This is a genomic window from Faecalibacterium sp. BIOML-A1 (genome assembly GCF_009679715.1).
Classification (GTDB): domain Bacteria; phylum Bacillota; class Clostridia; order Oscillospirales; family Ruminococcaceae; genus Faecalibacterium; species Faecalibacterium taiwanense.
This window is the reverse complement of the sequence record NZ_WKZJ01000001.1, coordinates 341193-396131: the sequence shown is the minus strand read 5'-3', so window position 1 is coordinate 396131 and position 54939 is coordinate 341193. Positions and strand designations below refer to the sequence as shown.

The window sequence follows — 54939 nt, the reverse complement described above, 5'->3', positions numbered from 1 at the left end:
GGAATTACAACGAAGTCCTTCGCGATGTGGAAGCAGGATCGCCGGTTTTTCTTACCAAAAACGGCCGTGGAAAGTATGCCATTCTGGACATGGAAGATTATGAGAAAACGCAGGCTACCATCCGACTTATGAATGAAATTGCAAAAGGACGGTGCTCTGGTGAGACGGAAAAGCTTTACACTCCGGAAGAAATGAGGGCGCATTTCCGCGCAAGAGCCAATGGAAAATAACCTCATTTATACAACTCGTTCCCGTCAGGACCTGGACGACATCTGGGATTATATCTCGTTCGACTTGCAAAATCTGCCTTCTGCAGAGCGCATTCTGAACCGCATCATGGATGCTGCTGAACAATTAAAGCTGTTCCCGGAAAGCGGTGCATTGCTTTCTTCCGTAGCTCCGCTGGATCATGAACTTTATTTGGATGAGCGCTTTCTCGTCAGCGGAAAGTATCTGATTTTTTATCATGCTTTTCGGAACGATATTTATATTGACCGCGTCCTCTACGGCGGGCGGGATTATCTGCGGGTTTTGTTCCGGGACGCTTTGCAGGAAGAATAAACTCTTCTGCCGTGCTTCAAGAAATGTTTTTGATCGTTTTATAAGCGGCACCGCCGGGAATTTGCATTTTTTCGGCGGTGCCTCTTGTATTTTTCTGCGCCGCGCGTTATAATATGCCTTCGGTTCCCTTTATTTACGAAAAATTTACATTTCAGATGCTGTCCTCCTAAGCAGTGTGCAATGCTTCGGAAAACGGCTTCTCCGCGTAAACGATAAAAAGGAGGTACTTTTCTCATGGCTCAGACAAGCCGCTCCGCTGACCTTACCAGCGGCCCGATGCTCCAAAAGATCATCCTGTTCTCCATCCCACTGGCAGCTTCCAGCATTCTGCAGCTGCTGTTCAACGCTGCGGACGTAGTGGTCGTGGGCCGCTTTGCGGGCAGCACCGCACTGGCCGCCGTCGGCTCCAACGGCTCCCTCATCAACCTGCTGGTGAACCTGTTCGTAGGGCTTTCGCTGGGCGCAAACGTGGTGGCGGCCCGCTGCTTTGGCGCAAAAGATGACCGCGGCGTACAGGACACGGTGCAGACCTCGGTGACGCTGGGCCTTGTCAGCGGCGTGCTGCTGGCTGTGGTGGGGTTCTTTGCAGCCCGGGGGCTGCTGGAGCTGATGAGCTGCCCGGAGGATGTGATCGACCTCTCTGCGCTGTACCTTAAAATTTATTTCATCGGGATGCCTATGACCATGCTGTACAACTTCAGCAGTGCGCTGCTGCGCGCCGTGGGCGACACCAAGCGCCCGCTGTACTGTCTGGCAGCAGCCGGTCTCATCAACGTGGTGCTGAACCTTGTGTTCGTCATTGGCTTTTCCATGAGCGTGGCAGGCGTGGCGCTGGCTACCATCATCAGTCAGACCGTTTCCGCCTGCATGGTGACGCGGATGCTGATGAAGGAGGAGGGCGCGCTGCATCTGGATCTGCATCATCTGGGCTTCCACATGGGTGCCTTGAAGCAGATTTTGCTTATCGGCCTGCCTGCCGGTCTGCAGAGCACCGTGTTCAGCCTGTCCAACGTGGTCATCCAGTCGGCCATCAACTCCTTTGGTTCCACGGTGGTGGCAGGCAGTTCGGCCTCCGCCAATCTGGAGGGCTTCGTCTATACCGCCATGAACGCCTTTTCGCAGGCTGCCGTCACCTTTACCAGCCAGAACATGGGCGCGCGCAAGTACCAGAACCTGAACCGTGTTGTCCTCAACTGCCTGCTGTGCGCCATCGTGACCGGCGTGGTGCTGGGCGGCGGTGCGGTGCTGGCAGGCACCCAGCTGCTGCACTTCTACTCCTCGGATGCGGCGGTGATCGCCGCCGGATACGAGCGCCTGCGGGTGATCTGCGGCACCTACCTGCTGTGCGGCATCATGGATACGCTGGCCAGCAGCCTGCGCGGCCTTGGCTACAGCGTGCTGCCCATGGTGGTGAGCCTTGTGGGCAGCTGCCTGCTGCGGCTGGTGTGGATCGCCACCATCTTCCAGCTGAACCGCACACCGTTCATGCTGTACATCAGCTACCCCATCAGCTGGGTGCTGACGGCCGCCGTGCATCTGGCCTGCCTGCTGGTGGTGCGGCACAAGATGCGCCAGAGAGGTCAGACACTACAGGCGGCGTAAAGAGAAGCCCTGCGCCCTTGACAATCCCTGAAAAAAGCACTATACTACAAACAGAAAAGGCGCTGTCCGCAATGGTCAGCTCCTTGCCCGTTTAGTCAAGAAAAGATTGACCGCACGAGTTGGTAGCTGGGCGGTCAGTCTTTTTTGCTATCATCGGCTTTGTGCTTGGAAAACATTGTCATGACCTCAACGGCCAGACGGATCACGTCCACGATCAGACCCAACAGTGTGAGAATGAAGGTGAGCAGTGCGAGGGTTTCCAACAGAGTCACCGGATATCCCTCCCTTCGCCTTCAAGGCTCCGGGAAGTTTCATTTTGCAAAAAAGTTCCACTCCCGGAACCTCTGCTTCGTTCTATGTAGAAAGAGCAGCGATAACGGGCAGGAAGCATGACCACCTGCGCTTGCAGATAGCACCTTAACGCCACCCTTCGGGGTGGCGTTTTTAGTTTAACATGCTTTTTGACGAATTACAACTTTTTACAGCTCCTTTGCCAGCAGGTAGCGGTCGTGGCCGCCGTACATTTCCCGCCGGGAGACGATGGCAAAACCGGACGCAAGGGCGTTGTGCAGGCTGTACTGGTTCTGCGGGCTGACGGTAGCACCGATATGGGTGATTTTTTTCGGGAAAAGCGGCAGCGCTGCTTCCAGCATGAGCCGTTGCAGGCCGTTGCCGCGAAAGTCTGCGTGGACAATGGCGCTGTCCGCATTGGCCCAGTGCTCCCACTCGGTGCGCGGCACATCCATGAAGGCCGCATAGTTGTGTGCGCTGCGCCCGCAGAAGCGCACGATGAGATACCCGCCAAGGCGGCTGCCCTGCCATGCGCCGATGCACAGGTCATTGCGGACATAGGCCGTGATGTTTTCCAGCGTGTCCGGCACGAACTGCTCCGGGTCCGGCATGGCGGCGCGCACCTCGTTTTGCAAGGCGTACACCGCCGGGGCCTGCTCCGGCGTGCAGCGGCGCAGCTGCATGGACACCGGCGGCTGCACCGGCTGGCCGCAGATCTTGTGCAGAAAAACTTCCATCTTGCGTTTCCCTCCAAAATAAAATCATACTTTTTCGCTGTTTCCAGTATAAATGCCGCTTTTATAAATGTCAATTTATGTTATAATAAAGTATAAAGGGGTCTGCGGCGTATGGCGTGGTCACAAAGGTGCCGTGCGGCGCAGGCTTCAAGTCCCGGCGGGGCGCATCCCCTGCCCGTGAACGGAGGAACCGAACCATGAAGGAATCTGCACTTACCTCTTCCAACCGATTGGGCGGTGCTGTGATCAGCGACCGCATCGTTGCCAGTCTGCTGGAAGAGCTGCGCACCGGGCGCTATGCCCGGGCCGACCGTCTGCCCGCCGAGGTAGATCTTGCCGCTGAGCTGGGCGTGAGCCGCACCGTCATCCGCGATGCTTTGAGCGAGATGGAGCGCGCAGGCTATGTGGAGCGCGTGCGCGGCATTGGCACGGTGGTGAACCGTACAGTGCTGAGCCTGCGCAGCCGGCTAGACCAGAAGCTGGAATACTACCCGCTGATCCGCAGCTTTGGCAGCTACCCCCACGCCGATGGCATTCAGGTATTTCCCATCCGTGCCGGTGAAGAGCTGGCCCGCGATCTGGAAATTGAGCCGGGCGACGACGTGATCTGCATCAAAAAGCGCATTCTGGCCGATACCACCCCGGTGATCTACTCCATCGACTACCTGCCCAGAGCACTGTTCGGTGCCAGAGACTACACCCGCATCGACCTGACCGGCGGCGTGTTCGATATTCTGGAACGGGAGTGCCACCAGCAGATCTCCTCCAACGTCGCCCACCTGAAGGCAAGCTGCGGCGATGATGCCATCCGCTCCGCCATGCGCCTTGCTCCGGGCGAGGCCATGCTGTTGCTGGACGAAGTGTGTTTCAATCGTTTGTGCCGCCCGGTGATGCGTTCGCTGAGCTACTACACAAACTTCTTTGATTTTTCCATTTTACGCAAGCTGCTCTAAACCAAAAAACTGACGGAGGTATGCACCCATGCGACATCTGATCGACCCGTTGGATTTTACCCAACAGGAAATCTCCACGCTGCTTGATCTGGCCGACCGCATCCATGACGACCCGGCCGCGTATCAGGAGGTGGCCCGGCATAAAAAGCTGGCTACCCTGTTCTACGAGCCTTCCACCCGCACCCGCCTCTCCTTTGAGGCAGCCATGCTGAACCTTGGCGGCCATGTGCTGGGCTTTCCCAGTGAGAACGTGTCCAGCGCAAGCAAGGGCGAAAGCGTTGCCGACACCATCCGCGTGGTGTCCTGCTATGCGGACATCGTGGCCATGCGCCACCCCAAAGAGGGCGCACCGCTGCGCGCTTCCCGCTACTCCCGCATCCCGGTGATCAACGCGGGCGACGGCGGCCACCAGCACCCCACCCAGACCCTGACGGACCTCATGACCATCCGCCGCCGCATGGGACGGCTGGATGACCTGACCATCGGCCTGTGCGGCGACCTGAAATTCGGCCGCACCGTGCACTCCCTCATCAAGACCATGGCCCGCTGCAAGAACATCCGGTTCGTGCTCATCAGCCCGGAAGAGCTGCGCGTGCCGGACTACATCGTAAAGGACGTGCTGGAGGCCAACGGCATCCCCTACCAGGAGGCCCGCAGTCTGGAGGAATCCATGTCGGAGCTGGACATCCTGTACATGACCCGCGTGCAGAAGGAGCGCTTCTTCAACGAGGAGGACTACATCCGCCTGAAGAACAGCTACATCCTCACCAAGGAAAAGATGAGCCTTGCAAAGCCGGATATGGCTGTGCTGCATCCCCTGCCCCGCGTCAACGAGATCGCACTGGACGTGGATGACGATCCCCGCGCCGCCTACTTTGAGCAGGTGCAGAACGGCGTGTATGTGCGTATGGCACTGATCATGACCCTGCTGGGCCTGCGCGACCCCAAGGCACCTAAGGAGGAGAACTGATATGCTGAACATCGATGAAATTCAGAACGGAATCGTGATCGACCACATCAAGGCAGGCACCGCCATTGGCCTGATGGACCTGCTGGGCATTGCGGGCAACCGCACCGCCAGCGTGGCGCTGATCCAGAATGCACGCAGCAACAAGACCGCCAGCGGCCGCAAGGACATCATCAAGGTGGAGGGCGATGCTTCCTGGCTGAACCTGGATGTGCTGGCCTACCTTGACCCGGGCATCAGCGTGACCATCATTGAAAACGGCAAGGCCGTGCGCAAGGAAAAGCCGATGCCCCCCAAGCGCCTTGTGAACATTGTAAAATGCCGCAACCCCCGCTGCATCTCCTCCATTGAGGAAGAGTGCGACCAGATCTTTGAGCTGAGCTCCAACGGCAAATACCGCTGCATCTACTGCGAGCAGGAGCTGCAGGTAAAGCCGGAATAACGACACAGAAAAAGAGCTGCTGTATCAGGCAATTTTGCCGTACAGCAGCTCTTTTTTTGCAATAAAAAAATCTGACGGAACTCTCACCGACGCAAATGCCCTGTGCGGCAGATGCTCCATTCCCACAAGCAGCACCTGCCGGACAGAAATGCGACGTACCGAGTGACTTTATCAGCAGCAAACCCCAAAGTTCGCCGTTGAAAGCCCCGCCAGATGAGCTGCGCAGCGCATGAGGACTGCACAGCGAAGAGCAAAGGGAAAACAGAGCAGCTTAACACGCACCGCTGCCCGGATCACTGCACAGGGGGCAAAGCTTCACCAGGTCTTCCTTTGGCCGCAAATCCGCCCTGCCCCGGCAGGAGGTCACCTTTACTGGCCTTAGTATAGCATTGTTGCGTGCCTGTTGCACAGAACATGTCATAAATTGTCGGTGCTCATGTCATGAACTGCGCACGGGATGGCGCAGGTAAACCGAAACCACCGGTCGCGGCAGCTCACGGTGTACTCGGCACCGTACTTGCGCAGCACGTCCTGCACGTTGGCAAGGCCCATGCCGTGGCCGCTCTCCTTTTTGGTGGTGCCGGGCACCTTGCCCTCTTCCAGCAGCAGGTCTTCCTGCACGCGGTTGCGCACCGAGATCAGATATTCTTCCGGCGTTTTGCGGATGCGCACATGCACCTCCGGCGGCAGGGCCTGCGCTGCGGCGCGGGTGGCGTTGTCCAGAAGGTTGGAGAGCACGATGACCATATCCATGCTGTCGAAGGGCATCCGCTTGAGATCGCACAGGTCAAAGTAAATGTTCACGCCAACTTTTGCCGCTTCTTCGTATTTTTTGCTCAGAATGGAATCCAGCAGCGGGTTGTGGGTATCCATGATGGTGGTGCCCGCCGCCACCGTTTTGCTCACGCTGGCAATGTAGGCCTGTGCGCCTTTCAGGTCTCCCTGATCCAGCAGGGCGGTAAGGGCTGTCATGTGGTTGGTGAACTCGTGGGTCAGGCGGCGCTGTTCCGTGTAGGAATCCAGCAGGGCTTCGGCACGCTGCTGTTCCAGCTGAGCACGGTAGCGGGAGTTCTGCCGCTGCACCACCTGATCGTTGAACATCTGCACGATGGCGATATGCACCAGCACCGCCACGCTCATGCCAAAGGTGAGCAGCATGGTCATCCGGGTAGCGGGCTGCTGGGTCCCTGTGACCATCAGCACGATGTTCAGCACCACAGCCACCCCGGGGAAAAAGGACATCACCAGCGCCTGCAGCGGCTGCAGAGCACACTTCTGGTTCCAGCTGTACAGGGAATGCGCAACTGCTGCACCCACGATAAGGTTCGCGGCGCACAGCGCGATCAGGCAGCCGGTGTGCTGCCATGCTTCGCCGGTGCGCACTCCGGTGAACCAGGAGTAGGTATAGTTGACCGTGTTCTCCACCAGCAGGCACATGGTGCCGTTGATCAGGCAGGCGGTGAGCTTATCGGCAAAGGTTCCGCCAAACAGCTGCGCCGTAACAAAAAGGTACAGCACATTGAGCAGGACGCTCTGCACATTGAAAAATGACATTCCTGTTGCGAGTGACAGGCCCAGCTGCCCCATACACAGCAGCTCTGCCCACAGAACCGGCCAGCGCAGTTTTCCTCTGCCCAGATAGGCCCACTCCACCAGAATAAAGGCGTTCCCCTGGACCAGACACACCAGATGCCCCAGCATCATTTCCGCAAATGCATCACTCATCCACATACTGCCCCTTCCATTCCAGATATGCGTTCTGGATGGCCGCATAGCCTGCGCGGCTCACGCTCAGCTCCACCCCGTTTTTCAGCAGGGCGCGGTAGCTGCGGATGCTGCGCACATATTTCATGTTCACCACATCGCTGCGGCTCACCTGCAAAAAGCCGTTCTCGTAGAGCATGGGCGGCAGGTCGGCGATTTTGCCGTAGTAGGTGCAGATGGGCCGGCGGGCAATGTCGCCGTAGACGTTGATCTGGCGCAGGTCGCTTTCCAGATAATAGATCTGATCCAGCGGAATTTCCGTTTCGGTGCGGTTGTGGTGCACCGTCAGGGTCTTGCGCTGGTCGGTCAGGGCGGCAAGCAGGTCGTCCAGACACTTGGGCAGGGTGCGCGCAATGTCCCGCTTGAGCAGGTAGCGGTAGGCGTTCACCGTGTAGCCTTCCAGCGCAAATTCCAGATAGGCCGAAACATACACCAGCATCAGGCCGGGGCACTTCTGCTTGAGCTGACGGCCCAGCACCATGCCGTTTGCACCGGGCATGTCCACATCCAGAAACGCCAGCTGATACAGCTCCAGCCCCGGCGTTGCAAGCACCTCGGCTGCGCTGGTGCAGACGGCGGTGTGCACCTGCACGCTGCGGGCGGTAAAGTAGACGGTGACATATTCTGCCATGCGCGCGCCGAACGCCGCATCGTCGTCACAGATCAGGATATGCATGGAAGGTTCCTTTCTGCCGCAAAAGGCCCCTCTTATTGATGGAATAGGAGGAGCCTGTCGTTAACCTGCTTGCCCTCTCAGTCAAACCCTTTCGGGTTTGCCAGCTCCCCCAAAGTGGGAGCCCTTGGCAGTCCATGCAAAGTGCATCTTTCCGTCCGGTCTTCTCCCTTTGGGTGAGTTGTCACCGAAGATTACAGAGAGGTAGAAGTTATTTATTTACGCAAAAAATTTATCGTAGATGCCAAAAGCAAAGATGAACAGCACGATCACCGGCAGCACGCAGGTCAGGTAGCCGCGCATCCAGTCGTGCATCTTGAGGCCCTTGCCGGTGTTGACTTCCTTTTTATAGTTGTCCCAGCCCCAGCCGTACTTGGTAACGCAGAACAGCAGGTACACCAAGCTGCCCAGCGGCAGGAACAGGTTGCTCACGAGGAAGTCCTCCAAATCCAGCACAGCGCCGCCGAACACGGCAAAGCCGTCCCATGCCCACACGTTGTAGCCCAGCACGCAGGGCAGCGAAAGCAGAGTGATGAGCACGAAGTTCACCAGACTGGATTTCTTGCGGCTGCAGCCGGTCAGCTCCATGCCGCAGCAGATGATGTTCTCGAACACGGCCAGCACGGTGGAAAGCGCCGCAAAGGCCATGAACAGGAAGAACAGGGAGCCCCACAACCGGCCCATGGCCATGTTGGCAAAGATGTTGGGCAGGGTAATGAAGATCAGGCTGGGGCCGCTGGTCTGGTCCACACCGTAGGTGAAGCAGGCCGGAAAGATGATGAGACCGGCGGTGATGGCCACGAAGGTATCCAGCACCACGATGCGGGCGGACTCGCCCAGCAGGGAGTGCTCCTTGCCGATGTAGCTGCCAAAGATGGACATTGCGCCAATGCCAAGGCTCAGGGTGAAGAAGGCCTGATTCATGGCGGACACCAGCGTGTTGACCACGCCCACCTCTTTCATACGCCCGAAGTCGGGCACGAGGAAGAAGCTCAGGCCTTCCTTTGCGCCGGGCATGAACAGGCTGTTGACGGCCAGCACCACCATGATCACCAGCAGGGCGATCATCATGACCTTGGTCACGCGCTCAAGGCCGTTCTGCAGGCCCTTGGCGCATACAAAGATGCCCAGTGCCACCACGAACACCATCCAAAAGGTCATCACGCCGGGGTCTGCCAGCATTTCGGTAAACTTGCCAGCCACTTGATCGGCGTTCAGGCCTGCCAGCTTACCGGTGGCGGTCATGTAGAAATAGTGCAGCATCCAGCCTGCCACGGTGGTGTAGAACATCATGAGCAGATAGCAGCCAATGAGGGTGAGGTAGCCGTGGATGTGCCACTTCTGGCCCGGCTTTTCCAGTGCCTGATAGGCCCGCACCGGGCTTTTGCGGGAAGCGCGGCCCACCGCAAACTCCATGGTCATGATGGGCAGGCCCAGAATGATGAGGAAGATCAGGTAGAACAGCACGAACGCGCCGCCGCCGCCTTGACCTGCAATATAAGGGAACTTCCACACGTTGCCAATGCCGATGGCACAGCCCGCCGAAAGCAGAATGAAGCCCAGCCGGGACTTCAGTTTTTCTCTTTCCATGATTCCAAACTCCTTGTTTTCCGTTCTGCTCTGCCCTGCCCTTTGCGGGGCCGAGCGAAGCGTTGCTTTTGTATTATAGCACAAATTTGGTCGAAGAACAGGGGCGCTTCAGTGAGATGAACTTTTGCTGTCAAAAGTATTCTTTGTCTTTCCCGCGTGTACAGCCCGTCCTGCCGCAGGGTCGTACCGCAATTTTCGTTGCAGGTGCGTCCGTTTTCGGTGTATTTGCGGCGGACTGCAATTTTTCTCACCTGAAAGGTGAAGAGCTGACAGTTATTCACTTATATAAAAATGCCTTGCATAGCAGCCGAGAAGCATCTCTTGACAAACCAGCAAAAAGAAACTATACTACAAATAGAGAAGGTGCTGTCCGCAATGGTCAGCTTCCTCCGGCTAATTGGTCAATAAGAAGAATGACCGCTCACCGTTTGGAGACTGGGGCGGTCATTTCTTATTGTTATGGATCTCTTTGAAGATTGCCCATGCGATCTGAAATGTAATCCCAACTGTACCGCCAACAATGACGAACAGCTGCAGAACATCGTTCAACACCATGATGCATCCCCCCTTCCGCGTTTGCGAACGGGGGAACAAACAATAAGCTTTTACGTCCCCCGGACGCTTGCCGGAGGAAAGCATGACCACCTGCGCTTGCAGACAGCACCGAATCACCGCCTTTTCGGGCGGCATCTTTATGATATCATAAAAAATAACATTTTACAATAAAGAAAGCACCCGCTGTACAGGTGCTTTCTTTTCGTTTATATAGGTATATAGGCTTACTTCCGCTTTTTGGGGGCAGTACCCTTGCCCACCGGGCCGCGGGGGCGGCGCTCGGCAGCCTTGGACTGCACTGCGGCGCTGCGGGTCTGGGCGCGGCCCTTGGCGGCAGCGGCACGCAGACCGTTGATCTCTGCCTTGGTCAGCTCACGGTAGGTGCCGGGCTTGAGCATTCCCAGCTTCACCACGCCCTCGGCGTTGCGCTTCAGGCGCACCACCTCAAGGCCCACGGTCTCGCACATGCGGCGGATCTCGCGGTTTTTGCCCTCTTTCAGGGTCATTTCCATCACGGTGCGGCCCGGCTCGTCGGTAACAACGTTGATGGCGCAGGGCATGGTCTTGGTGCCATCGTCCAGCACAACGCCGCTGCTCAGCTTCAGGATCTGGCTTTCATCGGCGCGGGGCTGCACGGTGACGCGGTACAGCTTGGAGATGCCGCCCGACGGATGGGTGACGGCCTGCGCAAACGCGCCGTCGTTGGTCATGAGCAGCAGGCCCTCGCTGTCCTTATCCAGACGGCCCACCGGGTACAGGCGGGCGGGGATATCGCTCACCAGCTCCATCACGGTCTTGCGGCCCAGCTCGTCGCTGGCGGTGGTCACATAGCCGCGGGGCTTGTACAGGGCCAGATAGTACAGCTGCTGATCCTTGCGGATATAGATGCGCTCGTCGTCCACGTGCAGCACGTCGCGGTTGGGGTCCATCTTGTCGCCCACCTTGACGGGGTGGCCATTGACCTTCACGCGGCCCTCGGCAATGATCTGTTCTGCCGCACGGCGGGAGCACAGACCCTGTTCAGCCATGATCTTTTGAATACGTTCTTCTGCCATAATAAAACTCCTTGTGCGCCTCCCGGCGCTCAAAACGCGCACCTCTCCCCTGCTTTGGGGTGCGGGTGCGCCTGTATCAAAACTGTGAGTTGGAAGCTCACAGTTACGGCGATAGTAGTTAGCAGGCCAGCAGGGAGCTTTCTCCGCGAACAGCGACGGGTTGCGGCACCCAGCAGCCGCTTCGCTATCGCTTGCGTCTTGCTGGCCGCGGCCCCAACGGCAACTCCCTGTTTCCGCCGCTGGCGGCGGTCGTTGCCGTTGCAGGACTCCAGTCCTGCCCCAACGCTTGCGCGCCGGGGCCCCACCCCCAGGACATTCGCTGGAGAAACTCCCTGCCGTCCTGCCGGGATCGGCATCGGATACTCCGGCAAGATGCGCAAAGCCATGTCTAAAGTGCAGGCTGCGACTAAAATCGACAAAAAAGCCCGTCGGGAAGTGCGAGGGCTTCTTTCGCTGGTGGTCTGGCGAGCGCAGGCGGGACGGAGTGTCCGGTGCCAAGCCCTCCACTTACTGCTCCGCAGGAGCAGCAGGCTCTTCCTTCTTTTCGTCCTTCTTGATGAGGGCGGCAACCTTGTCCACCAGCTCCGGCAGCATGGTCAGGGCACGGTTGATGGTGTCGGCGTTGTCCGACAGCTGGATGGTGCGCACGCAGCCATCCTTTACCACGAGGAAGGCCACCGGCTGGATGTTCACACCCGCACCGGAGCCGCCGCCGAACAGGTCCTTGTTGGCGGCGTTCTTGCCGTCAAAGTCGGTGCCGCCGGAGGCAAAGCCAAAGCTCACCTTGGAAACCGGCAGGATGGTGGTGCCGTCCTCGGTGATGATGGGCTTGCCAATGATGGTGTTGGAGTCCACCATCTGGTGGATCTTCTCCATGGTAACGTTCATCAGGCCCTGAATGGGATGCTCAGCCATAAAACAGCTCTCCTTTATCGGTTTGATTCGGGCAAAGGCCCGTTGTCTGCAGATCCGGATACACTTATAGTGTACCACATTATAGGAAGATGTCCAATACTTTTTTGCGCCAGAACTCGTACAGCACCCGCACCGCCGCAAGGACGATGAACAGTGCCTGTGCGCTCACCCGGCAGGACACCCGGTCCTCCACGGTGGGCTGCCCGCTGCCAAAGTCCGGCAGGATGCGCAGCTCATCGAACTGCAGCCAGAGAAAGCGGTCCAGCACGCCCAGCACCGGGTACAGCCACGCCTGCAGCTTGCCGTAGCTGCGGGCAGCGGCGGCGGGGTCCTCCCCGCGCACACCAAGGCGCACCTGTATTTTTGTGATGCGCAGCGCACCGAACACAGCTTTGGTCAAAGTGCCCGCACCTTTGAGCATGGTGCAGAGGATCTCCAGCGTGATCTTTGCCTTTTTGCGCGGCTGGGCGGGCTTGTTTGCCTTGGCGGCAGCGGCGGCGGCCTTTTTGCGGGCCTTCTCCTCTGCCTTTTTCCGCTTGCGCTCGGCCCGCCATGCGGCAAACTTTGCCTTGACCTTGCCAAAGCCCCTGGGCGGCTCCGGGTTTTCCGGTGCGGGCGGCGGCTCCGGCTTCGGGTACTGGAACACCGGGAAGGTGATGCCCAGCGCACCGGCCTTTACGGTGAGCACGCCGTGCTCCCAGCACAGGTCTGCGCAGAAGGGGCACAGCAGCAACAGCACCAGTAAGATCAGCACCACCAGCAGCAGAATGCCGATCACCCGGAGGATGAACAGCAGCACTGCGCCCAGCGCGGCGAGGAATGCTCCCATGCGTTACCCCTCACTTTCTGTCGGTGATGCGTTCGTTTCCGTTTCCTGCCCGTGCACCGGCGGCAGGTCGGCCAGAGAAGAAAGGCCGAACACCCGCAAAAAGGTGTCGGTGGTGCGGAAGCTCACCGGCCTGCCCGGCAGGTCAAGGCGGCCTGCTTCCTCAATGAGGCCCTTTTCCAGCAGGCCCGACACGCTGGACGAGGAATCCACGCCGCGCACCTGCTCGATGAAGGCGCGGGACACCGGCTGGTTGTAGGCGATCACGGTCAGGGTCTCCATGGCGGCGGGGCCAAGGGGCACTGCGCGGCGGCTGTCCAGCAGGCGGCGGATGCAGTCGGCCCACTCGGTCTTGGTGGCAAGCTGCCAGCGGGTGTTCAGGTGCAGCAGGCACAGGCCGCTGTCCTCCCGGGCGTAGCGCTCCCGCAGGGCTTCCAGCGCGGCTTCCACGCTGAGCTGCGGCAGCTGCACCGCCTGGGCCAGCTTGTCGGCACCAATGGGGTCGCCGCTGGCAAACAGCATGGCTTCCACGGCTGCACGGATCTGTTTCTGGTTCATTCCTTCTCCTTATCACGTTGGATGCGGCCCCGCTGCATGGTCAGCTGGCCCTCGTCGTCCAGCTTTACACGGCCGCCGCGCACCAGCTCCAGCAAGGCCAGAAAGGTGGCCACGTTGGTGCTGCGGGTCTGCTGGCGGCTGAACAGCTGGCTCATTTTTGCCGCTGTACCGGCAATCAGGTGCCGCAGAATGTACACCACCCGGCTCGTCACCGACACCATGGGCGCTGTGACCAGCGGCTCGAACTGCTGCTGGGTAGGCTCCCGGCGCAGCTTGGTGCGGCCGGAAAGAACGGCCCAGTCATCCGCCAGCACCTGCGGCGCATGGTGCAGGTCGTAGGTGTTATCGAACTCCATCTCCATGGGCGGACGCACAAAAACCGGCGCAGCTTCGGCCTTTTGGCGCAAAAGCGCAGCCATGCGGCGGCACTGGTCGTACTCGATCAGCTGGCCGGTGAACTCCTGCTTCATGCGCTCGCCCTCTTCGCTGCGGGGCAAAAGCAGGTAGCTTTTCATCTCCACCAGCCGCGCGGCCATCTCGATGAAGGCGCTGGCGGCTTCCGGGTCCGGGTCGGCCCGCGCCACCGTGGCGGTGTACTGGTCGATCAGCTCCAGAATGGGGATGTTGTGCAGGTCCATCTTATGTTTGGCCACAAGCGCCAGCAATAATTCCAGCGGGCCGTCAAAATCTTCCAGATGGAAGGTCAGTTCTTCTGCCACGCTCACACCACCGTCCCAAGGCCGGCATAGTAGATGGAATACGCGATCTTATCAATGTAGCCGGTGCCCTTGCCCAGCAGCTCCCACACGATGTTGTTCAGGTAGTACAGGGGGGTATCCAGTGCGCCGAACCACACTGCCGCCAGCAGGGCGATCATGATATAGCGCTCGTACTTCATCAGGCCAAAGTAGATGCGCCGGGGCAGCAGCACCAGCAGAATGCGGCTGCCGTCCAGCGGCGGCACCGGGATCAAGTTGAACACGGCAAGGCTCACGTTCATCAGCACAAGGTACTGCAGGAACATGGCAATGTAGATGGTGGCATCGTTCACCGGTGCCCAGTAGTACATGAGCTTCCACACCACCATGCCCACATAGGCCAGCAGCATGTTTGCCGCAGGGCCAGCCAGCGCGGTGAGGGCCATGCCCCACTTGGGGTTTTTGAAATTGCGGGGGTCGGTGGAGACGGGCTTTGCCCAGCCCACGCCCGCAAACACCATGCACAGCGTGCCCAGCAGGTCAAAGTGGGCAAGGGGGTTCAGAGAAAGCCGCCCCTGCCGCTTTGCGGTGTCGTCGCCCAGCAGCCATGCCGCCAGCGCGTGGCCGCACTCGTGGAAGGGGATGGCCACCAGCGCCACCAGCGCGCGGATGAGATAATAGATGCCCTGAGAGGTCATTCGATATTCCTGCCTTTTTTCAGTATACCATATATAATACTATTTTTTGAGGTTTTAGACAAGGGGTGTCCAGACGATTTAAAATGATCTCCGCTTCGCTCTGATCATTTCAGCGGAATTTTATTTTTAATTCGTGATTTGTCGCAGCCTGCGGGCTGCTCCAAATCACATTTTCACACAAGGGGTCGTAACAAAAAACAGCATCTGAGTGCATCGGGGCAGTTTTCCAAAAAACCGCAATATTTTTTGAAAAAAGGCTTGCATTTTGCCCGGTAATCTGCTACAATAGTCAAGCTGATTATTTTGATTCCTTACTTCACTGCAGGAGGTGCAAGTACCATGGCTAAATGTGAATGCTGCGGCAAGGGTGTTGCCTTTGGTATCAAGGTTTCTCACTCTCATCGTCGTTCCAACCGTACCTGGAAGCCGAATGTCCGTCGTGTCAAGGCGGTCGTTGAGGGTTCTCCCAAGTACGTCTACGCATGCTCCCGTTGCCTGCGCGCTGGCAAAGTTACCCGCGCTGTCTAATTTGGTGTATGTGGCCGGTCACTTTGTCGAGTGGCCGGCTTTTTTTGTTGCTGTAAGGAGGCAAAACACATGGCTCTGCCCAACGATCCCATCATGCTGCTGAGCGTGGTGAACCTGAAGCTGCGTGATTTTTACAAAAACCTCGATGCTCTGTGCGAAGATCTGGATGCCGACAAGGCCGACCTTTGCGCAAAGCTCAAAGCTGTGGGCTACGAGTACGATGCCCAGCGCAACCAGTTCGTGTGATATTTCCAGAGAAAGCTTTCTTTTGATCGCTAACGACCGGCACCGACGTGCAGCGACTACGCCCGGGCCGGTGAATATAGAAACAAGGAGTGCTTGATTTATGATCCAGGGTACCTATTACAAAGAGTGGAGCAGCGTGCTGAACCGCGAGATGGAGTTCAAGGTATACGGCAGCGCCGGTGTGCCGGTGCTGGCCCTGCCTGCCCGCGGCGGCCGCTTTTATGATTGGGAGAACAACGGCATGCCCGATGCCATTGCCCCGCTGCTGAACGAGGGCAAGGTGCAGCTGTTCTGCGCCGACAGCATTGACGGCGAGGCCGTACTGAACGGCGACATCCCGGTGCGCCGCCGCGCCGAGATGGAGGAAAAGTACTTCGTCTACCTTACCGCCGAGCTGGCTCCCCGGGTGCTGGCCCTGAACGGTGCCGCAAAGGATGCCAAGCTGTGGTGTGTGGGCATCGACCTTGGCGCTGTGCACGCCGTCAACTGCCGCCTGCGCCGTCCCAAGCTCTTTGCCGGTGCCATCGGCCTTTCCGGCATCTACGATCTGGCCCGCTTCTGGGGCAGTGAAGCCGACGATCTGGTGCTGCGCTGCTCTCCCCTGCAGTATCTGGCCGAGAACGGCATCGCCGACAAGCTGGCTCTGGCCAAGGCCGAGGAGAACAGCCTGATGCTCTGCGCCGGTCAGGGTGCCTACGAGGACGATGCCAAAGCCGACACGCAGGCGCTGGCCGATGTGCTGGCCGCACAGGGCCTGCCCGCCCACCTCGAGGTCTGGGGCGGCGATGTCTCCCACGAGTGGTACTGGTGGGGCAAGATGCTGGGCCTGTTTGTGCCGCGGATTCTGGAGAAGTAAAAGTGATTTGATAGAGGGAAGGCATTTGCAGTGCCTTCCCTCTTTTTGTTTGTATTTTTCAATTCCCTACTTGATTTATCGGGTTTGCTGTGCTATACTCATGCTGTAAGATGTATACCCCCTATGGGTAAAGGAGATATTTTATGGACAACGAGAAAAAGCCCTGCTGCTGTTGCGGCACGCCCGCCCAGCCCGAAGCTGCCACGGCTCCGGCCATTGACGCATCCGCTGTGCCCACCGAAAGCGTCACCCCCTCCTGCTGCCGCCACAAGGACCGCACCCCTGAGGAGCACAAGGCCCTGCTGAACCGGCTCAGCCGCATCGAGGGGCAGGTGCGCGGCATCCGCGGCATGCTGGAAAAGGATGCCTACTGCGTGGACATCCTTGTGCAGGTGGCGGCGGCGAACTCGGCGCTGAACAGCTTTTCCAAGGAGCTGCTGGCCCAGCACATCTCCACCTGCGTGGCGGACGACCTGCGCGCGGGCAGCGAGGCAAAGCTGGACGAGCTGGTGAATCTGCTGCCCAAGCTCATGAAATAAGAAGCCCTTTCCCGTGCATACTCAACGTAGGAGTGATATTTTATGGAACAATACAACGTTACCGGCATGAGCTGCGCAGCCTGCTCCGCCCGGGTGGAGAAGGCCGTGAGCAAGGTGCCCGGCGTTGCCAGCTGTTCGGTGAGCCTGCTGACCAACTCCATGGGCGTGGAGGGCACCGCCAGCTCTGCCGAGATCATCAAGGCCGTGCAGGATGCCGGTTACGGTGCCAGCCCCAAGCGTGCGGGCGCGGCGGCTGCCAGCTCCACCAGCGCCGACCTTGACGCGCTGGCCGACCACGAGACCCCCAAGCTCAAGCGGCGGCTCATTGCGTCGCTGGGCTTTCTGCTGGTGCTGATGTACTTCTCCATGGGCCACATGATGTGGGGCTGGCCCCTGCCCCGCTGGTTCGACGGCAACCACATCGCCATGGGCCTTGTGCAGCTGCTGCTGGCGGGCATCGTCATGGTCATCAACCAGAAGTTCTTCATCAACGGCTTCAAGGGGCTCCTCCACGGCTCGCCCAACATGGACACGCTGGTGGCCATGGGTTCCATGGCAAGCTTTGTGTGGAGCACCTACGCCCTGTTCGCCATGACCCGCGCGCAGGTGGACGGCAACAGTGAGCTGGTCATGCACTATATGATGGAGTTCTACTTTGAGTCCGCCGCCATGATCTTGACCCTCATCACGGTGGGCAAGATGCTGGAGGCCCGCTCCAAGGGCAAGACCACCGACGCGCTCAAGAGCCTGATGAAGCTTGCCCCCAAGACCGCCACCCTGCTGCGGGACGGTGCCGAAGTGACCGTGCCCATCGAGCAGGTGCAGAAGGGGGACATCTTTGTGGTGCGCCCGGGCGAGAACATCCCCGTGGACGGCATCGTGCTGGAAGGCACCAGCGCCGTGAACGAGAGTGCCCTGACCGGCGAGAGCATCCCCGTGGACAAGGCTGCGGGCGATAAGGTGAGCGCTGCCACCACCAACCAGTCCGGTTTCCTGCAGTGCCGGGCCACCCGCGTGGGCGAGGACACCACCCTTGCCCAGATCATCCGGATGGTCAGCGATGCCGCCGCCACCAAGGCTCCCATTGCAAAAATCGCCGATACGGTGTCCGGTTTCTTCGTGCCTGCGGTCATTACCATCGCGGTGGTCACCACCATCGTGTGGCTGCTGCTGGGCCGGGAGCTGGGCTATGCGCTGGCCCGCGGCATCTCCGTGCTGGTCATCAGCTGCCCCTGTGCGCTGGGTCTGGCAACGCCGGTGGCCATCATGGTGGGCAACGGTCTGGGTGCAAAGAACGGCATCCTGTTCAAGACCGCCGCTTCGCTGGAAGCTGCAGGCCGCACCCAGATCGTGGCGCTGGACAAGACCGGCACCATCACCAGCGGTGAACCCAAAGTGACCGACATCCTGCCCGCCGAGGGCGTTTCCGAGACGGAGCTGCTCACCCTTGCCGCCGCACTGGAGCGCAAGAGCGAGCACCCGCTGGCAAAGGCCGTGCTGGCCTGCACCGACGCGCAGAACCTCACCGCCCCCGAGGTATCCGGCTTTGCCGCCCTGCCGGGCAACGGTCTGGCCGCAAAGCTGGAGGGCGTGGAGATCTTTGGCGGCAATGCGTCCTTTATCGGCACCAAAGTCACCGTGCCCGCACAGCTGCAGGAGAAGGCCGCAGCCCTTTCCGCACAGGGCAAAACGCCCCTGTTCTTCGGCGGAACAGGCCGTCTGCTGGGCATCATCGCGGTGGCCGATACCATCAAGGAGGACAGCCCCCGCGCCATCCGGGAGCTGCAGGCCATGGGCATCCGCGTGGTGATGCTCACCGGTGACAACCAGCGCACCGCCGATGCCATTGGCAGGCAGGCCGGTGTGGACGAGGTGATCGCAGGCGTGCTGCCCGACGGCAAGGAAGCGGTCATTCGCCAGCTGCAGGCATCCGGCAAGGTGGCCATGGTGGGCGACGGCATCAACGATGCCCCGGCCCTGACCCGTGCCGACACCGGCATCGCCATCGGCGCAGGCACCGACGTTGCCATCGACGCGGCGGACGTGGTGCTGATGAACTCCAAGCTGTCGGACGTGCCCGCCGCCATCCGCCTGAGCCGCGCTGCCCTGCGCAACATCCACGAAAACCTGTTCTGGGCGTTTATCTACAACATCATCGGCATCCCACTGGCCGCAGGTGTGTTCATCCCCTTCGGCCTGACGCTGAACCCCATGTTCGGTGCTGCTGCCATGAGCCTTTCCAGCTTCTGCGTGGTAAGCAACGCCCTGCGCCTGAACCTGTTCGACGTGCACAGCACAAAGCACGATCGTGCGGCAAAAAATGCTGCTTCCCTGCCCGCTGTCTCCGCACAGCCCGCAGCGGTTGCAAATAAAGAGAGTACCAAGGAGGACACTGCTATGAAAAAGACCCTGAAGGTGGAAGGCATGATGTGCGGCCACTGCGAAGCCCGCGTGAAGAAGGCTCTGGAAGCCCTGCCCGAGGTGGACGAGGCCGTGGTGAGCCACGAGGCCGGCACCGCCATCGTCACCCTGAACGCCGAGGTCGCCGACGACGTGCTGAAGAAGGCCGTTGAGGATCAGGACTACCCTGTGACCGGCATCCAGTAAACCGCCGCTGAATACGGAAAGGCCGCTGCATGTGAACCGTGCAGCGGCCTTTTGCATTGGGTTATGCTGTTTTCTTCACAGGAACGCTGTTTTCGTACAGCTCATGCGGGGCGATATCCTGCCCCTCTTCCCACTCGATGCCAATACCGCCCGGCAGCAGATGCACGGTAGCAAAGTAACGCTCATCCTGCAGCCTGCCGTACCACGAGCCGGTGGCATAAGGGGCTGCATCAAACAGCTTTACCTCGCCCGTCTCATAATAAAGGCAGAGCTTCAGCGGTTTTACGGGTTCCACCTTTGTCAGCTTCGGCTGTAACATCCAGAATCACTCCTTACTTCAGCGGGTCGATGCGGAAGAATTGTTCACCATTGCTCAGCAGCTTCCAGTTGGCTTCCAGATCATCATGATGGATCACGATCCATGCCTCCAGCAGTTTCAGCTTGTTCTTCGGAAAGCTGCCTTCCAGAACCGTACCGTCCAGCGCAACCACGATCTCTTCACCGGAATATTCTGCGTGGATATGCGGCATATTATGCTTTCCACCCTGTTCGCGGTACATTCTGACAATGATGCCGTAAAAAATGCTCAGTACCGGCAATTGCACCACTTCCCTTCTCAGTGTCATTTTAACATACAGCAATCAGGTTTTCAAGGCGCATCAGCGGCCTTTTTATCGTGTTTACAGGCTTTTAAAATTGATTCAGAATATCATGGTGTCCGATGTCCAACAGCAGAATGATCGTATCACCGTCGTACTGCCAGATGACCCGCACGTCCATGTTTACGCTGAACTCGAACAAGTCTACCGTGCCTTGAATACGCTTTGTGCGCAGCGACGGATACAGCGGGTCCATTTCCAGAATTTCCAGCTTCTTTTTCAGCTGCGCCCGCTCCGCTGCGTTCAAACGTTTCAGGTTCTTTATGAATCGTTTGGTGTAGGTGATCTTATAATTCATTCGTCCGCACCGTCCAGCGCTTCAAACAGTGCGTCCACAGTGTCGAACACCGGCTGCTCCCCTGCCGCAATTTTGGCCTTTGCTTCGTTGATCTCGCTGCGCAGCTCGTCCAGATACTTTTTGGGGTAAACGGCTACCGGCATCAGCTCGATCACGCCATCCTTCTCCACGATCTCCAGCTTGTCGCCCTCACGCAGGCCCATCTTCATTACAATATCCTTTGGAATGGTGATCTGGGATTTTGTCCTCAATTCCGTCAGCATCCTTCATCCTCCTTTGTGCGATTTTCTTACTTTCTCACTTTTATTATACTCTGCTTTTTTCAAAAAGCAACCATGCACCATAAAATTTTACAAAGCGTCGTTTCTGTGGGTTCTTATTGTATTTCGTCAGAAAGTATGTTAAACTAAAAATGCCGCCCCAAAGGGTGGCGTTAAGGTGCTGTCTGCAAGCGCAGGTGGTCATGCTTCCCTCCGGCAAGCGTCCGGGGGACGTAAAAGCTTATTGTTTGTTCCCCCGTTCGCAAACGCGGAAGGGGGGATGCATCATGGTGTTGAACGATGTTCTGCAGCTGTTCGTCATTGTTGGCGGCACAGTTGGGATTACATTTCAGATCGCATGGGCAATCTTCAAAGAGATCCATAACAATAAGAAATGACCGCCCCTGTCTCCAAACGGTAAGCGGTCATTCTTATTGATCCAACCGGAAGGAGCTGACCATTGCGGACAGCACCTTTTCTATTTGTAGTATAGTTATTTTTTGCCGTTTTGTCAAGAGAAGGTGCCCGCCTTCTCTTTTTCTTTCCCCATTTTCCTGTGCATTTTCACCCCGGAAGCTGTGGCTTTTTGCGCAAAAACTATTTGTTGACACGTTGTTTTTTCAGAGTTATACTTATTGCAACAACATTTGGTTTTGCTTCCAGTTATAAACCACAGCGAAAGGAGAAATGTATTTTGGGAGTATCCATTCAGGACCGCACAGACTTTCTGAACATGCTGGATGCCTGCAGGACCGAGCAGCAGCTGTTCAGCCGCCTGACCTTTGCGGTAATGTTCCACCAGACCGACCCGGCTGCACGGGAAGACCTGCTGGACGACGTGCGCGGCGCAGCCTGCAACATGCAGCTGCCCGCCGTCAATTACAAGATCGATCAATGGCTCAACACCTGCAAGCAGGCGTGGCAGGCCGACCCCGCAGCCTTTATGGCAGCCGTGAACGCGGACGCAAAGCAGCGCAAGCTTGCACTGGAGGGCAGCGCGGCGCAGCCCGGCCTGCTGGCCGATGTGCCCATGCAGAGCGTGGCGTGGCTGGTGCCGCAGCTGCTGCCGCTGGGCGAAGTGTCGCTGCTGGGTGCCGACGGCGGCACCGGCAAGGGCATCTGGCAGGCACAGCTCATTGCCTATGTGACGGCGGGCAAGACCTCCGGCTTTTTTCCGCTGCCGCCGCAGCAGACCGGCAAGGTGCTGCTGCTTGCGGGCGAGGACGACCCCGGCAAGGTGCTCAAGGCCCGTCTGCTGGCGGCCGGGGCCGACATGAACCGGGTGCTGGTGCTGACCGCCGACGACTACTTTGGCAAGACCGGCCAGCCCCTTACCCTCAAGGATCAGGCACTGGCGGATTTTGCCGCCAAGGCCGGGCCGCTGCTGCTCATCGTGGACCCGCTGCAGAGCTTTCTGCCCTCCGATGTGGAGATGGCAAGCCGCAACCAGATGCGCAGTGCCCTGCTGCCGCTGCGCGCCATTGCCGCAAAGCAGGGCTGCGCGGTGCTCATCGTGATGCACTCCAACAAAAAGCAGGGCGTTTCCGGCCGCGCACGTCTGGCCGACAGCTCGGATATCTGGGACATGGCCCGCAGCGTGCTGATGATGGGCCGCGCCAAGAACGACGGCAAAATTTATCTCAGCCACGAGAAAAACAGCTACGCCCGCCCCCAGCAGACGGTGCTGCTGCACATCGACGATGTGGAGGTGGAGGGCGTAAAGACTGCGCGGGCCGTGTTTGACGGCTACACCGACAAGAAGGATGCCGACTTCATTGAGGAGCGGCGGGTGCGCACGGCGGAGACCCGGCAGGACACCCGCAGCGCCATCCTGAACGTTCTGTCCGAGAGCCGCCTTGGGTCGATGCCCAGCAACGAGCTGCGCGCCGCCGTCCTGCGGGAGATCGGGTGCAGCGACAGTACATACAACCGTGTGTACAGTGAGCTTGTAAAATCCGGCGAGATCGCAAAGCACCAGATCAATCAGGGCGGCAACGTACGCAGTTGGTTCACTGCCATGCCCTACCGTGGAGAAACAAGTGACAAAGTGGCGAAATTATAACGCATCTATGTTTATAATTGTCTGTTTGTCAATTTGACAAAGTGACCCTTGCTGACAAAGTGACTCTGTTTGCCACGCTGTTGTCAGTTTATCAGCTTGACAAAGTGTCTTTTTTCACGCTCATTCGTCAAAAATCAGTCACTTACTCAGATAACGCTCCCACAGTAGCACCTGATAAAGTTCCCTGAGACCAAGGGCTGTGGGCTGGGAGCTTTCTCCGCGAACAGCCCGGAACCCACGGTTCCGCCCCTGTGCTTACGCACGGGGCCCCACTTCCCGGACATTCGCTGGAGAAACTCCCAGCCCACAGTCCAGCCCGTACCTTAACTCCTCGCCAACTCCTCCACCGTGATGCAGCACACGGCAAAGGCCAGCAGGGCGCAGTCCAGCGGCACGCGGCGCAGCACCACCACCCGTTCGGTCAGGGTGGTAAAGGTCTGCACGGCCTGCACCGGCACGGTGCTGCCCAGCCAGAACAGCGCCACCGAAAGCGGCAGATGCACCGCCCGCGCTGCCAGCAAAGGCCGCAGCGAGATCTCGGCCGGGCAGATGGTGCGCACCTGCAAAAGCACCGACACCCCCTGCACACTGAGCGCCGCACAGCACAGCGTGCTGGCCCACAGCCCGGTGCGGGCGGCCTGATCGCAGCCGGAACACACTTCCAGCAGCATGGCGGGCAGCGCCGCCCACGGCTGTGGCAGCAATGCCCCGCACCCTGCCGCCAGCAGCCGGAAGTACAGCACAAAGCCGCAGAGCTTCAGGTAGGTCACTGCCGCCTGCGCGATCACCGCATCCAGTGCGGGCAGCTGAATGGTTTCCCCCTGCGCGGGTGGAGCCTGCCCGGCCCCGCCCTGCATCCGGCACAGCAGCGCCGCCGTGAGGTATCCCGCCAGCAGCTGGGCCGCAAACAGCCGCACCCCCACCGCGCGGCTGCCCAGCATCTGCTGCCCTACCGTGAGGATGACAAAGGACGGCCCGCTGCACACACAGGCGGGCAGCAGCGCCGAGGCCTGCCGGGAGGTGAGCTGGCCGGTGCGCACGGCTTCGGACGCAGCCACCGCCGCCGGTGCAAAGCCCCCCAAGGCCCCAATGAGCAGCACGCCGCCCGCACCCTTTGCCCGGATGCCCATGAGCCGCGCCGCAGGCCGGAACACAAAGCCCAGCCACTGCCCGGCCCCGCAGCCTGCCGCCAGCGCCGATACGATGAGGAACGGAAACAGCGATACCAGCAGCGGCCCGCCGCACAGCCGCAGCCCCGCCTGCAGGGCATCGGCACAGCGCTGTGGCGCGGCAAACACCAGAAACGCCGTGTACCCTGCCAGCGCCAGCAGCACGCCCCGCCGGAAATTCCAGCTTCGATTCATAACTCAGCCCTCCGCATCCATATATATGTAGCAGCGCGCCGCGGGCAGAACTGCGGGATGGGAGGGAATGGGATGTGTGCCAAGCGCAAAAAGCGGCTTTTGCTGCAAAGCTGGCTGGCCCTGCTGTTCCGTCAGCCGCCGCAGGGCTTTTACCACGCCCCTGCCGTCTACCTGAGCGGGGGCCGCATGGAGGTGGAGCACTTTTGCCGCATTCTGGCCTACAGCCCCGACCGGCTGTGCCTGCAGATGCCCCATGGCCGGTTGACCATCTACGGCGACGGGCTGAAGATCGTCACCCTTACCGCCAGCCGCCTGACCCTGCGGGGGCGGTTCGTGCGCACGGACTTTGCGGATGACTAGGAGGTGCCCATGGAACCGGTAAGCCTTTGGGCCGCGGTGGAGTTCACCGCATGCAATGGCAGCACCGAAGCCCTGCTTACCGCTGCCGCCCGGGCCGGGCTGCATCCCTACGGGGTAACGGCCCTGCCGGGAGGGTTTGGCGGGCGGTGCGCCGCGTGGCAGTACCCGCGCCTTGCCGCGCTGGCCCGCAAGCGCCGGGTGCGGCTGCGCATCCGCCGGAAGCTGGGGCTGTATTTCCGTCTGCGTCCCTTGCTGCGCCGGGCCGGGCTTTGGGCGGGGCTGGCGGTGTTTGTGCCGCTGCTGCTCTTTGCACAGCAGTTCGTCTGGTATGCGGACACCTCTTCCCTCACCACCGGACAGGCTGCGCGGGCCTGCGCCGTCCTGCGGGAAGCGGGCCTGCAGCCCGGTGCGGCTGTGACCGAGGCAAAGCTCACCGCCGGGGAGTACGCCCTTTTGCACAGCGGCGAGTTCTCCTGGGCCAGCCTGAATTTTGCCAAAGGGCGGCTGGTGGTGGAAGCCGCCGCGGCCAGGCCCAAGCCGGACATTGCCGCCGGAACGCTGCACGGCATCCGGGCCAGATGCAGCGGCACTGTTCTGCGCACGAACCTTACCAGCGGCACCATGCTGGTGCAGCCGGGCCAGCAGGTGGAAGCCGGGCAGGGCCTCATTGGCACAGCCCGCGCCGAGCGGGACGGCACCCTGATCTTTGCGCCCGCCGCCGGAACGGTGGTTGCGCAGTTTGAGTGGAGCGACACCCGCACCGTGCCCTTGGAAGAGACGGTGCAGCAGTACACCGGCGCGTGCACCCGCGCATACCGGGTGGCAGCGTTCGGGCACACCTTTCCCCTGCCCGCCGCGCCTGCGCCGGAACATGCGGCGGTGATCCTCCGGCACTTCCAGCCGGAGGTGCCGCTTCTGGGCCTTGCCCTGCCCTGCTCTGTGGAGGAGACCTGCTGCTATGTGCAGCAGCCGGAAACGCTGCACCGCACCGAAGCGCAGGCCGCCGCGCTGGCCCGGCTGCAGAGCCTGCAGGCGCTGTACGCCGCATGGCCGGACGCGGAGCACATCGCCCGCAAAGAGGACTGCACCGTGAACGGCAATGTACTGGACTATACCGTCACCTACACCGTGGCAGCGGACATCTGCGGGTGAAAGGATTCCCGTTGTAATTCGTCAAAAAGTATGCTAAACTAAAAATGCCACCCCAAAGGGTGGCGTTAAGGTGCTGTCTGCAAGCGCAGGTGGTCATGCTTCCCTCCGGCAAGCGTCCGGGGGACGTAAAAGCTTATTGTTTGTTCCCCCGTTCGCAAACGCGGAAGGGGGGATGCATCATGGTGTTGAACGATGTTCTGCAGCTGTTCGTCATTGTTGGCGGCACAGTTGGGATTACATTTCAGATCGCATGGGCAATCTTCAAAGAGATCCATAACAATAAGAAATGACCGCCCCAGACTCCCAAACCTGAGCGGTCATTCTTATTGACTCCTTAGCCGAAGGGAAGCTGACCATTGCGGACAGCGCCTTTTCTGTTTGTAGTATAGTTGTTTTTTAGCGGTTTGTCAAGTCCCCTGCTCTGCAGCGGCACGTTCCGCCGCCTGCGCGTCGTACTCGGCAAGCAGGTCGTTGAGGTCGTACTGGTACTTGCTGTGGCAGAAGTGGCACACCACCTCGCAGGCGGGGTCCTCGTCGCGCATCCTCACCAGCTCCTTGCGGCCAAGGCTGAACAGCATCTCCTTGGTGCGCTCGGCGCTGCAGTCGCACTGGTAGTGCACATCGCGCTCGTCCAGCACGTTGGGGGCAAAGCCCGCCAGCGCCAGCTGCATCATGTCCTCGGGGGTCTTGCCCTCGTGCAGCAGGGTGGTGACGGACGGCATGGCCGCGATGTTCTTTTCCAGCTGATCGATCTCCGCATCGGTGGCACCGGGCAGCAGCTGCACCATAAAGCCGCCTGCGCACAGGATGGACAGGTCTTTGTCCACCAGCACGCCCAGCGCCATGACGGTGGGCACCTGCTCGCTGTAGGCGTAGTAGGCGGTCAGGTCCTCAGCGATCTCACCGGAGACCAGCGGCACCTGCCCCACCGTCGGCTCCTTCTGCAGGCGGTTATCCCGGATGACGGTGAGCACACCGTCTTTGCCCACAGCGCCGCCCACATCCAGGTGGCCGTTCGGCTTTGCGGGCAGCTCCACCAAGGGGTGATCGATGCAGCCCTTCACGTTGCCGGTTCCGTCGGTGCAGGCAATGACCACGCCCGCCGGGCCGCCGCCGGACACACGCAGGGTGATCTGGTCACGGTCGTCCTTGAGCATGGAGCCCATCAGGGCCGCGCCGGTGAGCAGACGGCCCAGTGCCGCGCTGCAGGTGGCGCTGGTGGTGTGCAGCTTTTCGGCCTTGCGGACGATCTGGGTGGAATCCACGCCGCAGAATACGACCCCGCCATTCTCCGACAGGCCGCGGATCAGATTTGCCATAAAGTTATCCCTCCAATTGTGTATACTGCTTGACTGCGCAGAAGAAATAGCGCTGGCTGTCCTCGGTCAGCGGGCCGAAGGTCTCGCCGTCGCAGACGCTTTCCAGCGCAAAGCCGTGCTTTTCCAGCGCGGTGCGGATGGTGTCAAGGTCATAGGTGTACTCGCAGAACTGCTCGTGGAAGTGCTCGCCGGTCTCGTGGTAGTCGATGTCCACGGTGATCTCCACGCGGCGGTTGGCGGCATCGTAGTGGTTGCGCCACACACAGGCGGCATCCTCTTCCTCAAAGGTGAACGCGTTGTCGCCCAGCACGTTCCGGTGCTTGTAGGGCGTGTTCATATCGAACAGGAACACCCCGCCCTTCTCCATAAAAAAGCCCGCGTTGGCAATGGCGGTGTCGAGGTCCGGGATGTGGTTGAAGGTGTCAAAGGTGGACACCGCGCCCCGGATGGTGCCGTACAGATCCAGCTTAAGCAGGTCCTGCCGGAGCAGCAGCAGCCTGCCGGAAAGGCCCAGCTGTTCGGCCTTATCGCGCACAACGCAGAGCATCTCCTCGGACTGGTCAATGCCGATCATATCATAGCCCGCCTGCGTGAGCATCAACGTCAGCTCACCGGTGCCGCAGCCAAGGTCAGCAAGGATGCCGTCGTGGATGCCGTGCTCCTTGAGCTTTGCATGGATGTGGGCATACAGGGCATCGTAATCGGCCTCGCCGTTGAATTCATCGTAGAAATAGGCAAATTCGTTGTAGGCCATGGTTTACTCCGCTTCCTCGTTTTCCGCAGCCACAGCGGCGTTGAGCACCGCCTGCAGCTCCGGGATGCCGTAGCCGTTCTCGCCGCTGGTCAGCACCACCTTCTGGCAGCCATAGGGGCGGCAGAGGTTCTCAAAGTCTTCCAGCGTCTTGGCCAGCTGGCTCTTTTTGAGCTTGTCGGCCTTGGTCAGGGCCACCACGTAGGGGATCTGGTGATAGTGCAGGTAGCGCAGCATCTGCTCATCGTCGGCACTGGGGGCGTGGCGGCAGTCCAGCAGCTGCACCAGCAGGGTGTGGTGGCGGGGTGCTTCAAAGTAGCTGTTGATGAGGTCGTCCCAGCGCTCACGGTCGGCGTTGCTCACCTTGGCGTAGCCGTAGCCGGGCAGGTCCACAAAGTAGCAGTCGTCCACCGAATAGAAATTGATGGTGGCCGTTTTGCCCGGCGTACTGGACACGCGGGCAAGGTTTTTGCGGCTGCACAGCTTATTGATAAGGCTGGATTTGCCCACGTTGGACCGCCCCGAAAAGCTCAGCTCCGGGCGGTCGCTCTCGGGCAGCTGGCTGGAAATGCCGTAGCTGGCAATGAAATCAGCTTTGTTGTAATTCATGGAGCTTTCCTTTCTTTGATAAGGGGAATCGTCACCGGACACTCCGTCCCGCCTGCGCTCGTCAGACCACCAGCGAAGGCAAGCCCTCGCACTTCCCGTCGGGCTTTTCTGTCGATTTTAGTCGCAGCCTGCACTTTAGACATGGCTTCGCGCATCTTGCCGGAGTATCCGGTGCCGATCCCAGCAGGACGGCAGATAGTTTCTCCAGCGAATGTCCTGGGGGTGGGGCCCCGGCGCGCAAGCGTTGGGGCGGGACTGGAGTCCCGGGCTGTTCGCGGAGAAAGCTATCTGCCGCCCTGCCCTATTCTCAGCACACCGCGCCGGGCTGGGGCTTTTCTGCGGTGGGCGGCACGATGGCGGCGTCTGCCGCCTTTTTCTTTGCATGGGTGCGGCTGGGAGCCTTGGCCTTCTTTGCGTTCTGGGGCTTGAGCAGGGCCGCGTTCAGCACCTGTGTCAGGCTCTGCATGGGCAGGAAGGTGAGATTCTTCTTCACTTCGTCGTCCACCTCATACAGGTCGGGTTCGTTGTCCTTGGGGATGAGCACCGTTTTCATGCCCTCGCGGTAGGCCGCCATGCTCTTTTCCCGCAGGCCGCCGATGGGCAGCACGTTGCCGTGCAGGGTGATCTCGCCGGTCATGGCCACATCACCGCGCACCGGGATGCCGGACAGGCAGGACACCAGCGCCGTGGTCAGGGTGACACCGGCAGAAGGGCCGTCCTTGGGCACTGCGCCCTCCGGGGCGTGGATGTGCAGGTCGCACTTTTTGAGCTTTTCCGGGTCGATGCCGTACTCGGCGGCGTGCACGCGCACCCACGTAACGGCCAGCTGAGCGCTCTCCTTCATCACGTCGCCCAGCGAACCGGTGACGGTGATCTTGCCGCTGCCGTTGTCCATCACCTGCACCTCGATGGGCAACGTCTCGCCGCCCACGCTGGTCCATGCCAGACCGTTGGCGATGCCCACCGCGTTGGTGCGGTTGAGGAAATCGGGCTTGACAAAGCGGGGGCCAAGCAGCTGTTCCAGCATGGTGCCGGTAACGGAGACGCTTTCCACCTCGCCTGCGGCGATCTTGCGGGCGCACTTGCGCAGCACGCTGGTGATGGTGCGTTCCAGATTGCGCACACCGGCCTCGCGGGTGTAGCCGTCAATGATACCGTACAGCGCGCTCTGGCTCAGCGTGACCTTGCCGGTCAGGCCGCAGGCCTTGAGCTGCTTGGGCAGCAGGTGCTTGCGGGCAATGTTGTATTTTTCCACGCGGGTGTAGCTGGGCAGCTCGATCACGTCCATGCGGTCACGCAGGGGGCCGGGGATGCTGCCCAGATCGTTGGCGGTGGTGATAAAGAGCACATGGCTCAGATCGAACGGGATATCGATGAAATGATCGTTGAAGGTGCTGTTCTGCTCCGGGTCCAGCGCTTCCAGCAGGGCTGCGGCCGGGTCGCCCCGGAAGTCGCCTGCCAGCTTGTCGATCTCGTCCAGCAGCATAAGGGGGTTCGCGCTCTTGGCAGAGATCATGGCAGTGATGATCTTGCCGGGCATCGCGCCGATGTAGGTGCGGCGGTGGCCGCGGATCTCGGCTTCATCCCGCACGCCGCCAAGGCTGATGCGCACATACTTGCGGCCCATACTTTCGGCGATGGAGCGTGCAATACTGGTCTTGCCCACGCCCGGAGGGCCTACAAGGCAGATGATCTGTGCCTTCACGTCCGGTGCCAGCTTGCGCACGGCCAGCGTTTCCAGAATGCGGTCCTTCACCTTTTTCAGGCCGTAGTGGTCGCGGTCCAAAATCTGCTGTGCGCGGCTGATATCAAGGTCGTCCACCGTAAAGGTGTTCCACGGCAGGTCAAGGCAGGTGTCCAGATAGGTGCGGATGACCGTTGCCTCCTGGTTGGAGCCCTGCATCTTGGCAAGGCGGTCCACTTCCTTGAGCAGCTTCTTCTCGCTGTCCTCGGCAAGGTGCAGCCCGGTGATCCTGCGGCGGTACTCGTCGGCCTCGGCGTGGGTGTCATCGCCCTCGCCCAGCTCGTCGCTGATGATGTGCAGCTGTTCGTGCAGGTAGTAATCGCGCTGGTTCTTGTCCATGGACTCGTTGACCTTTTCCGCGATCTCCTTTTCAATTTTCATCACCTGACACTCACGGCGCAGCATCTCGATGAGCTTTTTCAGCCGTCCGTTCAGGGTGCCCTCGTCCATCACGGCCTGCTTGTCCTCGTAGCGGAACAGCAGGTTTGCAGGCATGTACTCGCTGAGGAAGGCGGGGTCGTCGCTGGAAACGATGGCAAACACCACGTCCTTGCCAAGGCGCGGGTTCATGCCAAGGTACTCGTCAAACCCGGCCTTGAGGGCGCGCAGCAGCGCTTCGGTCTCCACGGCATCGTCGGCCTTGCCTGCGCGCACCGGGGCCGGGCGCACCTCCGAAAGCAGAAAATCGCCGCTGGCATCCAGTGCACTGAGCTTTGCGCGGTACTTGCCCTCCACCAGGACCTTTACAAGGTCCCCGGAGACGCGCAGCACCTGCTTGACCTCGGCCACCACGCCGTAGCTGAACAGGTCTGCCTGCTGCGGCTCGGTGGTGTCCATGGACTTCTGTGCCACCAGAAACACGTTGGAATTATTTGCCATTGCCCACTCCACGGCGGCAATGCTCTTTTCGCGGCCCACCTCAAAGTGGACGAGATTGTTGGGGAACACCACCAGCCCGCGCAGGGCGATGGTGGGCAGATGCAGCTTTTTGCGCTCCACCTTGATGGTAACTTTTTCACTCATAGTGCAAACACCTCCCGGCTGCCGCGCACTTTCCCACGGCGGCAGCGCTGTATGCAAGAGATTTTATCTTTAAAATAGCAGGTTGTTTCCTTATTATACTGATTTCCGGCCAAAATGCAACTGTAATGCATAGGTCGTTGGTTTTTTCGTCAGCGTCCTTGCCCTCTCAGTCTCACTCCGTTCGCCAGCTCCCCCAAAGGGGGAGCCTTTGGCAAAACCGGAAAGTTTACCGTACTGCCAAGGCCTCTCACTTTGATAGACTTCCCCCGGCCGGGGGAAGATGTCGCGTAAGCGACAGAAAGGGGAACGAGGTGGCACGGCGTAAGCCGTGACGGAGAGGGCGAGGCCGTTAAAAACAGAGAAATTTTTTAATCTTCCTTCCGTTTTTCCTGTGTACTGAAGCCCATTTTGCCAAGAGCCGGCAGCAGGGCCTTGAGGGTGATGGAGGTCAGTGCGCCCATCACAAGGCCCAGCACCAGCATGACCGGCGCATAGTAGAACGACAGCGACGACGAGATGATCACGCCCGCGCCCAGCAGCTGGCCGATGTTGTGGGCCAGTGCGCCGCATACGGACAGGATGAACCAGGTGGGCCGCACCGGCAGCAGATAGTACAGCACCCACATCACCAGCAGGGACAAAAGGCCGCCGCACAGCGAGAGAAAGCCCGCCGTGAAGCCGGACACCAGAAACACGAACAGTGCCTTGAGCACGTCCAGCACCAGCGCCTGCTTTGGCCCCATGAAAAACAGCGCGTACATCACCACGATGTTGGCAAGGCCCAGCTTCATGCCCGGCAAAAGGCCCGGGATGGTGAGCGTGCCCTCAATAAACGAAAGTGCCATGGCCAGCGCAAACAGCAGGCCGGAAAGGGCGATGCGGCGCGTTTTTTCGTAACTGCGTCTGTTTTGGGGCATGCTGCACCCTCCTTTACTCTTCGGTCTGCTGGCTCTGCTCGTAGCTTTCCTGCTCTTCCATGGCAGCTTCCCACGCGGCAAACAGCTCTTCCTGATGGAAGCGCAGGTCGCTCAGCTCGTCGCTCTTCTGGCGCAGCAGGTCGGGGTCGTTGTACACCTCCGGGGAGTTGATCTCGTTGTCCAGCTCCACTTCGCGTGCACCGCAGGCTTCCATCTCGTCCTCGCAGGCCTTGATCTTGGCGCGCAGCTCTGCGCGGCGGCGGCGTTGTTCCCTGCCGTAGCCGGTCTTGGCCGGTTCGGCGGCCTTCTGCACGGCAGGGGCCGGGGCGCTGCGGCCCATCAGGGCATCGTAGCTGGGGTAGAGGGTGGCCTTGCCGTCCTCAAGGTAGAGGATGGGGCAGGCCAGACTGTTCATCAGGTGGCGGTCATGGGTGACCAGCAGCAGCGTGCCGGTGTAGGCCATGAGGGCCTCGGTAAGGTTTTCGCGGGTGTAGATGTCCAGATGGTTGGTGGGCTCGTCCAGAAACAGCAGGTTGGGCCGTTCCAGCACGATCTCCGCAAAGCGCAGGCGGGCCAGCTCGCCGCCGGAAAGCGCCTCGCAGGGCTTGAACACCGTCTCGCCCCGGAAGCCCAGCTTTGCCAGATGGCTGCGCACTTCCAGCTCGGTCATGCGGGGGTACTTGTTCCAGATCACATCGATGACCCGGCCCTGCCCCAGACGGTTCTGCTGCTGGGCAAAGATGCTGGGCCGTGCGCCGGTGCCCAGCCGCACCATGCCGCCGGAGGGGCGGCGCTTGCCGTCCAGCACCTGCATCAGGGTGGACTTGCCCGCGCCGTTGGGGCCTGCGATCACCAGCCGCTGGCCGCGGCACACCGTGTAGGTAAAGGGTTCCAGCAGGGTGCGCTCCCCTATTTTGATGGTCAGGTTCTTGAGCAGCACCAGCTCGTTCCACGGTTCTACGTCATATTCAAACCGGAACTTGAGCTGGTTGGTCTCGTCCTTGGGCGCTTCGGTGATCTCCAGCTTTTCCAGCTGCTTGCGGCGGCTCTGGGCCATTTTGGTGGTGGAGGCGCGCACAAGGTTGCGGTCCACGTAGTCCTGCAGCTTTTCGGCCAGTGCCACATCTGCATCGTGCTGCTTCTGGCGCAGGGCATCGGAGGCTTCCTTCTGGGGCAGGTAGGCCGAGAAGTTGCCCTTGTAGGTGGTCATGGTCTGGAAGGAGACCTCCCAGATCTTCGTACACACGTTATCGAGGAAGTAGCGGTCGTGGCTGACCACCAGCACCGCACCGGAATAGCTTTTGAGGTAGTTTTCCAGCCATTCCATGGTGGCAAAGTCCAGGTGGTTGGTGGGCTCGTCCAGAATGAGCACGTCCGGCTTTTCCAGCAGCAGCTTTGCCAGCCGCAGCCTCGTCAGCTCGCCGCCGGAGAGCACCGCAATGTTCTTCTGCCATGTATCCTGCGCAAAGCCCATGCCGGACAGCACCTTTTTGATGTTCACATCCATGTTGTAGCCGTCGGCGGCATCCACGATGTTCTGCAGCTGGTCGTGCCGGGCCAGCAGCTCCGTGTCGTCCGGCTGCGCGGCCATTTTGCGTTCCAGCACCTGCATCTGGGCCATGGCATCCAGCACAGGGGCAAAGGTGGAGCGCATCTCGCCGTAGAGATCCAGCGTGGCATCCAGCTTTGCGTTCTGTTCCAGATAGCCCAGCGTCACGCCGTGGGTCACGCTGAACTCACCTTCGTAGTCCTGGTACTCGCCGGTCAAAATCTTGAGCAGGGTGGTCTTGCCCGCGCCGTTCTGGCCCACGATGCCGATGCGGTCCTCCCGCTCGACACTGGCGGTCACATCGTGCAGCACGATCTTTTCGCCAAAGCTCTTGCCTAGTTTTTCCAAATGTATCAGCATAGTTTTATGATCCCGTTCTCCATCCGCTTATTGGCTCAGCACTGGTGGCGGCGGTTCTTCAGGCCCACATTGGCCAGCTCTTCCTGCTCCATCACCAGCGGGTACAGCTCTTTCAGGTCTGCGATCTCATAGGTGGGCACCACCTTGCCGGGGTTCTCGGCGTGGCTGGGGTTATACCAGCAGGTGTCAAGGCCCGCATTCACGCCGCCCTGAATGTCGCTGCTCAGGCCGTCGCCCACCATCAGCACATGCTCGCGGTTCTCCACGCCAAGGGCGCGCAGGGCCGCATCAAAAATTCTGCGGTTCGGCTTTTCGCTGTCCATCTTCTCGGAGACGAACACGTCCTCCATAAAGTTCAGCACACCGCTCTCGGCCAGACGGCGGATCTGCACCTTCTGGAAGCCGTTGGTCACAACGGCCAGCGTTGCCACCTCGGAAAGCTCCCGCAGCACATCCAGCACTTCCGGCCCCATCAGGTCCGGGTGGGTGGAGAGCTGTTCCAGATAGAAGCGGTTCATCTCGGCTCCGTCACCGGCGGCATCAATGGCCTTGAGGAAGCGGGTGAACCGCTCTGCCATGAGCTTTTCCCGCTTGATCTGGCCTTTTTCCAGCTGCCGCCACAGCTCCGAGTTGATGGTGCGGTAGGTCTGCACCGTTTCTGCGTCCGGCTCAATGCCGTAGTTCACCAGCGTTTCGGCCAGTGCCTTGCTTTCGGCTGCGTCAAAGTTCAGCAGGGTGTTGTCTGCATCGAACAGCACGCAATAATATTTTGCCATAAACCTTCCCTCTTTTCCTTCTGCCATGGCCTCAGCTGCCATGCGCTCAACAACAGGCAGAAGCCAGCCCTGCCGTAAACAGAGCTGGCTTCACATCATTCTGTTACAATTTCGTACGATGGTACGTCCGTCTGCTCCGGGTCGTTGTCCGGGCAGGTGGTTTTGACATCACAGGGGGTGGCAGCACACTTTGCCATTTCCTCTTCCAGCGCGCCGTTGTCCACGTTCTCCCAGTCGGTGCCGTAATCGTCCACGCTGCCGTCGGTCACGTTCTCTTCCCCGGGCAGCGCCGGGATGCGGGGTTCCTCGTAGTACATGCAAACGCCTCCCTTCCTGCCAGCCTATGCGGCACGGCAGGCCGGGGTGACAGCCTCAGGACGCGGAGTCCGTGGATGCGGACTGCTCGTTGGCGGCTTCCTTGCTGGCATTGGATTCCGAAGCCGCATGGGAGCTGCCAGAGCTTGCAGAGCTGCTCTCGCTGCTGGAGCTGCTGTGGGAAGCCGAGCTGCTCTCACCAGAGTCCGCGTGGGACGAGCTGGTGCTGGTGCTGTGGGAAGAGCTGGCTGTTCCGTTGGAAGCAGAAGCCGAGCCTGCCGGGGAAGCCGTGCTCTCACTGCTGGAAGAGCTGTGAGACGAGCTGTCGGAAGAGCTGTGAGACGAGCTGCCGGAGGTGGATGTAGCCCCGGAGGATGCCCCGGAGGTGGTGCCGGACGATGCACCGGAAGAACTGGTGCTGCCGGAAGAGCTGCTGCCCGACGTGCTGCCAGAGCTGCCGGAGCTGTGAGACGAGCTGCCGGAGCTTACGCCGCTGACCGTCACATTCAGGACGTTGCTGGTAACGGTGCAGCCGTTGTAGCTTGCCACTGCGTACACCTTAAAGGTCGCATTGAGCATGGAGGGGTCGATCTCCACCTTGACGGTGGTCTTGCCCGCCGCCTGCGGCACTTCCGCACCGTTGGCGTACCAGCGGATGCTGTCGGCAGTGAGGTGCTTGCCGCCCAGCTTTGCGGTAAAGGTGTAGGAATCGCCCAGCACGGCCTTGCCGGTGCTGCTGATATGCACGGAAGCCGCTGCAAACACGGCGGTCACGTCCACGTTCTGCTTGAAGTTCGTATCGGTGCGGGTCTTCTGGGTCACGCCGTCGCTCCACTTGACGAACACATAGCCGTCCTGCGGCACAGCCGTCACGCTGATGGACTGGGCGGCGCTGGTCACTTCATAGGAGAGGGATGTCTTGCCGCTGTCGCTGCCGCTGGAAAGGGTGCCGCCGGTCTTGTCCACCCGGTAGCTGGCCTGATACAGCACACCCTGCTCTTCGGAAGAGCCTGCAGCCTCCGAGCTGCTGGGTGCTGTCACCGCAGAGCTGGGGTTCGGGGTATACTCGGCGCGGGTGGGGATGTTGGCGGTGTCCGGGCGGCGGTCGTCGGTCTGGTAAGCGTGGGTGCGCAGATAGCTCAGCATGGCCTTCAGGCCCACGGGCTTCAGGTGGATATCGCCGGTCTGGTAGTAATCCTCGCGGCCATAGCCGTTGGCATCCTTCAGCGCTTCGGCGCTGTTGAGGAACTTCAGGCCCATCTGCTCACACATGGACAGCAGGGCCATGTTGAAGTCGTCGATCTTGGTCTGGTCCATGTGGGGGTAGTTTGCGTGGTTTGCAGGCACCGGCGGCACCGTGTTCACGATGATGTCGGTGTAGGGGTAGCTTTCCTGAATGGCCTGCACCAGCGCGGTGTAGTTCTTGATGAACTCGTCCACGCTCATGCCGGTATCGTTGGTGCCCAGCATGATGACCACGCGGCGGGGCTTCATTTTGGCCACGGCCTGCGCGATGGTGTAGGTGCTGCTGTCCTTTTTAAAGGTAACGATGCCATCGTTCAGGGCGGCATGGGTGCCAATGCCCTCCTTGGCGCAGAACTGCTGCAGGCTGATCAGGCCGTTGGCGTACAGGCGCACCGTGTTGGAATCGCCGAGGAACAGCGTTTCCTTCTGGTAGCTCTCGCCCGCGTCGGCGGTCTCCGGCAGCAGGGCGGCAGAGGTCTCGCTGATCTGGTAGTGATCCGAGATATCCTCTTCGCCCGGCACCAGCACCTCGCTGGAGGGCTGTTCCCCCGGGGCTGCAGGGGTCTTGCCGCGCTTGAGCAGCGTCATGGTAATGGCAATGGTCAGAATGGCTGCCAGCGCGCACACACTGCACACCAGCACAGCCTGCTTCTGCATAGGAGTAAGCGATTGCTTTTCCGGTCGTGTATTTCTCATATCTCTCACCATTCACTTAGTTTCCGGCACAGGGCCTTCCGGTCATGCCTGTCCGTTCAGGATCTGGTCTGCAAGGCTGGCGCAGCTTTCGGCCAGCAGCACCGGGTGGAAGGGTTCCAGCTCTTCCCTGCTGCCGTAGCCGTACAGCGCACCGGCGGCATCCAGCCCGCAGTCCGCAGCGCCGCGCATGTCGTCGTTGCGGTCGCCCACCATCAGCACCCGCCTGCCCTGCATCATGGGCTGGGCCAGCACATGGCGCACCACGTCGGTCTTGGTGTCGCGGCTCTCGTCCATGGACGCGCCGCCGATAAAATCAAAATAGCCTGCAAGGCCCTTTTCTTCCAGAATGGGCGTAACGACCTGCGTGGGCTTGGAGGTAGCGGTGCACAGCACAAGGCCCGCGTCCTTCAGGCGCTGCAGCATCTCTGCTGCACCGGAGTAGGCGGCGCACTCGTGGCTGCCCTTGACGGCGTAGCTGTCGCGGTACAGGTCGGTGGCCTTTTCAATGAGGGCCGGGTCGGTAAAGTGCTCACCAAAGCTCTTGCGCAGCGGCGGGCCAAGGTAGCGGCGCAGGTTCACATTTGTGGTGTCCACGCCCATCCTGGCAAAGACTTCTTTTAATGTATTTATGATACCGGGAGCGGAATCGATCAGGGTCCCGTCCACATCAAACAGGATCGCATCGTAGTTCAGCAATTTGTAAATTTCCTCACTTTCATGGTGATACATTGTATAGTATAGCACAGAATCCCGTTATCAGCAATTCCAACAAATGGTTTTTACAAAAATTATGCATTCAAGCAGAGAAAAGGCCCGCCCGGCATCCGGACAGGCCTTTCCGCATCTTCTTACTTCGCTGCGGCATCCGCAGGCGGATAGTACAGGTTGTTGGAGACGAACTCCAGCTTATCCTTGAGCACCAGCTCCAGGTTTGCCACGGCGTGCACCATGTTGGTGGCCGAATCGTTCACTTCCAGCAGCTTGCACAGGTCCAGACCGTCCAGTTTCATGGCGGCGTCCATCTTCCGGCTCTCGGCGCACAGGATGTGGCTCAGGGCATTTTCCTGCAGAGCGATGCTCTCCACAAGGTCAACGACCGCCTGCTCCAGCGTCACCTTGGGCAGGCAGGGGCAGGGGCAGCGGGTGGTATCGATACAGTTCTCAGCAGACATGATAAAACCTTCCTTTCGTTCGTCCGGTCAGGGGCGGTGTACGCCCCATTCTATGTCTGCCGGGTACGCCGGTGTTACTCCTGCTTTTTCGGGTTCTGGGTGCCGCGCACCTTTTCAATGGTCTCGCGGTAGCCGCCGGAGCCGTACTGGATGCAGCGGTTGATGCGGCTGATGGTGGCCGTGCTGATCTCCACTGCCTTCACGATCTGATCGTAGGTTCTGCCGTCCAGCAGCATCTTTGCCGCTTCCAGCCGCTGCGCCATATCCGAGATCTCCTTTACAGTGCACAGGTCTTCAAAGAAGTTGTAGCACTCCTCCCGCGTTTCCAGACTGAGGATGGCATCAAACAGTGCATCGGTGGTCTGGTTTCTTCTGGAATTTTTATCTGACATGAATGTTCTCCTTGCCGCCGCAGCGGACTGTCCGGTTTTGGGAGCGTTCCCTCTTTTAAATGTTCCGGAAATGTTCAGGTTCTTTCTTGCATCACCACTTTAGCACATCAAAGTGTGAAAGTCAAGCCCTTGGCGTGAACTCTTTTCATTCGTTGACGTGTATAGTTTTCTTCGTTTCACGCATGAACAAAAATCACCTAAAAATTATTGCAGAACGCTTTTCTGAATTAGTGTATCCTCCGAACTTGTTCCAAAGATATTGACAATTTGTGAATTCCGCACTAAAATACGGACAATCATTCGGCAAATGCGATGAACAGGACATGATTCTTTGCAGCACCCTCTCCCAGAGAGCCGCCCATCTGATGCAAGGGCAGCAGTCAGGAGCAAAGCGTTCTCCCCTGCGAGCAGCCTGTGTGAACAAAGGCGCTGACCCCGCCTTCCAGTAATGCATGGCCGTTTTGCCCACGTTACGGGGCTGCGTATGTATGTACGCTGGGAGTGGCTGCCCTGTGCAGCAAACGAAGTGGTATCGCGGAGTATTCCATACACGATGTGCAGTGTATGTGAAGGCCTTCGTCTTCGATGGTTCGTCCCAAATGGAACGAACCCGGGAAGACGGGGCCTTTTTTACACCCTGCCGCCCCCATGCCGCTGACATTTGCCGGATGCCAAGAAAGGAAAGAGGTAAAAACAATGAATACGCTGGTCATCGTATTGATCGCAGCCGTGTGTCTGTTTGGCGCTTATATGCTTTACGGCCGCTGGCTGGCAAACAAGTGGGGCATCGACCCCTCTGCCAAGACCCCGGCAGTTGTCCATGAGGATGGCCGGGACTACGTTCCCACCGACGGCTGGACCGTGTTTGCACACCAGTTCAGCTCCATTGCCGGTGCAGGCCCTGTTACCGGTGCGATCCAGGCCGCTGCTTTCGGCTGGCTGCCGGTGCTGCTGTGGGTGCTGCTGGGCGGCATCTTCTTCGGTGCTGTCACCGACTTCGGCGCTCTGTATGCTTCCGTCAAGAACGACGGCAAGAGCATGGGCATGCTGATCGAAAAGTACATCGGCAAGACCGGCCGCAAGCTGTTCCTGCTGTTCTGCTGGCTGTTCTGCGGCATCGTCATTGCCGCCTTTGCCGACATGGTGGCCGGCACCTTCAATGCCTACGGTGCTGACGGTGCTCTGGTGGAGGCTGCCCAGACCAACGGTGCTGCCGGCATGGTCTCCATCATGTTCATGGTGTTCGCCGTGGTCTTTGGCCTGCTGCAGAAGAACCTGCACTTCACCGGCTGGAAAGAGAATGTGATCAGCATCGTATTCATCGTGCTGTCCTTTGTGGTGGGTGCAAACTTCCCCATCATTCTGGGCAAGGCTGCATGGAGCTACATCACCTTTGTGTACATCTTCTTTGCCGCTGTCCTGCCCATGTGGCTGCTGAAGCAGCCCCGTGACCACATGACCACCTTTATGTTCGTGGCCATGATCGTGGGTGCTGTTCTGGGCCTGATCGTCAACCATCCCGTCATGAACCTGCCGGTGTTCACCGGCTTTACCAACGCCAAGCTGGGCACCATGTTCCCCATCCTGTTCGTTACCGTTGCCTGCGGCGCTGTTTCCGGTTTCCACAGTCTGGTGTCTTCCGGCACCTCCTCCAAGACCGTTACCAATGAGAAGGATATGCTGAAGGTCGGCTATGGTGCCATGGTGCTGGAAAGCCTGCTGGCTGTCATCGCCCTGTGTGTTGCCGGTGCTTCTGCTGCTGCAGACGGCACCCCCGCAGACGGCACTCCGTTCCAGGTCTTCAGCCGCGGCGTTGCCAGCTTCTTCGTGGGCTTCGGCCTGGACCAGCACTTTGCCTCTGTGTTTATGACCATGTGCGTTTCCGCACTGGCCCTGACCAGTCTGGATGCTGTGGCCCGTATCGGCCGCATGAGCTTCCAGGAGCTGTTCAGCGTGGACGACATGGAGCATGCTGAGGGCTGGCGCAAGCTGCTGTGCAACGTGTACTTCTCCACCTTCCTGACTCTGGCTTTCGGCTTCCTGCTGACCAAGATCGGCTACGCCAACATCTGGCCCCTGTTCGGTTCTGCAAACCAGCTGCTGAGCGCTCTGGTTCTGGCCACCCTGTGCGTGTTCCTGAAGGTCACCGGCCGCAGCAACAAGATGATCTTCCCTCCGCTGGTCATTATGCTGTGCGTCACCTTCACCGCTCTGGTGCAGCGCCTGATCGCCATGGTCAAGGCCATCAGCAATGCCGCTGCTGTCACCATCCCCGCTGGCGAGACCACTTGGGGTGCTGTGTTCATTGCAAACGGCCTGCAGCTGATCCTGGCCGTGCTGCTGATCGTTCTGGGCCTGAACATCGTGTTCCACTCCTTCAAGGCCTATAAGAATGCTGAGCACAACAGCGAAGCAAAGGTCTGAGTTTCAGATCCTGCTGAACTGAATCTGTAAATGCAAACTGCCGCTGACGGCGTAAAAACCGTCAGCGGCAGTTTTTGTTGCTGTAAGCTTCTATGATTTGAAATGGCCTCCGCGTGCGCTCTGGCCATAAGCAGAGGAAAATTTATTTGATATTGTGGTTTGGAAACGACTGCGGTCGTTTCCAAACCATTTTTTCACAGAAAGAGTCCCAAAGATAAAATGCATAGTCACCACAAAAAATGCAGTGTACGGTCACGACCTTTCCCGTGAAAAAGCAAACCAGCAAAGCCCGCAGGCTTTGCTGGTTTGCAAATATAAAAATAATACTTCCGCTAAAAATAGCCAAAGCGCACGCGGCGGCTATTCTAAATCAAAAATCAAACGTCCGTTTCTTCCCACGTTTGAAGGACCGCCATCTGCACTGGGGTGTGGAACCAGTGCTCCCCGCCCTCCATGATCGTCAGATGCGCCCCGCTTTCCTGACGGAAGCGCTCGATCATGGTGCGGCTGGTCAGGGCATCCCTGTCACCATACAGCACCTGCGTGCGGCCATGCCAGTGCAGCGGATGTTCCCGCACCCAGCACAGATACGGCCATGAGAGGGTCTCCCCAAGATCCGTGGGGATCTCCCCTGCCCGCTGCAGCTGTTCCTCGGTCACATGGGCATATTGCATCATATTCGTGATGAGAGCTTCCATATCCACCACCGGAGAGACCAGCAGGGTCTGTTCCGGCGCGTCTCCCTGCAGCGCCTGCATGGCAAGCCACGCGCCGATGCTCACGCCATACAGCCGGATATGCGCCCACACCGGCTTCATGCGGGCGTATACGGCTTCTATCTCCGGCACAGCCACCCACGGCAGAAGCCGCTCAGGGCTGTTTTTCCGTGTGCCATGCTCGGGCAGGTCGATAGCCAGCACCTGCCAGCCCGCTTCACAGGCTGTAGCGGCAAAACGTTCTGCTTCTTCCTTGCAGCCGTTCTTGCCGTGGAAATAGAGGTAAACATTCCGGCTCCGGCTGCCGTACAGAATGGCAGGGATGCCCGCAAGAGTCATGGTTTGTTTTTTCATAAGGGATTCTCCTTATCCGATCATGCTCTCCATTCGGAGAGACGTTTTGTTTACACTGCGCATTGCTTTTCGTCCTCCCTTCTTTCTATTTTCTCTATGATAGCACATCCGCCCGCCAAACACAAACAAAAAGGAGCCGCAGCGCCCTGTTACGGGTACTGCAGCTCCCAGATTCAACCCAAAGGTTAAATTACTTCACCATGCTTGCAACTTCAGCAGCGAAGTCGTCAGCACGCTTCTCCAGGCCTTCGCCCTTCTGGAAGCGGGTGAACTTGACGATCTTGATGTCGCCGCCCAGATCCTTAGCGACCTTAGCGGTGTACTGAGCAACGGTCAGGTCGCTGTCCTTGACGAACTCCTGATCGACCAGGCAGTTCTCCTTGAAGAACTTCTTGATCTTGCCCTCGATCATCTTCTGCTTCACAGCCTCGGGCTTGTTAGCGGTCTTGGGATCGCCAGCCATCTGAGCCAGCATGATCTCCTTCTCCTTGGCCACGACCTCAGCAGGGACAGAAGCCTCATCGACATAGCCGGGGTTAGCAGCTGCGACCTGCATGGCGATGTCCTTGCCGTAGGTAACGAACTCGTCCTTAGCCTCGATGCCGTTGGTGGTCTCGAAGTTGACCAGAATGCCGTGGGTGCCGCCGCCGTGGACGTATGCAGAGCAAACGCCCTCGTAACGGACGAAACGGCGAACCTTGATGTTCTCCTTGATGACCAGGATCAGGTTCTTCAGAGCCTCGTCCACGGTCTCGCCGTTCTCGGTCTTGCAAGCCATCAGAGCCTCAACATCAGCAGGGTTCTGCTTCATGATGACCTGAGTAGCCTCCTTGACGAAAGCAACGAACTTGTCGTTCTTGGCGACGAAGTCGGTCTCAGCGTTGACCTCGATGACAACACCCACCTTGCACTGGGGGCAGTAGTCAGCGTAGACCATGCCCTCGGCAGCGGTACGGCTTGCCTTCTTGGCAGCGGTAGCCAGACCACGCTCACGCAGGATCTCGATTGCCTTCTCGAAGTTGCCGTCAGCCTCGGTCAGAGCCTTCTTGCACTCCATCATGCCGCAGTCGGTCTGCTTGCGCAGTTCCATAACGTCCTTTGCAGAAATAGCCATTTTCGTATTCTCCCTTACACGTTATTTTGTTGTTTGTGGGATGGGAAATCAGGCGTTTGCTGCATCCTCAGCGGGAGCGGCCTCCTGGTTGCCCTGCTTGCCTTCCAGCACAGCGTCAGCCATAGCGCCAGCGATCAGCTTGACAGCGCGGATTGCGTCGTCGTTGCCGGGGATCACGTAATCGATCTCGTCGGGGTTGCAGTTGGTATCAACGATAGCCACGATGGGGATGTTCAGCTTGCGGGCCTCAGCAACAGCGATGCGCTCCTTGTGAGGATCAACGATGAACATAGCCTTCGGCAGGGTCTTCATGTTCTTGACACCGCCCAGGTACTTGTCCAGCTTCTCCATCTCCAGCTCCAGCTTGGCAACTTCCTTCTTGGGCAGCAGCTCGAAGGTGCCGTTCTCCTTCATCTTAGCCAGCTGATCCATACGGTCGATGCGCTTGCGGATGGTGCGGAAGTTGGTCAGCATACCGCCCAGCCAGCGAGCATTGACATAGTGCATGCCGCAGCGCAGAGCCTCGTCACGGATGGACTCCTGAGCCTGCTTCTTGGTGCCGACGAACAGGATGTCGCCGCCCTCAGCTGCAACTTCCTTCACGTAGTTGTAAGCCTCGTCCAGCTTCTTCACGGTCTTCTGCAGATCGATGATATAGATGCCGTTGCGCTCGGTGAAGATGTACTTTGCCATCTTGGGGTTCCAGCGGCGGGTCTGGTGACCGAAGTGCACACCTGCTTCGAGAAGCTGCTTCATAGAAACGACTGCCATAGTAAAAATACCTCCAGATATTGTTTTGCCTCCGCACACCGTGATCCCGGGCCGTATCGGACGGTTCGGGACTGCCCTCCACCCATTTGGGCACAAAAGGGCATAGTGATGCGTGTGTAATGCCTTGTTATAATATCACAAACAAACGCCGGTTGCAAGAGTTTTTCTCTGTTTTTTACAAAGAAATCGTCTGTTTTTCGCTCATTTGCCTGTGTCCACGCCGCTCAGGCCCGCAAGGCCCATGCGCTGCAGGGCGTATCCCCTGCCGAACATCAGGTCGTACTGCAAAAGCCAGTGCTCTGCGCACCACCGCTGCTGGAACTCGGTAGGCTCCTGCGTGGTGGTGCCGTCCAGATTCATGGTGGTTCCGCGGGTATTGGTGCGGCTGGCCACACGCAGCTGACGGTTCAGGAACTGGAAGTAGAGCGGCTCTTCCAGACCGTAAATGTCCATCATCACCGGCGAGATATCGTAAGCGGCAATGGTGCCAAGGTCCACCTGCTGCTGGCTGTAGTTGGACCACATCAGCAGCGTGGTCTGGTGCAGGCGGGGGTCTGCGCTGGAATCGCTGGCATAGCCGGTAGTGGTGTAGACATCGTAATTGGAATCGATGGGGTTATAGTGGTCGCCCCAGAACACCAGAATGACCGGCTCGTCCACCTGCGAGAAGTATTCGGTCAGTTTGCCCATCATGGCATCTGCATCCCGGATGCCGGTAGCAAAATCTTCCAGTGCGCCCACGGTGCTGGGCTTGAGGCCCGCCGGGTGGGACAGCACCTTTACGCGCTCGTCGTCCGGGTAGTTGTCCTTGTTATAATTGGTATGGTTCTGCATGGTGACAGCGTGCAGGAAGATGGGCTTGTCCGAGCTGGCCTTCATGCTCTCGTACTGCTGGATGATCTGGTCGGCCATGGAATCATCAGTGACAAGGCCGCTGGTCCAGTAGTGCTTGCGCACCTTGGTCACGCCATGCATATCCTCAAGGCTGATAAAATCGTCAAAGCCGAGGTTGGGGTAAGCCTTGTCGCGGCTCCAGTATTTTGCCCAGAAGCAGTGCACGGCTGCGGTCTGATAGCCCTTGAGCTTGAGGTAATTGGGCATGGCGAACATGGGCTTGGTCACATGCTGCTGGTAGGGCTTGCTGCCGCTGGGCAGGAAGGATACCGAGTAGCCGGTAAGGGCTTCAAACTCCACATCGCAGGTGCCGCCGCCAAAGCTGGGGCTGTAGGCCCGGCCATAGGCGCTGGTCTGCTGCAAGGCGTGCAGGTTCTTGGAGACATCGGTATCAAAGGTGATGCCGTACTGTTCCAGCTCCGAGACATCCCAGTAGGACTCGTCCATCACATAGATGATGGTGGGCTGCTTCACCTGCTCGTCCTTGGGGGTCACGGCGCTGTAGCTGGTGGAGTACAGCGGGCTGGTGGCAAACTTTTGGCTCTCGTCCACATTGTCCAGCAGGGCATCCACCGCTTCCTGCGAGTATTCCTCGGGCTTCGAGATCTCCAGATTGGTGAGGTTGGTCATAAAGCCGGTGATCACGCCGTAGTAGCGGTAGTAGCGGTCCTGCATCCATGCATCCGGCGTAATGCCCAGCACCTGCGTGACAGCGGGCTGCAGGTACACGCCGAACACCAGCAGGCAGAGGGCCGCTGCGGTGGCGGCACTGCCCGCCAGCCGGGGCAGCCAGCGCTGTTTGTGACGGCCGCGGTACAGGAAAAAGCTGCCCGCCATCAGCACCAGCACCACGATGATGGTCACCACCATGCTGGGCTGGATCTTGAGGCCCGCAGCGGATGCCACACCGGCAGCCTCCGACACCTGTGTCAGATCCCATGGCAGAAAGGGCTCGCCGCGCAGCTGCAGGGTGTAAAAGTTCACCGCGCAGGGCGCACAGCCCAGCACCGCCATGCCCAGCGTGGACAGCGGCGGGCAGCGGAACACCCAGTCCAGCAGCAGCCACACCAGAAACAGCAGCAGCCACGCCAGCAGATAAGCCCCGATGTGCGGGAAGATAAAACTTGCAAAAACGTCTGCGCTCAGGCTCCCGCGGGCGATCCCCTCGCCCAGCAGCAGCACGATCAGCGATGCCGCCAGCGGGAATACCATCCGCAGCGCCAAAAGCGGTTTGGGAGTTTTCATAATTCCTGTTCCTTTCCTCATCCTTGAAACCTCAGATCATACGCAAAAGCACATTTCTTTACGCTTTTTGCACAAAGCTTCTGCGATTATTATAGTCACTTCCACAAAAAAGTCCACCCTGTTTTTGCAAAAAATTTACAAACCCAGCTTCACGCGCAGCTTTTGCCACCATTTGAGCTGTTCCGGCTGCGGCGGTGCTTCCGGCAGGGCCGTGTGCACCAGCACCGCATCCGTGCCAATGGTCTCGATCTCCTGCCATGGAATGGTCAGGCTATCGTCCCGGCCAAGCAATCCGAACAGCCTTGGCCGCCCCAGCAGGATCAGGCTCTGCAGACGGGCGGTGGCAGGGTCAAAGGCCAGGTCGTCGGCCCGGCCAAGGCAGACCCCCTGCTCCAGCTGCACCACCTCTTTTTCACACAGTTCCCGGATGGTCAATGCCCTTCTCCCCTTTCTGCCACAGCTTATGCAGCCGCCGGGCACATCATGCAAAAAGCAGTGGAAACCGCATGGCAGATTGTGGTATACTGTGGGCAGAGCATTCCATGAGAAACAGAGGAAATTTTAAATGTATAAAAGCATCGTGTTTGATCTGGGCGGTGTCATGGTGGATTTTGCCCCCCGCGCCTATCTGGTAGACCGCATTTGCAATGCAGAGATCGAGGAGCAGGTGTACGACCTGACCTTTGGCAGCGAGGAGTGGAAGCAGCTGGATGCCGGGCTTGTCTCCCGCTTTGACGGCAATCAGGCCATGCTGCGCAACGCCAAGGCCGCCGGGCGCGAGTTTGAGGTGCAGGGCGTGCTGGACGACTGGCTGCACATCCTGCGCCCGCGCCGCCGGATGCAGGAGCTGGTGCGCCGCCTGAAGAACCATGGCTACAGCGTGTACTATCTCAGCAACATCCCGGAGGACGTGCTGGCCCTGCTCAAGGAGCGCGGCGTGCTGGACCGCTTTGACGGCGGCGTAGCCTCCTGCGAGGTGCACATCAACAAGCCCGACCCCCGCATCTATCAGGCCCTGCTGGATAAATACGGCCTGAAGGCCAGCGAGTGCGTGTTCATCGACGACAATCTGGCCAATGTGCAGGCCGCATTCACGCTGGGCTTCGTGGGCATCCGGATGAAGGAGAGCGTGGGCACCCTGATCCGCAGCCTTGCCACCTGCAATGTGGCCCTGCGCTGACCTCCGTGACCCAAAACAGCTCCTGCCGGAAATGCTCTGGCAGGAGCTGTTTTGCTGCTTTAGGAATTACTTTTTCTCGTAGCTCTGGCAGTAGTGCGGGGTCTCCACCTGCTGCGTATCGCAGGTGCACTGCTCGGTCACTTTGATCTGAGGCAGGTCACACTTGCAGCCGCTCACATTGTGGCAGCACTCGCAGACATCACAGGTAACGCCGATGTTTTCCATATTTATCACCTCTCTGTCCACAGTATGGCCTGCGGGCAGGGTGTTTATTCTGGAAAATTCAGCCAGCCTTTTTCGCTTCGCGCTTGGACCGGAGTGTGACTGCCGCATGCCGGATGGAAAGCACCGGGTGCACCGGCAGCATCCGCGGGCCTGCCCAGCGCATCACCGCGCGGATCTTCTCCCGCATTTCCGGCTTGTAGCAGTGCACCTTGCAGGCCGAACAGAAGGTCTTGGTCTCCATGAACGGGCATTTGTCAATGCGGGTCAGGGCGTAATCGTGCAGCTGCCGGCACTCCGGGCACAGGCTGCCTTTGGGTGTTTTGTGCTGCCTGCGGCAGTAAAGAGCGATCATCTCGCTCACCAGCATCTTTTCATCTGCGCGCTTCTGATCCAAGTTCTTCGGGGTATCCTGCATGGGACGGGGCCTCCTGCTGCCTTATTTTTTTCTACGGTCCGACCGCATTGCAGCGCGGCGCACCGCACGGCGCAAAAATGCAAAGCCTACCGTAACACCAATTGCTGCAGCCACTGCCATATACACCGCCTTCTGAAACCAAAGCGGCAGGAGCGCAGACCTTTCCGCCTGCTGTCCCCTGCCGCAGTTTTGATGCATTCTGTACAGAGGCTGCTGCTTTTGCGTGAAAGTTAGCGCTTACTAACTTTCAGCTCTGCAAAAACACCGTTTTTCGGTGTTCTCATAGTCTATCGCAGCTGTCTCTGTTTGTCAAGAGAAGCTTCTCCTGTTTACCATGCAGCCAGATCTGCACCCAGCTTGCGGCATGCAGCCTGAACATCATCGTCCGGGGCCTCGTTGCAGATCAGGCCCTCACCGTTCAGCACCTGTGCGCCGTCGCCCTGAGCACGCTCCACCCAGTCACGCATCCACTGGCCGTCGCCCCAGCCGTAGGAGCCGAACAGGGCGATCTTCTTGCCGTTCAGAGAACCCTCCAGATCAGAGAACATCGGCTCGAACTCGCTCTCCTCCAGCTGCTCAGCACCCATTGCGGGGCAGCCAAAAGCCACTGCATCAAACTCAGCCAGCTTTGCAGCGTTCATCTCGCTGCAGGGCACGATGGTGCCGTTTGCACCCTCTGCCACGCAGTTTGCCATGGTCTCAGTGTTGCCGGTTGCGCTCCAGAATACGACTGCTACTTTGCTCATAAAGATCGTCCTCTCTCAAATCAATATTAGTTAGATATATCTAACTTTATGTTCCATGAAAATGCGTCCAACCACGCAGACGCATCCCCATTTGGTTAGTATCTTCTAACCACCGATAGAATACCACAGCTTCCCGGCTGTGTCAAGCCTTTTATGCAAAAAGAACTGCCGCGGCCGAAAGTACGCCGTAGATCACCGGCTGGTGCAGCAGATACAGCAAAAGCGAGTGCCGGCCCATCCAGCCCAGCGCCGGGCACACCGAGCGGCGCAGCGGTTCCATGCGTCTGCGGCCCACCGCCTTGTGCAGGTAGTACCCTGCCCAGAACAAAAACAGCCACGGCAGCAGGCCAAAGTAATCGGCGGAGTAGAACCAGTCCGGGTAAAAGCCAAAAAATGCAGTAAAGTAGTTGGCATACAGGCTCTGCGGCAGCATCAGCTTCCAGCCGCCAAGGCCCACCCAGCCCAAGCCGACCGGGTAGCACACCGCAAACAGCACCGCCGACACCGCAAGGCCCACAGCGGGCATCACTTTTTTCAGCAGCGGTTCCAGCACACCGGTGAGCAGCATGGCGCTGCCCAGAAAGGTCAGCACACCGAACACCACCCGGTCCTCCGGCATGAAGACCAGCGTCACCACCGTGACCAGTGCCCCGGCAGCAAACACCTGTGCGCCGCGCTTCAGGGTGCGGTGTCCCAGCGGCACGCAGAAGCCGGACAGCAGAATGAACACCCAGCAGATGGTCTGCTGCCACAGACGCCCCGGCATTCCCGCGTACCAGTCCATCCAGATGCCGAACAGGAACATCATGTCCCAGCAGGCATGGTACAGCATCATGCTGACCAGATCCAGCCCGCGCAGTTCGTCCAGCAGGGCGTAGCGGCCCGCCGGGGTCTTTTGCCGGGTGGTGTGTCCGTTTTTCATTCCCCCGTCTCCCCTTTCACAGTTCATTGAACACGAGATAAATTATAACCCGCCGCCGCTGTGCCTGTCAACGGAACCGTTCCGTAGGTTGAACAAAAAAACCGCTGCACAGCGGCAAAGCCATGCAGCGGTCAGAATGGATAACCGGGGAAACCTTATCAGACTTCGGTGTTGAAGTAGCGCTTCAGCAGGCCCTCAAAGCCGCGGCCGTGACGGGCCTCGTCCTTTGCCATCTCGTGAACGGTGTCGTGGATGGCATCCAGATTCAGGGCCTTTGCCTTCTTGGCCAGATCCATCTTGCCTGCACATGCGCCGCACTCAGCCTCGGCACGCATCATCAGGTTCTTCTTGGTGCTGTCGGTGACAACTTCGCCCAGCAGCTCTGCAAAGCGGGATGCGTGGTCTGCTTCCTCGTAGGCATAGCGCTTGTAAGCCTCAGCGATCTCGGGGTAGCCCTCGCGCTCAGCCACACGAGCCATTGCCAGATACATGCCGACCTCGCTGCACTCACCCTCAAAGTTTGCGCGCAGGCCGTCCACGATCTCCTGCGGCACGCCCTCAGCCTTGCCGATGCCCACAACATGCTCGGTGACATAGGTGTTGCCGGTCTTCTCCACAAAAGCGGAAGCAGGAGCCTTGCAGACGGGGCACTGTGCCGGGATCTCGCCTTCAGCAATATAACCACAAACGGTGCAAACGTACTTCTTCATAAGAATAGACCTCCATCATTCTTTTTATATCAGTTAGAAAACAGGCTGGGCGGTGTTGGTACTCACCGGCCCTTGTCATGGCTCTATTATAGCGAATTATTCCTAGTTAGTCAAGGATAATTTTAAGAATAATTCCTATTTATTTTGCCTTACAGATAAATTCCGGCAGGGTCACTAAAAACCATCCTCAAAAACTGTGTGCTTTGCCCTGTGCACCTTAAAAACAGCAAAGCCGCCCTGCACACACAGGACGGCTTCTGCCTTGTTCTTCCTTCTTCTATGGGAGATCAGACCTGCAGGTTGCTGCTGGTAGCGGCTTCGGAGCCGTCGGCAGCATCAAACTCGTAGTCGTTGCCGGGCAGGATAGCGTTCAGCAGGATGCCTGCGATCGCGGCCACAGCCAGACCGGACAGGTTGATGGTGACACCTGCAACGGCAAAGCTGACACCGCCCACAGAGTTGAAGCCCAGAGCGCACACCAGAATGACAGCGGCCACGATCAGGTTGCGGCTGTTGGTAAAGTCCACGCGGTTCTCCACCACATTGCGCACACCGATGGCGGAGATCATGCCATACAGCACAAAGCTGATGCCGCCGATGATGCCGGTGGGGATGGTGTTGATGACAGCCTCAAACTTGGGGCTGAAGCTCAGGATGATGGCCAGCACGGCAGCAATGCGGATGACCAGCGGATCGTAGATCTTGCTCAGAGCCAGCACACCGGTGTTCTCGCCGTAGGTGGTGTTGGCCGGGCCGCCCAGCAGGCCGGCCATGGTGGTTGCCAGGCCGTCACCCAGCAGGGTGCGGTTCAGGCCGGGGTCGTTGATATAGTTGTGGCCCACGGTTGCGCTGATGGCGGCGATATCGCCCACATGCTCCATCATGGTTGCCAGTGCAATGGGAATGATGGTGAACAGTGCGCTGATGAACTCCGGGCTGCCGTCGATGGCAAACAGGCCCATGGCCTCCTTGTGCAGAGGGATGCCCACCCATGCAGCCTCAGAAATGCGCTGGAAGTCCACTGCACCGGTCACCAGTGCCACTGCATAGGACACCAGCACGCCGATGAGGATGGGCAGGATCTTGACCATGCCCTTGCCCCAGATGTTGCACACGATCACGACACCCAGTGCCACAAAGGCCAGCAGCCAGTTGGACTGGCAGTTGTTGATCGCAGAGGGGGCCAGGATCAGGCCGATAGAAATGATAATGGGGCCAGTGACCACCGGCGGGAAGAACCGCATGATGCGGCGGATGCCGAAGGTGGAGATCAGCACGCTGGCCACCAGATACACCAGACCGGAAAATGCGACGGCGGCGCAGGCGTAGGGCAGCATCTTGGTGTTGGCAACGGTCAGGTTGCCGTCTGCATCTGCCAGCATGGGGGCCACGATGGAGAAGCCGCCCAGATACGCAAAGGAGGAGCCGAGGAATGCAGGCACCTTCTTTTTGGTAATGAGGTGGAACAGCAGGGTGCCCAGACCTGCGCACAGCAGGGTGGTGGAAACGCTCAGGCCGGTGAGCAGCGGCACCAGCACCGTTGCGCCGAACATGGCAAACATGTGCTGCACGCCCAGAATGAACATGCGGCCTGCGCCCAGCTGGCGCGCGTCGTAAATGCCTTTGGAGTAATCGATCTTTTCGCTCATGAAGTTTTTCTGCCTCCTACAGAACTCGCAGCCCCAAAAAAAGAGGCACCGCCGTCAGCAAAACGGCAATGCCCCTGAAATTTGGGAACAATGATCCCGCCCGGAAATGAGAAGTGCAATGCAGCGCAGTCGATGATTCTTGTGCAGCATGGTGCGCTCCCCCTTTCATTCAGGCTCTTTCCAAGCCGCCGCCAAAAGCCCCGCAAAAGGCCGCAGCGGGCAGTCCTTCAAGAGATTATAGCAGACTTTTTGCCGCCGTGCAACTATTTTGCTTAATTCTCCTGTATTTCCAGCCCGGAAGTTTGCGCCGCTTCTCTTGCAATCCGGCCCAAAGCGCACTATAATATAGCCTACCATTGTAATCTGTATTATAAGAGAATTATCAGGAGAGTTTATGATCTATCTGGATTATTCCGCCAATACCCCGGTAGACGAAGCGGTTTTACAGCGCTTTTGCGAGGTGGAGCGCAATTGCCCGGGCAATGCCAATTCCCGCCACGCAGCAGGCACTGCCGCAAAGGCCGCCATCGATGCCGCCACCCAGAGCATTGCCCGCAGTCTGAATGTGCAGCCCGCCGAGATCATCTATACATCCGGTGCCAGCGAGGCCAACAACTTTGCCATCAAGAGCATCGCCCGGCTGGAGCGCCACCATGGCAGACACATCATTTCCACCCCGCTGGAGCACTCCTCGGTGAGCGGCAGCCTGACCGCCCTGCAGGAGCAGGGCTATGAGATCGACCTTGTGGACATCCGGCAGGACGGCACGGTGGACCTTGCCCACCTGAAAGAACTGCTGCGCCCGGACACCATTCTGGTGGCCGTCACTGCCGTGGACAGTGAGCTGGGCGTGGTGCAGCCGGTGGCCGAGATCGCGGAAATGTTGAAGGCCTGCCCCCACTGCCACTTCCATGTGGATGCCACACAGGCCGTGGGCAAGCTGCCGGTCAGCTTTGCGGGCATCGACACCATGAGCCTGACCGCCCACAAGTTCTACGGGCTGAACGGCATCGGTGTGCTGGTCAAGCGGCGCGGCCTTGCGCTGGAGCCGCTCATCCATGGCGGCGAGAGCACCACCCTCTACCGCAGCGGCACTCCCACCGTGGCGCTGGCCTGTTCGCTGGCGCTGGCACTGGAAAAGGCAGTGAGCGAGCTGCCCGCCCGGGTGGAGCACATCCGCGCCCTGAACGCCCGCCTGCGCACCGGGCTTGCCCAATACCCCAAGGTGCGCATCAACAGCCCGGACACCGCCGTGCCGCAGATTTTAAACCTGAGCGTACAGAACGTGAAGGGCACCGTGTTCCAGCGGGAGCTGGATGCCAGGGGCGTATGCGTCTCGGTCAAATCGGCCTGCTCTTCGGACGGCCTGCCCTCCCGCGCCGTGTTTGCCGTAAGCCATGACCGGCGCAACGCGCTGTCCTCGTGGCGCATCAGCCTGAGCCACCTGACCACGGAACAGGAGATCACCGATTTTATGCAGGCGTTCGATGCCTGTTACAACGCCCTGACGCAATAAAAAGGAGTATTATGAAGCAAGATCCCCCCGCCGACCAGCAGCGAGGGGATCTTTTTTACTGTTTTTGAATGCCGAACAGTCTGCGCAGAATGCCGCGCAGCGCCTTGGGGCTTCGGATCACAACTACCTGCATATGCTCCCCGCCTTTCCGTTTTCTGGCCCATCCTATGCAGGCAGGGGCCGGAACGTTCCGGCAAGGGCAGCAGCGCTCAGTCTGCGATGGTCTCCACCACCACCAGCGCACCGCTGCGGGTGGAGATGGTGATGCAGTCCGACCCGGCAGCGTACTCGTTGCTGACGCCCAGCGGGTAGCTGGCGGTCAGCTCCGCATCGGTCAGCTCATAGTAGGAGCCGCGCTCGCACACGCCCTGCGCCCTGCCCTCCATCGGGAAGGCCGAGAAGAAGAAGTACTTCTCCTTCGGGTAGCGGCGGGTCTCGCCGGGCATCACGTAGGTGATGCGGCTGCGCTCATCCAGCAGGGTAGTGCGCACACCGCGCTGTTCCAGCCCAAGGCCGGTGCACAGGTTTGCAAGGGTGTGCTCCACCCGTCTGCCGCCAAGGCCGCCCAGCAGCAGCACCTCGTCAAAGCCCTTTTCCGAGACCAGCTTTGCGGCATACTCGGTGTCGGTATCGTCCTTCACATGGGGCAGCACGATGATATCGTCGTCCTGCTGTTCCGGGCAGGGGGCGGTGTCAAAGTCGCCCACGATGATGTTGGGTCTGCGCCCCAGAGGTGCGCAGTTGCGGTAGCCTGCATCACAGGCAATGATAAAGTCGTCCGGCCGCAGGGCCTCTGCCAGCTCCGGAGAAACCGGGCAGGCCGAAATGATCACACAGCGTGACATGAATCTCTTCCTTATCCTTTATACTTTCGGGCGCTGCCAATCCTTCACGTCCTTGACTTCCTCGTACATGGCGCAGTAGCTGTCGTACCGGGTCTGGGAGAGCCTGCCCTCGGCCAGTGCGGCGCGCACGGCACAGCCTTTTTCGCTGCGGTGGGAGCAGCCGGTGAACTGGCACTGGCCCAGATAAGGCCCGAACTCCGGGAATGCATGCTCCAGATTTTCCTTGGGGATGAACCCGGCGCGGTTCGCTTCCAGACTGGCAAAGCCCGGCGTATCCGCAATGCGCCCGTCAAAGGCTTCAAAGATCGTCACCTCACGGGTGGTGTGGCGGCCGCGGCCCAGCTTCTGGCTGATGGCACTGGTCTCGCGCTCTGCTTCCGGCAGCAGATGGTTCAAAAGGGTGGATTTTCCCACGCCGGAGTTGCCGCAGAACGCACACAGCCTGCCGCTGATCCACTGCTTCACCTCGTCCAGCCCGCCGCCGGTCTCGTAATCGATGCGGATGAACGGCAGGGTCGATTTTTCGTAG

59 protein-coding genes (2 of these 59 running past the window's edge) are annotated in these 54939 nt (G+C 59.4%); 18 read left to right on the top strand and 41 right to left on the bottom strand.

The features are described 5' to 3' along the window. From GKG36_RS01970 to GKG36_RS01960, 3 genes are all read left to right on the top strand, one after another. Positions 1-230 carry the 3' portion of a type II toxin-antitoxin system prevent-host-death family antitoxin gene (locus GKG36_RS01970; RefSeq protein WP_097774897.1) on the top strand. The gene continues 31 nt to the left of window position 1, outside the view, so only the last 230 of its 261 coding nucleotides appear in the window; its start codon lies off the left edge, out of view; the stop codon is at positions 228-230. Next, positions 220-561 (top strand): type II toxin-antitoxin system RelE/ParE family toxin, encoded by a 342-nt coding sequence (locus tag GKG36_RS01965; RefSeq protein ID WP_097774896.1) that lies wholly within the window; start codon positions 220-222, stop codon positions 559-561. Before GKG36_RS01970 ends, GKG36_RS01965 begins: the two co-directional genes overlap by 11 nt. Positions 562-795: 234 nt before the next feature. Continuing rightward, positions 796-2163: an MATE family efflux transporter gene (locus GKG36_RS01960; RefSeq protein ID WP_097774895.1), complete on the top strand. Its 1368-nt coding sequence runs from the start codon at positions 796-798 to the stop codon at positions 2161-2163. 134 nt (positions 2164-2297) lie between these two features. Here GKG36_RS01960 and GKG36_RS01955 read toward each other — a convergent pair whose 3' ends face one another. Further along, the gene (locus GKG36_RS01955; RefSeq protein ID WP_154255424.1) at positions 2298-2435 is read right to left on the bottom strand and encodes a hypothetical protein; all 138 of its coding nucleotides are present in this window, start codon (positions 2433-2435) and stop codon (positions 2298-2300) included. A gap of 207 nt (positions 2436-2642) precedes the next feature. Then, entirely contained in the window at positions 2643-3191 is a 549-nt protein-coding gene (locus tag GKG36_RS01950) for a GNAT family N-acetyltransferase (RefSeq protein WP_097774894.1), read from the bottom strand. 197 nt (positions 3192-3388) lie between these two features. On the opposite strand from GKG36_RS01950, the gene GKG36_RS01945 reads away from it, so the two are divergent. From GKG36_RS01945 to GKG36_RS01935, 3 genes are read left to right on the top strand one after another with little or no spacing between them, the layout of a single operon-like run. Continuing rightward, complete coding sequence (locus GKG36_RS01945; RefSeq protein ID WP_154258814.1) at positions 3389-4144, top strand: GntR family transcriptional regulator; 756 nt, start codon at positions 3389-3391, stop codon at positions 4142-4144. A 28-nt stretch (positions 4145-4172) separates the two neighbouring features. Beyond that, a complete protein-coding gene (pyrB, locus tag GKG36_RS01940) occupies positions 4173-5114 on the top strand; it encodes an aspartate carbamoyltransferase (protein WP_154258812.1) in 942 nt (313 codons plus the stop codon). A gap of 1 nt (position 5115) precedes the next feature. Beyond that, complete coding sequence (locus GKG36_RS01935) at positions 5116-5553, top strand: aspartate carbamoyltransferase regulatory subunit (protein WP_097774892.1); 438 nt, start codon at positions 5116-5118, stop codon at positions 5551-5553. A gap of 417 nt (positions 5554-5970) precedes the next feature. Here the strand turns inward: GKG36_RS01935 and GKG36_RS01930 are convergent, their stop codons facing one another. The 3 genes from GKG36_RS01930 to GKG36_RS01920 all read right to left on the bottom strand — a co-directional run bounded on the left by GKG36_RS01930 (position 5971) and on the right by GKG36_RS01920 (position 9580). Then, the gene (locus tag GKG36_RS01930; RefSeq protein ID WP_154258810.1) at positions 5971-7278 is read right to left on the bottom strand and encodes a sensor histidine kinase; all 1308 of its coding nucleotides are present in this window, start codon (positions 7276-7278) and stop codon (positions 5971-5973) included. Next, entirely contained in the window at positions 7271-7993 is a 723-nt protein-coding gene (locus GKG36_RS01925) for a LytTR family DNA-binding domain-containing protein (RefSeq protein WP_005941248.1), read from the bottom strand. The genes GKG36_RS01930 and GKG36_RS01925 overlap by 8 nt, the downstream gene beginning before the upstream one ends. A gap of 216 nt (positions 7994-8209) precedes the next feature. Continuing rightward, on the bottom strand, positions 8210-9580 hold the full coding sequence (locus GKG36_RS01920; protein WP_005941251.1) for a sodium-dependent transporter: 1371 nt from the start codon (positions 9578-9580) through the stop codon (positions 8210-8212). A gap of 68 nt (positions 9581-9648) precedes the next feature. Here GKG36_RS01920 and GKG36_RS01915 point away from each other — a divergent pair, with 68 nt between their 5' ends. Continuing rightward, entirely contained in the window at positions 9649-10053 is a 405-nt protein-coding gene (locus GKG36_RS01915; RefSeq protein WP_154258808.1) for a hypothetical protein, read from the top strand. Positions 10054-10359: 306 nt separating this feature from the next. Here GKG36_RS01915 and GKG36_RS01910 read toward each other — a convergent pair whose 3' ends face one another. From GKG36_RS01910 to GKG36_RS01885, 6 genes are all read right to left on the bottom strand, one after another. Beyond that, positions 10360-11190, bottom strand: a complete 831-nt coding sequence (locus GKG36_RS01910) for a pseudouridine synthase (RefSeq protein ID WP_154258806.1) — start codon at positions 11188-11190, stop codon at positions 10360-10362. 507 nt (positions 11191-11697) lie between these two features. Further along, entirely contained in the window at positions 11698-12105 is a 408-nt protein-coding gene (gene ytfJ / locus GKG36_RS01905; protein ID WP_005941263.1) for a GerW family sporulation protein, read from the bottom strand. Positions 12106-12184: 79 nt separating this feature from the next. Further along, entirely contained in the window at positions 12185-12934 is a 750-nt protein-coding gene (locus GKG36_RS01900) for a hypothetical protein (RefSeq protein ID WP_097801861.1), read from the bottom strand. Between the two features lie 3 nt (positions 12935-12937). After that, positions 12938-13489, bottom strand: coding sequence for an SMC-Scp complex subunit ScpB (scpB, locus tag GKG36_RS01895; protein WP_005941268.1), 552 nt, complete (start codon positions 13487-13489; stop codon positions 12938-12940). Next, on the bottom strand, positions 13486-14208 hold the full coding sequence (locus GKG36_RS01890) for a segregation/condensation protein A (protein WP_173012855.1): 723 nt from the start codon (positions 14206-14208) through the stop codon (positions 13486-13488). The genes scpB and GKG36_RS01890 overlap by 4 nt, the downstream gene beginning before the upstream one ends. A gap of 2 nt (positions 14209-14210) precedes the next feature. Continuing rightward, complete coding sequence (locus GKG36_RS01885) at positions 14211-14885, bottom strand: site-2 protease family protein (RefSeq protein ID WP_154258804.1); 675 nt, start codon at positions 14883-14885, stop codon at positions 14211-14213. A 339-nt stretch (positions 14886-15224) separates the two neighbouring features. Between GKG36_RS01885 and rpmB the strand changes: the two genes are divergently transcribed. The 5 genes from rpmB to GKG36_RS01860 all read left to right on the top strand — a co-directional run bounded on the left by rpmB (position 15225) and on the right by GKG36_RS01860 (position 19661). Continuing rightward, a complete protein-coding gene (gene rpmB / locus GKG36_RS01880) occupies positions 15225-15413 on the top strand; it encodes a 50S ribosomal protein L28 (RefSeq protein ID WP_082210844.1) in 189 nt (62 codons plus the stop codon). 69 nt (positions 15414-15482) lie between these two features. Next, a complete protein-coding gene (locus GKG36_RS01875; RefSeq protein ID WP_097777911.1) occupies positions 15483-15659 on the top strand; it encodes a DUF4250 domain-containing protein in 177 nt (58 codons plus the stop codon). A gap of 100 nt (positions 15660-15759) precedes the next feature. Then, positions 15760-16515, top strand: a complete 756-nt coding sequence (locus tag GKG36_RS01870) for an alpha/beta hydrolase-fold protein (RefSeq protein ID WP_005941285.1) — start codon at positions 15760-15762, stop codon at positions 16513-16515. Between the two features lie 143 nt (positions 16516-16658). After that, on the top strand, positions 16659-17054 hold the full coding sequence (locus GKG36_RS01865; RefSeq protein WP_154258802.1) for a metal-sensing transcriptional repressor: 396 nt from the start codon (positions 16659-16661) through the stop codon (positions 17052-17054). A 42-nt stretch (positions 17055-17096) separates the two neighbouring features. Next, positions 17097-19661, top strand: coding sequence for a heavy metal translocating P-type ATPase (locus GKG36_RS01860; protein WP_154258800.1), 2565 nt, complete (start codon positions 17097-17099; stop codon positions 19659-19661). A 61-nt stretch (positions 19662-19722) separates the two neighbouring features. Here the strand turns inward: GKG36_RS01860 and GKG36_RS01855 are convergent, their stop codons facing one another. The 4 genes from GKG36_RS01855 to GKG36_RS01840 all read right to left on the bottom strand — a co-directional run bounded on the left by GKG36_RS01855 (position 19723) and on the right by GKG36_RS01840 (position 20881). After that, complete coding sequence (locus tag GKG36_RS01855) at positions 19723-19980, bottom strand: DUF2442 domain-containing protein (protein WP_097777914.1); 258 nt, start codon at positions 19978-19980, stop codon at positions 19723-19725. A 13-nt stretch (positions 19981-19993) separates the two neighbouring features. Continuing rightward, the gene (locus tag GKG36_RS01850) at positions 19994-20266 is read right to left on the bottom strand and encodes a DUF4160 domain-containing protein (protein WP_243145067.1); all 273 of its coding nucleotides are present in this window, start codon (positions 20264-20266) and stop codon (positions 19994-19996) included. 85 nt (positions 20267-20351) lie between these two features. Further along, the gene (locus GKG36_RS01845; RefSeq protein WP_097774883.1) at positions 20352-20618 is read right to left on the bottom strand and encodes a type II toxin-antitoxin system mRNA interferase toxin, RelE/StbE family; all 267 of its coding nucleotides are present in this window, start codon (positions 20616-20618) and stop codon (positions 20352-20354) included. Then, positions 20615-20881 carry an AbrB/MazE/SpoVT family DNA-binding domain-containing protein gene (locus tag GKG36_RS01840; RefSeq protein ID WP_097774882.1) on the bottom strand — a complete coding sequence of 89 codons (267 nt, stop codon included), beginning with the start codon at positions 20879-20881 and terminating at the stop codon, positions 20615-20617. The genes GKG36_RS01845 and GKG36_RS01840 overlap by 4 nt, the downstream gene beginning before the upstream one ends. 691 nt (positions 20882-21572) lie before the next feature. On the opposite strand from GKG36_RS01840, the gene GKG36_RS01830 reads away from it, so the two are divergent. Further along, positions 21573-22940, top strand: coding sequence for an AAA family ATPase (locus tag GKG36_RS01830; RefSeq protein WP_154258795.1), 1368 nt, complete (start codon positions 21573-21575; stop codon positions 22938-22940). 323 nt (positions 22941-23263) lie between these two features. Here the strand turns inward: GKG36_RS01830 and GKG36_RS01825 are convergent, their stop codons facing one another. Next, on the bottom strand, positions 23264-24304 hold the full coding sequence (locus GKG36_RS01825; protein ID WP_097777917.1) for a hypothetical protein: 1041 nt from the start codon (positions 24302-24304) through the stop codon (positions 23264-23266). A 72-nt stretch (positions 24305-24376) separates the two neighbouring features. Here GKG36_RS01825 and GKG36_RS01820 point away from each other — a divergent pair, with 72 nt between their 5' ends. Both GKG36_RS01820 and GKG36_RS01815 read left to right on the top strand, forming a co-directional pair. Continuing rightward, positions 24377-24664: a YabP/YqfC family sporulation protein gene (locus GKG36_RS01820; protein WP_242961860.1), complete on the top strand. Its 288-nt coding sequence runs from the start codon at positions 24377-24379 to the stop codon at positions 24662-24664. Positions 24665-24673: 9 nt separating this feature from the next. Further along, positions 24674-25816, top strand: coding sequence for a sporulation protein YqfD (locus tag GKG36_RS01815; RefSeq protein WP_154258793.1), 1143 nt, complete (start codon positions 24674-24676; stop codon positions 25814-25816). A gap of 407 nt (positions 25817-26223) precedes the next feature. On the opposite strand, the gene hslO is transcribed toward GKG36_RS01815, so the two are convergent. The 12 genes from hslO to GKG36_RS01750 form a co-directional block, all read right to left on the bottom strand. Continuing rightward, positions 26224-27135 carry an Hsp33 family molecular chaperone HslO gene (gene hslO / locus GKG36_RS01805; protein WP_154258789.1) on the bottom strand — a complete coding sequence of 304 codons (912 nt, stop codon included), beginning with the start codon at positions 27133-27135 and terminating at the stop codon, positions 26224-26226. Positions 27136-27139: 4 nt separating this feature from the next. After that, entirely contained in the window at positions 27140-27889 is a 750-nt protein-coding gene (locus tag GKG36_RS01800; protein ID WP_005940360.1) for a class I SAM-dependent methyltransferase, read from the bottom strand. A gap of 3 nt (positions 27890-27892) precedes the next feature. After that, entirely contained in the window at positions 27893-28495 is a 603-nt protein-coding gene (yihA, locus tag GKG36_RS01795) for a ribosome biogenesis GTP-binding protein YihA/YsxC (RefSeq protein ID WP_154258788.1), read from the bottom strand. Between the two features lie 307 nt (positions 28496-28802). Then, a complete protein-coding gene (gene lon, locus GKG36_RS01790; RefSeq protein WP_154258786.1) occupies positions 28803-31262 on the bottom strand; it encodes an endopeptidase La in 2460 nt (819 codons plus the stop codon). A 368-nt stretch (positions 31263-31630) separates the two neighbouring features. Then, positions 31631-32179 carry a Gx transporter family protein gene (locus GKG36_RS01785; protein WP_154258784.1) on the bottom strand — a complete coding sequence of 183 codons (549 nt, stop codon included), beginning with the start codon at positions 32177-32179 and terminating at the stop codon, positions 31631-31633. A gap of 13 nt (positions 32180-32192) precedes the next feature. Further along, a complete protein-coding gene (locus GKG36_RS01780) occupies positions 32193-34088 on the bottom strand; it encodes an ABC-F family ATP-binding cassette domain-containing protein (RefSeq protein ID WP_154258781.1) in 1896 nt (631 codons plus the stop codon). A gap of 35 nt (positions 34089-34123) precedes the next feature. Beyond that, positions 34124-34864: a YjjG family noncanonical pyrimidine nucleotidase gene (locus GKG36_RS01775; protein ID WP_154258779.1), complete on the bottom strand. Its 741-nt coding sequence runs from the start codon at positions 34862-34864 to the stop codon at positions 34124-34126. A 95-nt stretch (positions 34865-34959) separates the two neighbouring features. Further along, on the bottom strand, positions 34960-35181 hold the full coding sequence (locus GKG36_RS01770) for a hypothetical protein (protein ID WP_005940342.1): 222 nt from the start codon (positions 35179-35181) through the stop codon (positions 34960-34962). A 55-nt stretch (positions 35182-35236) separates the two neighbouring features. Then, complete coding sequence (locus tag GKG36_RS14915) at positions 35237-37120, bottom strand: SGNH/GDSL hydrolase family protein (RefSeq protein ID WP_279236534.1); 1884 nt, start codon at positions 37118-37120, stop codon at positions 35237-35239. A 42-nt stretch (positions 37121-37162) separates the two neighbouring features. Continuing rightward, positions 37163-37816, bottom strand: a complete 654-nt coding sequence (locus GKG36_RS01760; protein WP_243138994.1) for an HAD-IA family hydrolase — start codon at positions 37814-37816, stop codon at positions 37163-37165. A 152-nt stretch (positions 37817-37968) separates the two neighbouring features. Beyond that, entirely contained in the window at positions 37969-38292 is a 324-nt protein-coding gene (locus GKG36_RS01755; protein WP_005940334.1) for a hypothetical protein, read from the bottom strand. A gap of 74 nt (positions 38293-38366) precedes the next feature. Continuing rightward, positions 38367-38684, bottom strand: coding sequence for a YerC/YecD family TrpR-related protein (locus GKG36_RS01750; RefSeq protein WP_005940332.1), 318 nt, complete (start codon positions 38682-38684; stop codon positions 38367-38369). Positions 38685-39380: 696 nt separating this feature from the next. On the opposite strand from GKG36_RS01750, the gene GKG36_RS01745 reads away from it, so the two are divergent. Beyond that, a complete protein-coding gene (locus tag GKG36_RS01745; RefSeq protein ID WP_097781898.1) occupies positions 39381-41108 on the top strand; it encodes a carbon starvation CstA family protein in 1728 nt (575 codons plus the stop codon). 377 nt (positions 41109-41485) lie between these two features. On the opposite strand, the gene GKG36_RS01740 is transcribed toward GKG36_RS01745, so the two are convergent. The 5 genes from GKG36_RS01740 to GKG36_RS01720 form a co-directional block, all read right to left on the bottom strand. Then, positions 41486-42178: an alpha/beta hydrolase gene (locus GKG36_RS01740; protein ID WP_154258777.1), complete on the bottom strand. Its 693-nt coding sequence runs from the start codon at positions 42176-42178 to the stop codon at positions 41486-41488. A 190-nt stretch (positions 42179-42368) separates the two neighbouring features. Continuing rightward, complete coding sequence (gene tsf / locus GKG36_RS01735; protein WP_005940319.1) at positions 42369-43292, bottom strand: translation elongation factor Ts; 924 nt, start codon at positions 43290-43292, stop codon at positions 42369-42371. A gap of 48 nt (positions 43293-43340) precedes the next feature. Further along, the gene (gene rpsB / locus GKG36_RS01730) at positions 43341-44063 is read right to left on the bottom strand and encodes a 30S ribosomal protein S2 (RefSeq protein WP_005940316.1); all 723 of its coding nucleotides are present in this window, start codon (positions 44061-44063) and stop codon (positions 43341-43343) included. 201 nt (positions 44064-44264) lie between these two features. After that, positions 44265-46202, bottom strand: coding sequence for an LTA synthase family protein (locus GKG36_RS01725; protein WP_154258775.1), 1938 nt, complete (start codon positions 46200-46202; stop codon positions 44265-44267). A 135-nt stretch (positions 46203-46337) separates the two neighbouring features. Then, positions 46338-46637, bottom strand: coding sequence for a YlmC/YmxH family sporulation protein (locus GKG36_RS01720; RefSeq protein ID WP_154258773.1), 300 nt, complete (start codon positions 46635-46637; stop codon positions 46338-46340). Between the two features lie 130 nt (positions 46638-46767). Here GKG36_RS01720 and GKG36_RS01715 point away from each other — a divergent pair, with 130 nt between their 5' ends. Next, on the top strand, positions 46768-47382 hold the full coding sequence (locus tag GKG36_RS01715; protein WP_154258771.1) for an HAD family phosphatase: 615 nt from the start codon (positions 46768-46770) through the stop codon (positions 47380-47382). A gap of 66 nt (positions 47383-47448) precedes the next feature. Here GKG36_RS01715 and GKG36_RS01710 read toward each other — a convergent pair whose 3' ends face one another. The 6 genes from GKG36_RS01710 to GKG36_RS01685 form a co-directional block, all read right to left on the bottom strand. Continuing rightward, the gene (locus tag GKG36_RS01710; protein ID WP_097777933.1) at positions 47449-47607 is read right to left on the bottom strand and encodes a DUF1540 domain-containing protein; all 159 of its coding nucleotides are present in this window, start codon (positions 47605-47607) and stop codon (positions 47449-47451) included. Positions 47608-47665: 58 nt separating this feature from the next. Next, on the bottom strand, positions 47666-48022 hold the full coding sequence (locus GKG36_RS01705) for a nitrous oxide-stimulated promoter family protein (protein WP_005940299.1): 357 nt from the start codon (positions 48020-48022) through the stop codon (positions 47666-47668). A 329-nt stretch (positions 48023-48351) separates the two neighbouring features. Further along, positions 48352-48768 carry a flavodoxin gene (locus GKG36_RS01700; protein WP_005940293.1) on the bottom strand — a complete coding sequence of 139 codons (417 nt, stop codon included), beginning with the start codon at positions 48766-48768 and terminating at the stop codon, positions 48352-48354. A gap of 151 nt (positions 48769-48919) precedes the next feature. After that, positions 48920-49690 (bottom strand): heparan-alpha-glucosaminide N-acetyltransferase, encoded by a 771-nt coding sequence (locus GKG36_RS01695; protein ID WP_154258769.1) that lies wholly within the window; start codon positions 49688-49690, stop codon positions 48920-48922. A 158-nt stretch (positions 49691-49848) separates the two neighbouring features. After that, a complete protein-coding gene (locus GKG36_RS01690) occupies positions 49849-50400 on the bottom strand; it encodes an NADH peroxidase (RefSeq protein WP_005926148.1) in 552 nt (183 codons plus the stop codon). A 287-nt stretch (positions 50401-50687) separates the two neighbouring features. Further along, positions 50688-52049 (bottom strand): uracil-xanthine permease family protein, encoded by a 1362-nt coding sequence (locus GKG36_RS01685; protein ID WP_154258767.1) that lies wholly within the window; start codon positions 52047-52049, stop codon positions 50688-50690. Between the two features lie 394 nt (positions 52050-52443). On the opposite strand from GKG36_RS01685, the gene GKG36_RS01680 reads away from it, so the two are divergent. After that, positions 52444-53565: a cysteine desulfurase family protein gene (locus GKG36_RS01680; protein ID WP_097781906.1), complete on the top strand. Its 1122-nt coding sequence runs from the start codon at positions 52444-52446 to the stop codon at positions 53563-53565. Positions 53566-53774: 209 nt separating this feature from the next. Here the strand turns inward: GKG36_RS01680 and GKG36_RS01675 are convergent, their stop codons facing one another. Beyond that, entirely contained in the window at positions 53775-54410 is a 636-nt protein-coding gene (locus GKG36_RS01675; protein WP_044953453.1) for a thiamine diphosphokinase, read from the bottom strand. 18 nt (positions 54411-54428) lie between these two features. Further along, positions 54429-54939, bottom strand: the 3' portion of a protein-coding gene (gene rsgA / locus GKG36_RS01670; protein WP_154258765.1) for a ribosome small subunit-dependent GTPase A. 368 nt of this gene lie beyond the right edge of the window; 511 of the gene's 879 nt are visible here — the last part of the coding sequence; the start codon falls outside the window, past its right edge; its stop codon occupies positions 54429-54431.

Bases quoted from the DNA above. Each gene is read 5' to 3' on its own strand.
- GKG36_RS01920 (WP_005941251.1), bottom strand. From the start codon at position 9,580: ATGGAAAGAGAAAAACTGAAGTCCCGGCTGGGCTTCATTCTGCTTTCG.
- GKG36_RS01740 (WP_154258777.1), bottom strand. From the start codon at position 42,178: ATGAAAAAACAAACCATGACTCTTGCGGGCATCCCTGCCATTCTGTAC.
- tsf (WP_005940319.1), bottom strand. From the start codon at position 43,292: ATGGCTATTTCTGCAAAGGACGTTATGGAACTGCGCAAGCAGACCGAC.
- GKG36_RS01745 (WP_097781898.1), top strand. From the start codon at position 39,381: ATGAATACGCTGGTCATCGTATTGATCGCAGCCGTGTGTCTGTTTGGC.
- GKG36_RS01900 (WP_097801861.1), bottom strand. From the start codon at position 12,934: ATGGGAGCATTCCTCGCCGCGCTGGGCGCAGTGCTGCTGTTCATCCTC.
- GKG36_RS01700 (WP_005940293.1), bottom strand. From the start codon at position 48,768: ATGAGCAAAGTAGCAGTCGTATTCTGGAGCGCAACCGGCAACACTGAG.
- GKG36_RS01775 (WP_154258779.1), bottom strand. From the start codon at position 34,864: ATGGCAAAATATTATTGCGTGCTGTTCGATGCAGACAACACCCTGCTG.
- GKG36_RS01950 (WP_097774894.1), bottom strand. From the start codon at position 3,191: ATGGAAGTTTTTCTGCACAAGATCTGCGGCCAGCCGGTGCAGCCGCCG.
- GKG36_RS01855 (WP_097777914.1), bottom strand. From the start codon at position 19,980: ATGTTACAGCCGAAGCTGACAAAGGTGGAACCCGTAAAACCGCTGAAG.
- GKG36_RS01875 (WP_097777911.1), top strand. From the start codon at position 15,483: ATGGCTCTGCCCAACGATCCCATCATGCTGCTGAGCGTGGTGAACCTG.
- GKG36_RS01945 (WP_154258814.1), top strand. From the start codon at position 3,389: ATGAAGGAATCTGCACTTACCTCTTCCAACCGATTGGGCGGTGCTGTG.
- GKG36_RS01785 (WP_154258784.1), bottom strand. From the start codon at position 32,179: ATGCCCCAAAACAGACGCAGTTACGAAAAAACGCGCCGCATCGCCCTT.
- GKG36_RS01780 (WP_154258781.1), bottom strand. From the start codon at position 34,088: ATGCTGATACATTTGGAAAAACTAGGCAAGAGCTTTGGCGAAAAGATC.
- GKG36_RS01690 (WP_005926148.1), bottom strand. From the start codon at position 50,400: ATGAAGAAGTACGTTTGCACCGTTTGTGGTTATATTGCTGAAGGCGAG.
- GKG36_RS01770 (WP_005940342.1), bottom strand. From the start codon at position 35,181: ATGTACTACGAGGAACCCCGCATCCCGGCGCTGCCCGGGGAAGAGAAC.
- GKG36_RS01815 (WP_154258793.1), top strand. From the start codon at position 24,674: ATGGAACCGGTAAGCCTTTGGGCCGCGGTGGAGTTCACCGCATGCAAT.
- rpsB (WP_005940316.1), bottom strand. From the start codon at position 44,063: ATGGCAGTCGTTTCTATGAAGCAGCTTCTCGAAGCAGGTGTGCACTTC.
- GKG36_RS01870 (WP_005941285.1), top strand. From the start codon at position 15,760: ATGATCCAGGGTACCTATTACAAAGAGTGGAGCAGCGTGCTGAACCGC.
- yihA (WP_154258788.1), bottom strand. From the start codon at position 28,495: ATGAATTACAACAAAGCTGATTTCATTGCCAGCTACGGCATTTCCAGC.
- rpmB (WP_082210844.1), top strand. From the start codon at position 15,225: ATGGCTAAATGTGAATGCTGCGGCAAGGGTGTTGCCTTTGGTATCAAG.
- GKG36_RS14915 (WP_279236534.1), bottom strand. From the start codon at position 37,120: ATGAGAAATACACGACCGGAAAAGCAATCGCTTACTCCTATGCAGAAG.
- GKG36_RS01885 (WP_154258804.1), bottom strand. From the start codon at position 14,885: ATGACCTCTCAGGGCATCTATTATCTCATCCGCGCGCTGGTGGCGCTG.
- lon (WP_154258786.1), bottom strand. From the start codon at position 31,262: ATGAGTGAAAAAGTTACCATCAAGGTGGAGCGCAAAAAGCTGCATCTG.
- GKG36_RS01695 (WP_154258769.1), bottom strand. From the start codon at position 49,690: ATGAAAAACGGACACACCACCCGGCAAAAGACCCCGGCGGGCCGCTAC.
- GKG36_RS01960 (WP_097774895.1), top strand. From the start codon at position 796: ATGGCTCAGACAAGCCGCTCCGCTGACCTTACCAGCGGCCCGATGCTC.
- GKG36_RS01935 (WP_097774892.1), top strand. From the start codon at position 5,116: ATGCTGAACATCGATGAAATTCAGAACGGAATCGTGATCGACCACATC.
- GKG36_RS01925 (WP_005941248.1), bottom strand. From the start codon at position 7,993: ATGCATATCCTGATCTGTGACGACGATGCGGCGTTCGGCGCGCGCATG.
- GKG36_RS01685 (WP_154258767.1), bottom strand. From the start codon at position 52,049: ATGAGCGAAAAGATCGATTACTCCAAAGGCATTTACGACGCGCGCCAG.
- GKG36_RS01820 (WP_242961860.1), top strand. From the start codon at position 24,377: ATGTGTGCCAAGCGCAAAAAGCGGCTTTTGCTGCAAAGCTGGCTGGCC.
- pyrB (WP_154258812.1), top strand. From the start codon at position 4,173: ATGCGACATCTGATCGACCCGTTGGATTTTACCCAACAGGAAATCTCC.
- hslO (WP_154258789.1), bottom strand. From the start codon at position 27,135: ATGGCAAATCTGATCCGCGGCCTGTCGGAGAATGGCGGGGTCGTATTC.
- GKG36_RS01705 (WP_005940299.1), bottom strand. From the start codon at position 48,022: ATGCAGGATACCCCGAAGAACTTGGATCAGAAGCGCGCAGATGAAAAG.
- GKG36_RS01865 (WP_154258802.1), top strand. From the start codon at position 16,659: ATGGACAACGAGAAAAAGCCCTGCTGCTGTTGCGGCACGCCCGCCCAG.
- GKG36_RS01845 (WP_097774883.1), bottom strand. From the start codon at position 20,618: ATGAATTATAAGATCACCTACACCAAACGATTCATAAAGAACCTGAAA.
- GKG36_RS01910 (WP_154258806.1), bottom strand. From the start codon at position 11,190: ATGGCAGAAGAACGTATTCAAAAGATCATGGCTGAACAGGGTCTGTGC.
- GKG36_RS01715 (WP_154258771.1), top strand. From the start codon at position 46,768: ATGTATAAAAGCATCGTGTTTGATCTGGGCGGTGTCATGGTGGATTTT.
- GKG36_RS01750 (WP_005940332.1), bottom strand. From the start codon at position 38,684: ATGTCAGATAAAAATTCCAGAAGAAACCAGACCACCGATGCACTGTTT.
- GKG36_RS01965 (WP_097774896.1), top strand. From the start codon at position 220: ATGGAAAATAACCTCATTTATACAACTCGTTCCCGTCAGGACCTGGAC.
- GKG36_RS01755 (WP_005940334.1), bottom strand. From the start codon at position 38,292: ATGTCTGCTGAGAACTGTATCGATACCACCCGCTGCCCCTGCCCCTGC.
- GKG36_RS01840 (WP_097774882.1), bottom strand. From the start codon at position 20,881: ATGCTGACGGAATTGAGGACAAAATCCCAGATCACCATTCCAAAGGAT.
- scpB (WP_005941268.1), bottom strand. From the start codon at position 13,489: ATGAACCAGAAACAGATCCGTGCAGCCGTGGAAGCCATGCTGTTTGCC.
- GKG36_RS01825 (WP_097777917.1), bottom strand. From the start codon at position 24,304: ATGAATCGAAGCTGGAATTTCCGGCGGGGCGTGCTGCTGGCGCTGGCA.
- GKG36_RS01725 (WP_154258775.1), bottom strand. From the start codon at position 46,202: ATGAAAACTCCCAAACCGCTTTTGGCGCTGCGGATGGTATTCCCGCTG.
- GKG36_RS01930 (WP_154258810.1), bottom strand. From the start codon at position 7,278: ATGAGTGATGCATTTGCGGAAATGATGCTGGGGCATCTGGTGTGTCTG.
- GKG36_RS01710 (WP_097777933.1), bottom strand. From the start codon at position 47,607: ATGGAAAACATCGGCGTTACCTGTGATGTCTGCGAGTGCTGCCACAAT.
- GKG36_RS01680 (WP_097781906.1), top strand. From the start codon at position 52,444: ATGATCTATCTGGATTATTCCGCCAATACCCCGGTAGACGAAGCGGTT.
- GKG36_RS01675 (WP_044953453.1), bottom strand. From the start codon at position 54,410: ATGTCACGCTGTGTGATCATTTCGGCCTGCCCGGTTTCTCCGGAGCTG.
- GKG36_RS01860 (WP_154258800.1), top strand. From the start codon at position 17,097: ATGGAACAATACAACGTTACCGGCATGAGCTGCGCAGCCTGCTCCGCC.
- ytfJ (WP_005941263.1), bottom strand. From the start codon at position 12,105: ATGGCTGAGCATCCCATTCAGGGCCTGATGAACGTTACCATGGAGAAG.
- GKG36_RS01800 (WP_005940360.1), bottom strand. From the start codon at position 27,889: ATGGCCTACAACGAATTTGCCTATTTCTACGATGAATTCAACGGCGAG.